The 56007-nt window shown below is 71.8% G+C and carries 50 protein-coding genes, 1 tRNA gene and 2 pseudogenes; 27 read left to right on the top strand and 26 right to left on the bottom strand.

Annotated elements, in window-relative coordinates; translation table 11 throughout:
* A partial coding sequence (locus ACGFRF_RS19715) for a biotin carboxylase N-terminal domain-containing protein (protein WP_393741549.1) occupies positions 1-479 on the bottom strand: 479 nt, incomplete at its 3' end.
* A gap of 364 nt (positions 480-843) precedes the next feature.
* Between ACGFRF_RS19715 and ACGFRF_RS19720 the strand changes: the two genes are divergently transcribed.
* Positions 844-1428: a hypothetical protein gene (locus tag ACGFRF_RS19720; RefSeq protein WP_393741551.1), complete on the top strand. Its 585-nt coding sequence runs from the start codon at positions 844-846 to the stop codon at positions 1426-1428.
* Here the strand turns inward: ACGFRF_RS19720 and ACGFRF_RS19725 are convergent.
* The 4 genes from ACGFRF_RS19725 to ACGFRF_RS19740 form a co-directional block, all read right to left on the bottom strand.
* Positions 1400-2017, bottom strand: a complete 618-nt coding sequence (locus tag ACGFRF_RS19725) for a Maf family protein (protein ID WP_393741553.1) — start codon at positions 2015-2017, stop codon at positions 1400-1402. The genes ACGFRF_RS19720 and ACGFRF_RS19725 overlap by 29 nt on opposite strands.
* Before the next feature lie 32 nt (positions 2018-2049).
* Positions 2050-2178 carry a morphogenic membrane protein MmpB gene (gene mmpB / locus ACGFRF_RS19730; RefSeq protein WP_393741555.1) on the bottom strand — a complete coding sequence of 43 codons (129 nt, stop codon included), beginning with the start codon at positions 2176-2178 and terminating at the stop codon, positions 2050-2052.
* 112 nt (positions 2179-2290) lie between these two features.
* The gene (locus ACGFRF_RS19735; RefSeq protein WP_393741557.1) at positions 2291-2500 is read right to left on the bottom strand and encodes an acyl-CoA carboxylase epsilon subunit; all 210 of its coding nucleotides are present in this window, start codon (positions 2498-2500) and stop codon (positions 2291-2293) included.
* A 26-nt stretch (positions 2501-2526) separates the two neighbouring features.
* The gene (locus tag ACGFRF_RS19740; RefSeq protein WP_393741559.1) at positions 2527-4140 is read right to left on the bottom strand and encodes an acyl-CoA carboxylase subunit beta; all 1614 of its coding nucleotides are present in this window, start codon (positions 4138-4140) and stop codon (positions 2527-2529) included.
* 110 nt (positions 4141-4250) lie between these two features.
* Here ACGFRF_RS19740 and ACGFRF_RS19745 point away from each other — a divergent pair, with 110 nt between their 5' ends.
* The gene (locus ACGFRF_RS19745) at positions 4251-5117 is read left to right on the top strand and encodes a biotin--[acetyl-CoA-carboxylase] ligase (RefSeq protein WP_393741560.1); all 867 of its coding nucleotides are present in this window, start codon (positions 4251-4253) and stop codon (positions 5115-5117) included.
* A gap of 352 nt (positions 5118-5469) precedes the next feature.
* A complete protein-coding gene (locus tag ACGFRF_RS19750) occupies positions 5470-6615 on the top strand; it encodes an adenylate/guanylate cyclase domain-containing protein (protein WP_393741562.1) in 1146 nt (381 codons plus the stop codon).
* Between the two features lie 78 nt (positions 6616-6693).
* Here ACGFRF_RS19750 and ACGFRF_RS19755 read toward each other — a convergent pair whose 3' ends face one another.
* Complete coding sequence (locus ACGFRF_RS19755; protein WP_393741563.1) at positions 6694-7326, bottom strand: hypothetical protein; 633 nt, start codon at positions 7324-7326, stop codon at positions 6694-6696.
* A gap of 193 nt (positions 7327-7519) precedes the next feature.
* Between ACGFRF_RS19755 and ACGFRF_RS19760 the strand changes: the two genes are divergently transcribed.
* The 3 genes from ACGFRF_RS19760 (at position 7520) to hutH (ending at position 11241) form a co-directional block, all read left to right on the top strand.
* Positions 7520-8314, top strand: a complete 795-nt coding sequence (locus ACGFRF_RS19760) for an enoyl-CoA hydratase/isomerase family protein (RefSeq protein WP_393741565.1) — start codon at positions 7520-7522, stop codon at positions 8312-8314.
* Positions 8315-8471: 157 nt separating this feature from the next.
* Positions 8472-9614 carry a diguanylate cyclase domain-containing protein gene (locus ACGFRF_RS19765; RefSeq protein WP_393741567.1) on the top strand — a complete coding sequence of 381 codons (1143 nt, stop codon included), beginning with the start codon at positions 8472-8474 and terminating at the stop codon, positions 9612-9614.
* 88 nt (positions 9615-9702) lie between these two features.
* Positions 9703-11241: a histidine ammonia-lyase gene (hutH, locus tag ACGFRF_RS19770; RefSeq protein ID WP_393742126.1), complete on the top strand. Its 1539-nt coding sequence runs from the start codon at positions 9703-9705 to the stop codon at positions 11239-11241.
* Positions 11242-11460: 219 nt separating this feature from the next.
* Here hutH and ACGFRF_RS19775 read toward each other — a convergent pair whose 3' ends face one another.
* Both ACGFRF_RS19775 and ACGFRF_RS19780 read right to left on the bottom strand, forming a co-directional pair.
* Positions 11461-12246 carry a hypothetical protein gene (locus ACGFRF_RS19775; RefSeq protein WP_393741569.1) on the bottom strand — a complete coding sequence of 262 codons (786 nt, stop codon included), beginning with the start codon at positions 12244-12246 and terminating at the stop codon, positions 11461-11463.
* 42 nt (positions 12247-12288) lie between these two features.
* Positions 12289-12627 carry an LAETG motif-containing sortase-dependent surface protein gene (locus ACGFRF_RS19780; protein WP_393741571.1) on the bottom strand — a complete coding sequence of 113 codons (339 nt, stop codon included), beginning with the start codon at positions 12625-12627 and terminating at the stop codon, positions 12289-12291.
* Between the two features lie 109 nt (positions 12628-12736).
* Between ACGFRF_RS19780 and ACGFRF_RS19785 the strand changes: the two genes are divergently transcribed.
* The 5 genes from ACGFRF_RS19785 to ACGFRF_RS19805 all read left to right on the top strand — a co-directional run bounded on the left by ACGFRF_RS19785 (position 12737) and on the right by ACGFRF_RS19805 (position 20534).
* Positions 12737-13081 carry a hypothetical protein gene (locus ACGFRF_RS19785; RefSeq protein WP_393741573.1) on the top strand — a complete coding sequence of 115 codons (345 nt, stop codon included), beginning with the start codon at positions 12737-12739 and terminating at the stop codon, positions 13079-13081.
* Between the two features lie 219 nt (positions 13082-13300).
* Positions 13301-14545, top strand: coding sequence for an Ig-like domain-containing protein (locus tag ACGFRF_RS19790; protein ID WP_393741575.1), 1245 nt, complete (start codon positions 13301-13303; stop codon positions 14543-14545).
* Between the two features lie 145 nt (positions 14546-14690).
* Positions 14691-16175, top strand: a complete 1485-nt coding sequence (locus ACGFRF_RS19795) for an ABC transporter permease (RefSeq protein WP_393741576.1) — start codon at positions 14691-14693, stop codon at positions 16173-16175.
* Positions 16176-16299: 124 nt separating this feature from the next.
* The gene (locus ACGFRF_RS19800) at positions 16300-16983 is read left to right on the top strand and encodes an ABC transporter ATP-binding protein (RefSeq protein WP_393741577.1); all 684 of its coding nucleotides are present in this window, start codon (positions 16300-16302) and stop codon (positions 16981-16983) included.
* 302 nt (positions 16984-17285) lie between these two features.
* A complete protein-coding gene (locus ACGFRF_RS19805; RefSeq protein ID WP_393741579.1) occupies positions 17286-20534 on the top strand; it encodes a S8 family serine peptidase in 3249 nt (1082 codons plus the stop codon).
* 74 nt (positions 20535-20608) lie between these two features.
* Here the strand turns inward: ACGFRF_RS19805 and ACGFRF_RS19810 are convergent, their stop codons facing one another.
* A complete protein-coding gene (locus tag ACGFRF_RS19810) occupies positions 20609-21517 on the bottom strand; it encodes a helix-turn-helix domain-containing protein (protein WP_393741580.1) in 909 nt (302 codons plus the stop codon).
* A 167-nt stretch (positions 21518-21684) separates the two neighbouring features.
* On the opposite strand from ACGFRF_RS19810, the gene ACGFRF_RS19815 reads away from it, so the two are divergent.
* Positions 21685-22728, top strand: a complete 1044-nt coding sequence (locus ACGFRF_RS19815) for an NAD(P)-dependent alcohol dehydrogenase (RefSeq protein ID WP_393741582.1) — start codon at positions 21685-21687, stop codon at positions 22726-22728.
* 496 nt (positions 22729-23224) lie between these two features.
* On the opposite strand, the gene ACGFRF_RS19820 is transcribed toward ACGFRF_RS19815, so the two are convergent.
* The gene (locus tag ACGFRF_RS19820) at positions 23225-24628 is read right to left on the bottom strand and encodes an MFS transporter (RefSeq protein WP_393741584.1); all 1404 of its coding nucleotides are present in this window, start codon (positions 24626-24628) and stop codon (positions 23225-23227) included.
* A 128-nt stretch (positions 24629-24756) separates the two neighbouring features.
* Between ACGFRF_RS19820 and ACGFRF_RS19825 the strand changes: the two genes are divergently transcribed.
* The 4 genes from ACGFRF_RS19825 to ACGFRF_RS19840 all read left to right on the top strand — a co-directional run bounded on the left by ACGFRF_RS19825 (position 24757) and on the right by ACGFRF_RS19840 (position 27532).
* Positions 24757-25284, top strand: a complete 528-nt coding sequence (locus tag ACGFRF_RS19825) for a winged helix-turn-helix transcriptional regulator (RefSeq protein ID WP_393741586.1) — start codon at positions 24757-24759, stop codon at positions 25282-25284.
* Positions 25285-25420: 136 nt separating this feature from the next.
* Positions 25421-25732, top strand: coding sequence for a DUF6412 domain-containing protein (locus tag ACGFRF_RS19830; RefSeq protein WP_393741588.1), 312 nt, complete (start codon positions 25421-25423; stop codon positions 25730-25732).
* A 97-nt stretch (positions 25733-25829) separates the two neighbouring features.
* Positions 25830-26546, top strand: coding sequence for a YidC/Oxa1 family membrane protein insertase (locus ACGFRF_RS19835; RefSeq protein ID WP_393741590.1), 717 nt, complete (start codon positions 25830-25832; stop codon positions 26544-26546).
* Between the two features lie 128 nt (positions 26547-26674).
* Positions 26675-27532, top strand: coding sequence for a fumarylacetoacetate hydrolase family protein (locus ACGFRF_RS19840; RefSeq protein ID WP_393741592.1), 858 nt, complete (start codon positions 26675-26677; stop codon positions 27530-27532).
* Between the two features lie 96 nt (positions 27533-27628).
* Here ACGFRF_RS19840 and ACGFRF_RS19845 read toward each other — a convergent pair whose 3' ends face one another.
* Positions 27629-28129, bottom strand: coding sequence for a heme-degrading domain-containing protein (locus tag ACGFRF_RS19845; protein ID WP_393741594.1), 501 nt, complete (start codon positions 28127-28129; stop codon positions 27629-27631).
* Positions 28129-29202 (bottom strand): Gfo/Idh/MocA family oxidoreductase, encoded by a 1074-nt coding sequence (locus tag ACGFRF_RS19850; protein WP_393741596.1) that lies wholly within the window; start codon positions 29200-29202, stop codon positions 28129-28131. The genes ACGFRF_RS19845 and ACGFRF_RS19850 overlap by 1 nt, the downstream gene beginning before the upstream one ends.
* Positions 29203-29258: 56 nt before the next feature.
* Between ACGFRF_RS19850 and ACGFRF_RS19855 the strand changes: the two genes are divergently transcribed.
* The 9 genes from ACGFRF_RS19855 (at position 29259) to ACGFRF_RS19895 (ending at position 36745) form a co-directional block, all read left to right on the top strand.
* A complete protein-coding gene (locus ACGFRF_RS19855) occupies positions 29259-30497 on the top strand; it encodes an ROK family protein (protein WP_393741598.1) in 1239 nt (412 codons plus the stop codon).
* 164 nt (positions 30498-30661) lie between these two features.
* Positions 30662-31018, top strand: coding sequence for a hypothetical protein (locus ACGFRF_RS19860; protein ID WP_393741600.1), 357 nt, complete (start codon positions 30662-30664; stop codon positions 31016-31018).
* 26 nt (positions 31019-31044) lie between these two features.
* On the top strand, positions 31045-31338 hold the full coding sequence (locus ACGFRF_RS19865) for a hypothetical protein (RefSeq protein WP_393741602.1): 294 nt from the start codon (positions 31045-31047) through the stop codon (positions 31336-31338).
* Positions 31339-31440: 102 nt separating this feature from the next.
* Complete coding sequence (locus ACGFRF_RS19870) at positions 31441-32367, top strand: hypothetical protein (RefSeq protein WP_393741604.1); 927 nt, start codon at positions 31441-31443, stop codon at positions 32365-32367.
* A 206-nt stretch (positions 32368-32573) separates the two neighbouring features.
* On the top strand, positions 32574-33353 hold the full coding sequence (locus ACGFRF_RS19875) for an HAD-IIA family hydrolase (protein WP_393741606.1): 780 nt from the start codon (positions 32574-32576) through the stop codon (positions 33351-33353).
* Positions 33354-33474: 121 nt separating this feature from the next.
* Positions 33475-34026 (top strand): hypothetical protein, encoded by a 552-nt coding sequence (locus ACGFRF_RS19880; protein WP_393741608.1) that lies wholly within the window; start codon positions 33475-33477, stop codon positions 34024-34026.
* Positions 34027-34034: 8 nt separating this feature from the next.
* Positions 34035-34706, top strand: a complete 672-nt coding sequence (locus ACGFRF_RS19885) for a class F sortase (RefSeq protein ID WP_393741609.1) — start codon at positions 34035-34037, stop codon at positions 34704-34706.
* A 92-nt stretch (positions 34707-34798) separates the two neighbouring features.
* Positions 34799-35824, top strand: a complete 1026-nt coding sequence (locus ACGFRF_RS19890; RefSeq protein ID WP_393741611.1) for a glycoside hydrolase family 6 protein — start codon at positions 34799-34801, stop codon at positions 35822-35824.
* Between the two features lie 222 nt (positions 35825-36046).
* Positions 36047-36745 (top strand): CDP-alcohol phosphatidyltransferase family protein, encoded by a 699-nt coding sequence (locus tag ACGFRF_RS19895; RefSeq protein WP_393741613.1) that lies wholly within the window; start codon positions 36047-36049, stop codon positions 36743-36745.
* Positions 36746-36757: 12 nt separating this feature from the next.
* On the opposite strand, the pseudogene ACGFRF_RS19900 reads toward ACGFRF_RS19895, so the two are convergent.
* From ACGFRF_RS19900 to ACGFRF_RS19920, 5 genes and pseudogenes are all read right to left on the bottom strand, one after another.
* Positions 36758-37189, bottom strand: a pseudogene (locus ACGFRF_RS19900) (adenylyltransferase/cytidyltransferase family protein); the annotation flags it as partial.
* Entirely contained in the window at positions 37186-37752 is a 567-nt protein-coding gene (locus tag ACGFRF_RS19905; protein WP_393741615.1) for a hypothetical protein, read from the bottom strand. The gene ACGFRF_RS19905 and the pseudogene ACGFRF_RS19900, both read right to left, overlap by 4 nt.
* Before the next feature lie 56 nt (positions 37753-37808).
* Positions 37809-39356, bottom strand: a complete 1548-nt coding sequence (locus tag ACGFRF_RS19910; protein WP_393741617.1) for an oligosaccharide flippase family protein — start codon at positions 39354-39356, stop codon at positions 37809-37811.
* Positions 39353-40930 (bottom strand): hypothetical protein, encoded by a 1578-nt coding sequence (locus tag ACGFRF_RS19915; protein ID WP_393741619.1) that lies wholly within the window; start codon positions 40928-40930, stop codon positions 39353-39355. Before ACGFRF_RS19915 ends, ACGFRF_RS19910 begins: the two co-directional genes overlap by 4 nt.
* Entirely contained in the window at positions 40905-42383 is a 1479-nt protein-coding gene (locus tag ACGFRF_RS19920) for a hypothetical protein (RefSeq protein WP_393741621.1), read from the bottom strand. The genes ACGFRF_RS19915 and ACGFRF_RS19920 overlap by 26 nt, the downstream gene beginning before the upstream one ends.
* 158 nt (positions 42384-42541) lie before the next feature.
* Here ACGFRF_RS19920 and ACGFRF_RS19925 point away from each other — a divergent pair, with 158 nt between their 5' ends.
* A complete protein-coding gene (locus ACGFRF_RS19925) occupies positions 42542-43780 on the top strand; it encodes a glycosyltransferase (RefSeq protein WP_393741623.1) in 1239 nt (412 codons plus the stop codon).
* On the opposite strand, the gene ACGFRF_RS19930 is transcribed toward ACGFRF_RS19925, so the two are convergent.
* From ACGFRF_RS19930 to ACGFRF_RS19945, 4 genes are all read right to left on the bottom strand, one after another.
* Entirely contained in the window at positions 43777-45306 is a 1530-nt protein-coding gene (locus tag ACGFRF_RS19930) for a fibronectin type III domain-containing protein (protein ID WP_393741625.1), read from the bottom strand. The genes ACGFRF_RS19925 and ACGFRF_RS19930 overlap by 4 nt on opposite strands.
* A 335-nt stretch (positions 45307-45641) precedes the next feature.
* Complete coding sequence (gmd, locus tag ACGFRF_RS19935; RefSeq protein ID WP_393741627.1) at positions 45642-46685, bottom strand: GDP-mannose 4,6-dehydratase; 1044 nt, start codon at positions 46683-46685, stop codon at positions 45642-45644.
* A 42-nt stretch (positions 46686-46727) separates the two neighbouring features.
* Positions 46728-47843, bottom strand: a complete 1116-nt coding sequence (locus ACGFRF_RS19940; RefSeq protein WP_393741629.1) for a glycosyltransferase — start codon at positions 47841-47843, stop codon at positions 46728-46730.
* Positions 47840-48361: a putative colanic acid biosynthesis acetyltransferase gene (locus tag ACGFRF_RS19945; protein ID WP_393741631.1), complete on the bottom strand. Its 522-nt coding sequence runs from the start codon at positions 48359-48361 to the stop codon at positions 47840-47842. The genes ACGFRF_RS19940 and ACGFRF_RS19945 overlap by 4 nt, the downstream gene beginning before the upstream one ends.
* 105 nt (positions 48362-48466) lie before the next feature.
* Here ACGFRF_RS19945 and ACGFRF_RS19950 point away from each other — a divergent pair, with 105 nt between their 5' ends.
* Entirely contained in the window at positions 48467-49438 is a 972-nt protein-coding gene (locus tag ACGFRF_RS19950) for a GDP-L-fucose synthase family protein (protein ID WP_393741633.1), read from the top strand.
* Positions 49439-49457: 19 nt separating this feature from the next.
* On the opposite strand, the gene ACGFRF_RS19955 is transcribed toward ACGFRF_RS19950, so the two are convergent.
* From ACGFRF_RS19955 to ACGFRF_RS19975, 5 genes and pseudogenes are all read right to left on the bottom strand, one after another.
* Positions 49458-50924, bottom strand: a complete 1467-nt coding sequence (locus ACGFRF_RS19955) for a sugar transferase (RefSeq protein ID WP_393741635.1) — start codon at positions 50922-50924, stop codon at positions 49458-49460.
* 94 nt (positions 50925-51018) lie between these two features.
* Positions 51019-52956, bottom strand: a complete 1938-nt coding sequence (locus ACGFRF_RS19960) for a galactose oxidase-like domain-containing protein (RefSeq protein WP_393741637.1) — start codon at positions 52954-52956, stop codon at positions 51019-51021.
* Positions 52953-54980: a glycosyltransferase family 2 protein gene (locus ACGFRF_RS19965; protein ID WP_393741639.1), complete on the bottom strand. Its 2028-nt coding sequence runs from the start codon at positions 54978-54980 to the stop codon at positions 52953-52955. The genes ACGFRF_RS19960 and ACGFRF_RS19965 overlap by 4 nt, the downstream gene beginning before the upstream one ends.
* A 313-nt stretch (positions 54981-55293) precedes the next feature.
* A pseudogene (locus ACGFRF_RS19970) lies at positions 55294-55617 on the bottom strand (GntR family transcriptional regulator); the annotation flags it as partial.
* A 183-nt stretch (positions 55618-55800) separates the two neighbouring features.
* A tRNA-Lys gene (locus ACGFRF_RS19975) sits at positions 55801-55874 on the bottom strand.
* Between the last annotated feature and the right edge of the window lie 133 nt (positions 55875-56007).

Below are 56007 nucleotides of genomic sequence, written 5' to 3' on the forward strand. Positions count from 1 at the left end.
AAGGCGGCCTTGATCGCGATCGGCAGGCCGTGCTCGCGCGCGAAGGCCACGACCTCCTCCGCACCCGAGACCGGGTCGGGGGTGCCGGCGACCAGCGGGGCGCCGGCGCGCTGGGCGATGTGCCGGGCGGCGACCTTGTCACCCAGGTCGCGGATGGCCTGCGGGGGCGGGCCGATCCAGTTCAGGCCCGCGTCCAGGACCGCCTGCGCGAAGTCGGCGTTCTCCGAGAGGAAGCCGTATCCGGGATGGACGGCGTCGGCCCCCGACTCGCGGGCGGCGTTCAGCACCTTGTCGATGTCCAGGTAGCTGGTGGCGGGGGTGTCACCGCCCAGGGCGAACGCCTCATCCGCGGCGCGGACATGCAGAGCGTCCCGGTCCGGGTCCGCGTAGACGGCCACGCTCGCGATACCCGCATCCCGACAGGCCCGGGCCACGCGGACAGCGATTTCGCCACGGTTGGCGATGAGCACCTTGCGCACGATTGAGGCTCCCTCCTTGAAACAAGCCGAGTTTAGGGACTGCCGACACGGCACTTCGACCCGTCCCCAATGGTGAGCTTGCCCACACGGAGCGTGATTCGAGGCTCGCTCGACCCGCGAAATCCCTAGTCGTACCTCCGTACGCAGGACTCCTGCGGAAAACCCTAGCCCTGACATGTGGCCAAGGTCTCTGTGGTGGGGTGCTGCGGCCCACTCTGTTTCTTTGTCGAGTCCCTACGAATGGCCCAATGATTCTTTGCTGCGGCGCGAACCCTTGTCCCCGGGTTTACCCGTTAGTAGCGTTCACGATGGCTCGAACGTACCTGGGGTAACAGATCGCTGGCTGGAGAGTGGGTGGGGACCGGTGGTGCGTAGACCGGTGGCGTGGGTGGTAGCGGTCGTCCTCCTCGCCGAGGCGCTCGGCATCGCGGCCGTGAACTGGTTCCTCGGTGTGGTGGTCGACCGGCAGAAGATGTCCCTGGCCGGCCTCGACCCCGACGTCATGTCGACGTCCTCGAAGATCGGCGGCGTCGTCTTCGGCCTCTACTTCGCCCTGTGCGCCCTGGTGGCCCTGCTGGTCGCGATCCGCGACCGCGCCCCGGCCGGCTTCGGCCGCATCCTGCTGATCAGCGCGGCCGTGGTGCACGGCCTGCTGGGCGCGTTCGCCTGGGGCCTGGTCGGCTGGACCGCGTTCCTGTTCATGGTCGTGGTGCTCGGACTGATCGTCCTGGTCCTGATGACGTACGACCGCGCCGGCGGGCCGGAGCAGGCGGCGTCCGGCGGTGGTGCCGACGAGGGCGGCGATCCGGCGGCACGGACCGAGCCCCGCAACGAGGCCGGCGCGCCGCCGCGGCTCCCGGAGCAGCGCGGTGCCCCGCAGGACGGGGACGAGGAGCCGCAGGACTCCGTCCCCGCCCAGGTCACTGGGCCGGCGTCCACAACTCCGTGATGCCGACGCCCAGTTCGGCCAGGAGTTTGCGCACCAGGGGCAGGCTGATGCCGATCACATTGCCGTGGTCGCCGTCGATGCCCTCGATGAACGGCGCCGAACGGCCGTCCAGGGTGAACGCCCCGGCGACGTGGAGGGGCTCGCCGGAGGCCACGTACGCGGCGATCTCCTCGTCGCTCGGCTCGCCGAACCGGACGACGGTGGAGGCGGTCGCCGACACGTACCGCTTGGCCTCCGTGTCCCAGACGCAGTGACCCGTCTGGAGGACCCCGGCCCGCCCGCGCATCGCCTTCCAGCGGGCGGTGGCCTCCTCGGCGTCGGCGGGCTTGCCGAGCGCCTGCCCGTCCAGCTCCAGCACCGAGTCGCAGCCGATCACCAGGGCGCCCTGCACCTCCGGCCTCGCCGCGACGACGGAGGCCTTGGCCTCGGCGAGGGCGAGCGCCAGCTCGGCCGGGGTGGGGGCGCTGACGGCGTCCTCGTCGACCCCGCTGACGATCACCTCGGGCGCGAGGCCGGCCTGCCGGAGCAGGCCGAGCCGGGCGGGGGACTGGGAGGCGAGCACGAGTCGCCTGCGGCGTGTGGCAGTCATGCGGTCAGGTTAGTCACGTGGTGCCGCCCGGCTCACCTCAGACCGATCACGATCATCGCCACGACCATGGCCAGGGCCATGAGGAGGCCGAGCCGCCGCAGCTTCTCCTGCACGTCACGCAGTTCTTTCGGCGGCTCGTTCTCGGGGTCTGACCACAGCATGTCACCAGCGTGGGGCTTCGCCGGTCCGGTGCGCCTGAGTAGCGGTACTCAGATCGGCGCCCCGCGCTGCTCTCCTGTGCGCGGTTCCCCGCGCCCTCGGGGCGGGATCCGCTCAGCTCGGCCAGTAGGTCCGGGTCCATGACGCCGGGCCCGGCTTGGGCAGGTGGGCGGAGGCGATGCGGGACGGGTCCGACCAGGAGTCCCTCGGGCCCTGCGCGCCGGACGGCTGGGCTGCCGCCGCCGCGGCGCGGGCGCGGACCACCGCCAGGGCGGCGGCCAGCTCCTCCGGGGTCGGATTGCCTCGTACGACCTTGATCGTCATGACGGCTTCCTATCGATCGGCCGGGCCTAGAGGGGGATGTTGCCGTGCTTCTTCGGGGGCAGTGATTCCCGCTTGGTGCGCAGCTGACGCAGGCCGCGGACGATGTGGGCACGGGTGTCGGACGGCATGATCACCGCGTCGACGTAGCCGCGCTCGGCCGCGACGTAGGGGTTGAGGAGGGTGTCCTCGTACTCCTGGATCAGCCGGGCGCGCACCGCCTCGAGGTCCTCGCCGCTCGCCTCGGCCTCGGCGAGGGTGCGGCGGTGCAGGATGTTGACCGCGCCCTGGGCGCCCATGACGGCGATCTGGGCGGTCGGCCAGGCCAGGTTGAGGTCGGCGCCCAGGTGCTTGGAGCCCATGACGTCGTAGGCGCCGCCGAAGGCCTTGCGGGTGATCACGGTGATCAGCGGGACGGTGGCCTCGGCGTAGGCGTAGATCAGCTTGGCGCCGCGCCGGATGATGCCCTCGTGCTCCTGGCCGACGCCGGGCAGGAAGCCGGGCACGTCCACGAAGGTCAGGACGGGGACGTTGAAGGCGTCGCAGGTCCGCACGAAGCGGGCGGCCTTCTCGGACGCGTCGATGTCCAGGCAGCCGGCGAACTGCATCGGCTGGTTGGCGACCACGCCGACCGGGTGGCCCTCGACGCGGCCGAAGCCGGTGACGATGTTCGGCGCGAACAGCGCCTGCGTCTCGAAGAACTCGGCGTCGTCCAGGACGTGCTCGACGACCGTGCGGATGTCGTACGGCTGGTTCGCGCTGTCCGGGACGAGCGTGTCCAGCTCGCGGTCCTCGTCGGTGACCGCGAGGTCCGCCTCCTCCGGGAAGACCGGGGGCTCGGAGAGGTTGTTGGACGGCAGGTACGACAGCAGCTGCTTGACGTACTCGATGGCGTCCTTCTCGTCCCCGGCCATGTGGTGGGCCACGCCGGAGGTGGAGTTGTGGGTGCGGGCGCCGCCCAGCTCCTCGAAGCCGACGTCCTCGCCGGTGACGGTCTTGATGACGTCCGGGCCGGTGATGAACATGTGCGAGGTCTGGTCGACCATGACCGTGAAGTCGGTGATGGCCGGGGAGTAGACCGCGCCGCCCGCGCAGGGCCCGACGACCAGGCTGATCTGCGGGATCACACCGGAGGCGTGGGTGTTGCGGCGGAAGATCTCGCCGTACGCGCCCAGCGACGCGACGCCCTCCTGGATGCGGGCGCCGCCCGAGTCGTTGATGCCGATGACCGGGCAGCCGGTCTTCAGCGCGAAGTCCATGACCTTGACGATCTTCTGGCCGTAGACCTCGCCCAGCGCGCCGCCGAAAACGGTGAAGTCCTGCGAGAACACGGCGACGGGACGCCCGTCGACGGTCCCGTACCCGGTCACGACACCGTCTCCGTAGGGGCGGTTCTTCTCCAGCCCGAAGTTGGTGGAGCGGTGCCGGGCGAACTCGTCCAGCTCGACGAACGACCCTTCGTCGAGCAGCAGTTCGATCCGCTCACGGGCCGTCAGCTTGCCCTTGGCGTGCTGCTTCTCGACGGCACGTTCGGAGCCGGCGTGCGTCGCTTCATGGATGCGACGCTGGAGATCCGCGAGCTTCCCCGCGGTCGTGTGAATGTCGATCCCTTGGATCTCGTGACGCTCTTCCGGCTCGGACATCGGGATACGGCTCCCTGCCTGCTCAAAAGGGGGGACGGTTACTCATCCGTAGAGTAGTGGTGGGCCTACCGATCAGCACTGCGTCGTTTACCACACCTAGGGTGGCTTGCATGACGCCCCGAGATGCAGCAGACGACAACGGCAGCCGCTGGTCCGACCTCGACCGCCCGCCCCTGAACGCGGCCGCGCTCCGGCGGGCTCTGGTGCGCGAGGGCGGGCTCTGGTCGGCGCTGGAGGTCACGCAGAGCACCGGCTCCACCAACAACGACCTGGTGGCGCTGGCCGCGGCCGGCAAGGCGGCGGAGGGCGCGGTGCTGGTGGCCGAGGAACAGACGGCGGGCCGGGGCCGCCTGGACCGCCGGTGGACGGCGCCGCCGCGCTCCGGCCTCTTCTTCTCCGTGCTGCTGAAGCCCGTCGAGGTGCCGGTCGCCCGCTGGGGGTGGCTGCCGCTGCTGACGGGTGTGGCGGTGGCGACCGGCCTGTCCCGGGCCGCGGGCGTCGACACGGCACTCAAGTGGCCGAACGACCTGCTGGTGACCGTGGGCGGGGAGGAGCGCAAGGCCGGCGGCATCCTGGCCGAGCGGGCGGGCCAGGACGGTGTGGTCGTGGGCGTCGGCATCAACGTCACGCTGCGGGCGGACGAACTGCCGGTCCCGCAGGCGGGCTCCCTGGCGCTGGCCGGGGCGCGGGGCACGGACCGGGATCCGCTGCTGCGTGCCGTGCTGCGGTCGCTGGAGGACTGGTACGGGCGGTGGCGGGCGGCGGGAGGCGACCCCGGCGCCAGCGGTCTGCAGGACACGTACGCGGCGGGCTGCGCGACGCTCGGACGGACGGTGCGGGCGGAGCTGCCGGGGGAGCGGTCGATCGTGGGCGAGGCGGTCGCCCTGGACGGGGACGGGCGCCTGGTCATCGCCACGGCGGAGGGCGTACAGGAGCCGGTGGGCGCGGGGGACATCGTGCACGTGCGACCGGCGTAGGGGCGCGGCGTCGACCGGGTGCCCTCGGCCGCGGCCGGCCGGGGCGGGGTCGCTCGTCCGCGCCGGCGGGATGCCGCTCGTCCTGGGGACGGGCGCCGCGCCCGCCCGCGGCCGCGGCAGCCGGAAAGGTGCGGGGACCGCGGCTTCCTGGGGGCGCGGGAAACTGCGCGACCAGCCACGATGGAGTCGCAGGTGGGTACGGCGATCAAGCTCTGTCGGACAGTGCAGGGTCACCGGACCCGTGCCGCACAGCGCACCCCCGGCCCAACCCGACGGAGTGAGCTGGCGCACACCTGCCGTAGAGTTGAGGCCGGTCGAAACCTGACCGCGGCAGATCGGAAGGGCAGCAGGCGTGACCGTCGACGACACGGGCTCCGGCGCGGGCGCGGACGGCCGGGTGGACCCTCCCCTCGAGCGGGGGGACGCCCACGCCGCCGACTCCGGCGAGGACCCGCTGGCCCTGCGTCTCGAACAGCTCATCCTGGGCGCCGAGCGCCGCTACACCCCTTTTCAGGCGGCCCGCAGCGCCGGCGTCTCCATGGAACTGGCCTCGCGGTTCTGGCGGGCCATGGGATTCGCCGACATCGGCCAGGCCAAGGCCCTCACCGAGGCCGACGTACTCGCCCTGCGCCGCCTGGCCGGCCTCGTGGAGGCGGGGCTGCTCAGCGAGGCCATGGCGGTACAGGTGGCCCGGTCCACCGGGCAGACCACCGCCCGGTTGGCGGAGTGGCAGATCGATTCCTTTCTGGAGGGCCTGACCGAGCCCCCGGAGCCGGGGATGACCCGCACCGAGGTGACGTATCCGATCGTCGAGCTGCTCCTGCCCGAGCTGGAGGAGTTCCTCGTCTACGTCTGGCGCCGCCAGCTCGCCGCCTCGGCCGGCCGGGTCGTGCAGACCGGTGACGACGAGGAGATGGTCGACCGGCGGCTCGCCGTCGCCTTCGCCGACCTCGTCGGCTTCACCCGGCTGACCCGCCGCATGGAGGAGGAGGAACTCGGCGAGCTGGTCGAGGCCTTCGAGACGACCGCCGCCGACCTGGTGGCCGCGCGCGGCGGCCGGCTCATCAAGACCCTGGGCGACGAGGTGCTGTACGCGGCGGACGACGCGGGGACGGCCGCGGACATCGCGCTGCGGCTGGTGGAGACGCTGGCGAACGACGAGACGATGCCGGAGCTGCGGGTCGGTATGGCGTTCGGCACGGTGACCACGCGCATGGGTGATGTGTTCGGTACGACGGTGAACCTGGCGTCCCGGCTCACCTCGATAGCCCCCCGTGACGCCGTGCTGGTGGACAGCGCCTTCGCGGAGGAGCTGATCCGCACCGGCGAGGCCCCCGCCTCGGAGGCGGAGGCGGCCGAGGCCGCGGCGGCCGCCGAGAAGGAGGGCGAGGAGCCGCCGACGTACCGCTTCGCGCTCCAGCCGATGTGGCAGCGCCCGGTGCGTGGGCTCGGCGTGGTCGAGCCGTGGCTGCTCACACGCCGCGACAGCGGGGCCTAGGGCACGCCGCGCGGCCGCCCTTCGGGCAACGACGCGAATGGTCAGACAGGCCCTAGGAGCGGCCGGTCCCGGTCCCTGCTAGCGGTCGCGGTCGCCCGGTACGTCGACGCACAGGCCGATCACCGGCAGGCACACCCCGCCGGGATCGGGTTCCGCCGTGCTGCGGCTCGGGGTCGGGGCCGGGGTCGATGTGCGCGTGGGGGTCGCCGGGGCCGGGCGCGGGGCAGCGGTCGTCGCCGAGGGCGGCGGGGTGGTGCCGGGGGGTGGGGACGGGGCGCCGGTCGGGATCGTGGTCGGGACGGCGGTGTCGTCGGACGGTGCGGCGGCGGTGCGCGAGGCGGCGGGGGCAGGGCCCCCGGTGCCCGTCGGCGCTGGGCTCCTGCCGCCCATGGCGGAGGTCGCCGAGGGCAGCGCGGTCGGGTCGGCGGCGGTGGCGGTGGTGGCGGCCGAGCGGTCGGTGGTGCCGCCGCCCGGGTCGGTCCGGGGCTCGGCCTCCGCGGTGCCCGGGGCGCCGACCACCCCGGACTCCGGGGCGACCCGGACCAGACTGAGGACCCCCGCGGCCAGGGCGAGGCCACCGGCGGCGAGCAGCACCTTGCGGGGGCGGGGTTTGCGGTGGCGCCCGCGCCGTACGCCGGACGCACCACCGCCGACCTGTTCGTCCGGCTCGCTCGCCTGTTCCGTACGGGACTGCGCACGTATCGGTGTCATGGGTTCCCTCCCCGCGCCGCGCGCCCGGGGCGCGCCGTGGCGGAGCGCACGTTATGCGTTCTCGTGAGCGGTGTGGGGTGAGACGGCCGGGATGTCACTCGAACGGGTGTAGCCCCCCTGGGCTTCCCGGGATCGGGTACGACTGCGATGATCGGGCCGACAGTGAGTTAACCCGCGTTAACCGGAGGGTGTCATGAGCGAGGAGCGGTTCGGGGAGTTCGTGCTGGTGCGGCGGCACGGGCACGTCGCGGAGCTGGTGCTGGACCGGCCCAAGGCCATGAACGCCGTCTCGACGGGCATGGCCCGCTCGCTCGCGGGTGCGTGTGCTGCGCTGGCCGCCGACCGGGACGCGCGCGTGGTCGTGCTGACCTCCTCCCACGAACGGGCGTTCTGTGTCGGGGCCGACCTGAAGGAGCGGAACTCCTTCACCGACGCGGACCTCGTACGGCAGCGGCCGGTGGCGCGGGGGGCGTACACCGGGGTGCTGGAGCTGCCGATGCCGACGATCGCGGCGGTGCACGGCTTCGCGCTGGGGGGCGGGTTCGAGCTGGCGCTGTCCTGCGACCTGATCGTGGCCGACCGTACGGCCGTGGTGGGGCTGCCGGAGGTGTCGGTGGGGGTGATCCCGGGGGGTGGCGGTACGCAGTTGCTGCCGCGGCGGGTCGGGGCGGCGCGGGCGGCCGAGCTGATCTTCTCGGCGCGGCGGGTGGAGGCGGCGGAGGCGGCCGAGCTGGGGCTGGTGGACCGGCTGGTGGAGGAGGGGCGGGACCGCGAGGAGGCGCTGGAACTGGGCGCCCGGATCGCCGGGAACTCGCCGGTCGGCCTCCGTGCCGCCAAGCGGGCGCTGCGGCTGGGGCACGGGTTGGATCTGCGGGCCGGGCTCGAGGTCGAGGACGCGGCGTGGCGGTCGGTGGCGTTCTCGGGGGACCGGGCGGAGGGGGTGGCGGCGTTCAACGAGAAGCGGACGCCAAAGTGGCCGGGGGAGTAGCGGCCACCGGTGCCCTCAGGGGCGCGGGGGATTGTGCGACCGGCCCTCGCGCGGCCGCACTCGAAAGGTGCCCCGCAGGCAGACGGCGCCCTTCCACGGTCCACCTGATCGCCGCACCAATGTCCCGAATCACCCTGTTCCTCCCTAATCTGGAGTAATGGGTGAGGACAAGCGGCTCGTCGCCGTCGTGGCGCTGGCGCAGGGGATGGCGGCGGCGCACACTCCGCGGGAGTCGTGGCAGGCCGCCGCGCTCGGCGCCTGCCGGGCGCTGGACGGCAGCTTCGCGGCGCTGTCGGTCTGGGAACGGGAGCTGGGCCGGCTGCGGGTCCTCGTGAACGTGGGGGACAGGGCGCCGGACGAGGAGGAGTTCCCGGAGGCCGAGGCCTACCCGGTGCACCAGTTCCCGGAGATCACCGAGTTCCTGCACGAGCGGTGGGCCGGCGGCGGGGGCCCCAACGCCTGGGTGGAGACCGCCGAGGGCGCGGCCGCCGGCACCCCCGGTTACTTCCACCAGCGGGTCGCCGCCCTGCGCCGCCGGGGCCGCGGCTGCTGCGTCGTCGCACCCGTCGTGCTGCACGGCCGGGCGTGGGGCGAGCTGTACGTCGCCCGCGCGACCGGGGAGCCCCTGTTCGGGCGGGCCGACGCCGACTTCGCCACCGTGCTGGCCGCGGTCGTCGCCGCCGGGCTCGCGCAGACCGAGCGGCTGGAGGAGGCCCGCCGGCTCGCGTTCACCGACGCCCTCACCGGGCTCGCCAACCGTCGCGCCGTGGACGTGGGCCTGGAGGAGGCCGTCGAGCGGCACCGTACGGAGGGGGTGGTCGTCAGCCTCGTCGTCTGCGATCTCAACGGGCTCAAGCGGGTCAACGACACCCTGGGGCACGCCGTCGGCGACCGTCTCCTGGAGCGGTTCGGCTCGGTGCTCTCCCTGTGCGGGGCGATGGTGCCGGGCGCGCTGGCCGCACGGCTGGGCGGCGACGAGTTCTGCCTGCTCGCGGTCGGCCCGCCCGCCGACGACGTGGTGAAGGCCGCGGACGAACTGTGCCGCAGGGCGGCGGAGTTGGAGCTGGGCGAGGGGGTCGCGTGCGGCATCGCCTCGACCGGGGACCCGATCGGGCCGGTGCGGGACGCCCGGCGGCTGTTCCGGCTGGCCGACGCGGCGCAGTACCGGGCCAAGGCCATGCGGACGGACCGGCCGGTGGTGGCGGGCCGGGAGGGCCCGGACGATCCCGTCGTACGGCTGGCCGACGAACCGCCGCCCTCGCGCGCCGAGCGCCGCCGTTTCCGTGGGCGCCGCCCCTGAGGCGAAGACCACACCGAGCGGTAAGGGTCACCTCCGCATCGCACTAGTGACACCGCTGCATTCAATGCGTACGCTCCTGAATATGGATATGCACACTGTGGTGGTGGGGACGTCCGGTGTCACGGCGTCCGACGTTCTCGCCGTGGCGCGCGGCGGTGCCCGCATCGAGCTGTCGGCCCAGGCGGTGGCGGCCCTCGCGGCGGCCCGGGAGATCGTGGACGCGCTGGCGGCCAAGCCGGACCCGGTCTACGGCGTCTCCACCGGCTTCGGAGCCCTGGCGACCCGGCACATCAGCCAGGAACTGCGCGCACAGCTGCAGCGCAACATCGTCCGCTCGCACGCCGCCGGCATGGGCCCGCGGGTGGAGCGCGAGGTCGTACGGGCCCTGATGTTCCTGCGGCTGAAGACCGTCTGCTCCGGCCACACCGGCGTCCGGCCCGAGGTCGCGCAGACCATGGCCGACGTGCTGAACGCCGGGATCACCCCGGTCGTGCACGAGTACGGCTCCCTCGGCTGCTCCGGCGACCTCGCCCCGCTGTCCCACTGCGCACTCACCCTCATGGGCGAGGGGGACGCCGAGGGGCCTGACGGTGTCGTGCGGCCGGCCGGCGAACTGCTCGCCGAGCACGGGATCCAGCCCGTCGAACTGCGCGAGAAGGAGGGCCTGGCCCTCCTCAACGGCACCGACGGCATGCTCGGCATGCTGATCATGGCCCTCGCCGACCTCGACACCCTGTACAAGTCCGCCGACATCACCGCCGCCCTCAGCCTGGAGGCGCTGCTCGGCACGGACAAGGTGCTGGCCCCGGAGCTGCACGCCATCCGCCCGCACCCGGGCCAGGGCGCCTCCGCCGCCAACATGCTCGCCGTGCTCAAGGGCTCCCAGCTCACCGGGCACCACCAGGACGACGCGCCGCGCGTCCAGGACGCCTACTCCGTGCGCTGCGCCCCGCAGGTGGCCGGCGCCGGCCGGGACACCATGGCGCACGCCCGCCTGGTCGCCGAGCGCGAGCTGGCCGCCGCCGTCGACAACCCGGTGGTGCTGCCCGACGGCCGCGTGGAGTCCAACGGCAACTTCCACGGCGCCCCGGTCGCCTACGTCCTCGACTTCCTCGCCATCGCGGCCGCCGACCTCGGCTCCATCGCCGAGCGCCGCACCGACCGGCTGCTGGACAAGAACCGCAGCCACGGACTGCCGCCGTTCCTCGCCGACGACGCCGGCGTCGACTCCGGCCTGATGATCGCCCAGTACACGCAGGCCGCGCTGGTCAGCGAGATGAAGCGGCTCGCCGTACCGGCCTCCGCGGACTCCATCCCGTCCTCCGCCATGCAGGAGGACCACGTGTCCATGGGCTGGTCGGCCGCGCGCAAGCTGCGCACCGCCGTGGACAACCTCACCCGGATCATCGCCGTCGAGCTGTACGCCGCCACCCGCGCCGTCGAACTGCGCGAGGGCCTCGCCCCGGCGCCCGCCTCGCAGGCCGTCATCGAGGCCGTACGGGCCGCCGGTGTGCAGGGCCCCGGCCCGGACCGGTTCCTGGCGCCCGACCTGGCCGCCGCCGACGCGTTCGTGCGCGGCGGCCACCTCGTCGCCGCCGTCGAGGCGGTGACGGGCCCCCTGGCGTGACCCCGCCGGGGGGGGCCGCCCGGACCGGGCGGCCCCCACCGCGGAAGGCCTCCGCCCGGGCACCGGCGACACGCTTCCGCTCCTGGCGAGCGGCTCGTGCACCGCCGCAGGTCCGGAAGCTGCCGGCGGCCGGGAACGTGCCCGTGCCGCTTGCGGGACCGGGCCTCCTGGAGCGTCGCTCCAGGCGTCAGGCATCCCTCCGGCCAGGAGGGGAAGCGGTCACTTCAGCTTGGCCGACTGCGCCTTGACGACCTCGGGCGAGACCACGTAGGCCTTCTTGGTCATCATCGCGCCGATGTTCATCGTGAAGTACGACGCCACGGTGTTCCCGTGCCGGACGACCTCGGCGTGCAGGGGTGCCGTCTCCCCGTCCGACTCGCTGGTCGCCGAGAACGCCACCGACGCGTCCCCCGAGCCCGAGGGCTTCTCCTCGGCGACCTTGGTGAACTTCACCTCGGTCCCCGCCTGCTCGCCGGAGAAGCCGCCCGAACAGGCCTTGACCGCGTCGGAGACCGCCTTGAGGGCCTGCGTGGCGCCGTCCCCCTCGTAGGAGGACAGGGAGACCGTGGTGACGTCCCGGTCCATCGACTTGTTGAGGGCGTCCTCGAACTTGCCGTCGGCCAGGTCGTCCAGGGACGTCGCGTTGTCCGTGGGGTCCTTCTTCCGGGTCTCCGTGGCCAGGCGGTCGGTCTGCGCCGCCGCCTCGGTCGGCGGGAGGCCGGACAGAACGCGGGCCAGCGACCCGCACGTCGCGCCGTCGGTCGTGATCGGCTTGGCGCGGCCGGCCGGCACGGCTCCGACGTCGTACCCGGGCACCTCGCCCTTGGCGACGATCAGGTCCCTCAACTCGGCGGCGCTCAGCGCCTTCGCGGCCGGCTTCCCGTCCGGGCCCTTGCCGTCCCCGGAACCCTTCGACCCTTCGTCGGAGCAGCCCGTGACAAGGGCGAGCGACAGCGCGCTCACAGCTGCGGTGGCGCACAGCCGCACGCCCGATGATCTCTTCATGCGCGCACTATGTGTGCGCTGTCAAAGATTCGTCAAGGGAAATTAAAGGCCCAGGCGTTCGCGGCGCACCGAGTACACGACGAAACCGGCACCGACGGCGAGGAAGAGGGTTCCGCCGACGACGTACGGCGTGGTGTCGGGGCTTCCGGTGTCGGCCAGTTCGATGTCGTCCGACGTCTCCCGCACACCCTCGGCGGTCGCCACCGACACCGCCCTGGCCTGCTGGGTGACGTGTGTCGCTGAGTAGGCGGTGACGGACCGGGCCGTCGTCTCTCTCGCCGGGGAGTCCTGTGACGCGTTGGCGGACGGGACGAACCACAGCGCGCAGAGCAGGGTGCCCGCGGCGGTGGCGGTCAGCAACGGACGGCGAGCGGATGACACGGAATATCGATCCCCTTGTGACGCTGGCGAATTGGCCGTGTGGGGCGATGTTAGTGAAAGTCGCGGGTCACAGGAAAGTCACGGGAGGTTTCGGTCGTACGCTCCCGCCATGAGTGCTGAAGAGAGATCACGTTTTGTACGGCTTCGGGTGGAGATCGTCCTGGAGGTGGAGGACGAGGGCGCGGTGACCAAGGCGGCGCTGCGCCGGCTCGCCGCCGATCCGGAGCTGCCGCAGGAGGAGCGGACCCAGGCCGAGGGCGCTGTGACGGAAGACACCGCGGAGGCCCTCGCCTATCTCGTGGATCCGTTCGACCTGGTCAGCGAGGTGCCCGGAGTGGGACTCCAGCAGGCGTCCTGGTCCAGTGAGCGGATCGACTACGACCCTGATTCGCCCGACTGGGACCTGGACGAGGATGATGTGCAGGACGACGACGAAGAGGGCGGCATCGGCTGAGCGTCCCGGGGCACCCATGACCCCGGACGGCAACCGCCGTTCGGGGTTTTGTCGTCTCAGGGGGCGCACGGACGACTTCACCACCACTCCGCTCCGGTGGACGTGGTGTGGCCCACACCTGAGAACTATGTGGAACGGGATGAATCGGCCGTAGCGTTGAAAGTTCTCAAGGGGACTCTCGGGGTTTTCGCGGATTCGGCAACGATGGAGAAGCGTGTGATGACGGACAGTAAGCGGCGCAGCCTGACGGTCGCGTCCGCACTGCTCGGTGGTGTGCTCGTGCTCACGGGCTGTTCGGGCAGCGGTGACGCCAAGGCGGCCGACGGCGGCGACACCTCGCAGGCCAAGGCCGACGAGGCCGCGGCCCAGAAGTCGTCCGAGGCGCAGATCGCGATCACGCCGAAGGACGGCTCTAACAACGCCTCCATCAACAACTCGGCCGCCGTCAGAGTCGCCAAGGGCAGCCTGATCAGCGTGTCCATGACCACCACCGACGGCCAGGCCGTGGCCGGTGTGCTGTCCGCCGACCGGACGAGCTGGAAGCCGACCGTCCAGCTCAAGCGCTCGACCACCTACAAGCTCTCCGCGGAGGCCAAGGACGCCGAGGGCCGGGTCGCCCACGAGAACGCCTCCTTCACCACGGTCTCCACGGCCAACAGCTTCATAGGCAACTTCACGCCGGACAACGGCACCACAGTCGGCGTGGGCATGCCCGTCTCGATCAACTTCGACAAGGCGATCACCAACAAGGCCGCCGTCCAGAAGGGGATCACGGTCACCTCCAGCAGCGGTCAGGAGGTCGTGGGCCACTGGTTCAACGCCAACCGCATCGACTTCCGGCCGGAGACGTACTGGAAGGAGAACTCCACCGTCACGCTGAAGCTGGCGCTCGACGGTGTCGAGGGCGCGAGCGGCGTCTACGGCGTGCAGCAGAAGACGGTCACCTTCCACATCGGCCGCAACCAGATCTCCTACGTCGACGCGCAGACCAAGCAGATGAAGGTCACGCAGGACGGCAACGTCGTCAAGACCATACCGATCTCCGCCGGTTCGCCGGAGAACAAGACGTACGAGGGCATCATGGTGATGTCCGAGAAGTTCCAGCAGACGCGCATGAACGGCGCGACCGTGGGCTTCACCGACGACGACGGCAAGGGCGAGTACGACATCAAGGACGTGCCGCACGCCATCCGCCTCACCAACTCCGGCACCTTCATCCACGGCAACTACTGGGCCGCGAAGTCCATCTTCGGCAGCGTCAACACCAGCCACGGCTGCGTGGGCCTGTCCGACACCAAGGGCGCGAAGGACCCGAACACTCCGGGTGCGTGGCTGTACGGGCACTCCCTCCTCGGTGACGTCGTGGTGATCCAGCACACCGGCGACAAGACCGTCTCCCCGGACAACGGCCTCAACGGCTGGAACATGGACTGGGCGCAGTGGAAGGCCGGTTCGGCGATCTGACGCCACCTGCTCCACAGCCTTCCGATGCCGCCCTCCGGGGCGGCATCGGTTTTTTTCGAGGTCCCGCCGGCTCGGCCACCGCCTTCTCATGCTTCTTTTACGTCGGCCTTATGGTGTCATCACGGTCCGTCCCTAGCTTGCGGCCATGTTCTTCACCTACCTGAGGCGCGAACTGCGCCGCCGCAGAAAGGCGGCCCTCGTCGTCGCCTCCGGCCTCGCGCTGGGCATCGCGCTGGTCATCGTGGTCGACTCCGTGTCCCAGGGCATGGGCAAGGCCCAGGACAAGGTCCTGCAGTCCCTGTACGGCCTCGGTACGGACATGACGGTCACCAAGGCGGCGACACCGACCGCCGGCAGCTCCCAGCAGCCCCGCTTCCGGTTCGACGCGCGCAACAACGACGACGACGCGAAGCAGACCAGCGACCGGGTCCGGGTGGCGGGCTTCACCACCCTCGCCTCCTCGACCGTCACCGAGGTCGCCGGCCAGAAGGGCGTCGCGTCGGCCGTCGGCGGGCTCAGCCTCGACGTGGTCAAGGTCAGCGGCCAGTTCACCCGCGGCCGGTTCCAGCAGAACGGCGGCGGCACTCAGGGGCGCGGCCCCGGCGGCGGGGGCACCGGCCTGCCGCAGGGCGAAGTGCAGGGCGGCGGCGCCGACTTCGACGTCAACCAGTACACGGTCTTCGGCACCGACGTCACCAGGACCGCGCTCGGCCCGCTGACCTCCTCGACGATCAGCAGCGGCCGGACCTTCAAGACCACCGAGACGAACGCCGCGGTGGCCGTGGCCGACTCGGCGTACGCCAAGGAGAAGAAGTACAAGGTCGGCTCCACCGTCACCGTCAAGGGCACCACCTTCAAGATGATCGGCATCGCCACCGCCACCAGCGGTGACTCGGCGGCCGACCTGTACATCCCGTTGAAGCGGGCGCAGACCCTCGCCGACGAGAAGAACAAGGTCACCACGATCTACGTCAAGGCGACCGACTCCCAGCAGATCGACACCGTCAAGAGCGCCATCCAGACGAACGTCTCCGGTACGACGGTCACCACCTCCGCCGACCTCGCCAAGACGGTCTCCGGCTCCCTGTCCACCGCCTCCTCCCTCGCCACCAAGGTCGGCACCTGGCTGTCCGTCGCGGTGCTGGTGGCCGCGTTCCTGGTCGCGGGACTGCTCACCTCCTCGGCGGTCTCCCGCCGGGTCCGCGAGTTCGGCACCCTGAAGGCGCTGGGCTGGAAGTCGGGCCGGGTGACCCGGCAGGTGGTCGGCGAGGCCGTCGTCAACGGCCTGGTCGGCGGCGCCCTCGGTATCGCGCTCGGCCTGGCGGGCGCGTACGCCGTCACCGCCGTCAGCCCCACTCTGCAGGCACAGCTGGGCGGAGGCACCGGGGGCGGCGGCTTGGGCAGTGGCCCCGGCGGCGGTGGCTTCGGCGGCCCCGGCGGCGGTGGCTTCGGCGGCCCCGGCCGGCAGGCGGCCACGACCCTGGAGGTGGCCCTCACCGCCCCGGTCGACGTCACGACGATCGCCCTGGCGGTGGGCCTCGCGGTGGCGGGCGGCCTGATCGCGGGAGCGTTCGGCGGCTGGCGGGCGTCGAGGCTTCGCCCCGCGGATGCGCTGAGGAGGGTGGAGTAAGGGCGGCTCACCGGCATGGCCAAGGGCGCCGATCCGAAGGGGCGCGGGCAACTGCGCGACCCAGCTCCCCACTCACCCGCGGCCGACGACGACGCGCACCACCCCGAACCCTGCCAGGAGCGACATGTACGCACTGAAGAACGTCACCAAGCGCTACACCAGAGGCAAAGAAGCGGTCCACGCCCTCGACGGAATCGACCTCACCATCGGCGACGGCGACAGACTGGTCATCCAGGGCCCCACCGGCGGCGGAAAATCGACCCTGCTCCAGATGCTCGGCGGCCTGGACCGCCCCACTTCCGGCGAAGTGGTCCTGGACGGCATCGACCTGGCCAAGCTCTCCGAGGCCCGCCTGACAAAGGTCCGCAGCGAGAACATCGGCTTCGTCTTCCAGTCCTTCAACCTCATCCCGACCCTCACCGCCCAGGAGAACGTGGAGACGGCCCTCGTACCCCTCGGCGTCAAGGTCAAGGAGCGGCGCGAACTGGCCGCCGACGCACTGAAGTCCGTCGGCCTCGGCGAGCGCCTGGCCCACCTTCCCTCGGAGATGTCCGGCGGTCAGCAGCAGCGTGTCGCCATCGCCCGGGCCCTGGTGAAGCGGCCCAAGGTGCTGCTCGCCGACGAGCCGACCGGCAACCTCGACGAGAGCATGCGGGACGAGATCATGGACGTGCTCGAACGTCTGTGGAAGGAGCACGGGCTGACCTTCATCATGGTCACCCACGACTCCGCCATCGCGAAGAAGGCCCCGCGGCTGGCCACCATCCGCAAGGGCAGGATCACGGTGAAGGAGAACGCCGGCGCCTGACGTCGTATAACACCGTTCCGCCCACAGGGACTTCGCGGTCTTGTAACGGTGTCCGGTCTGCCGCGTAACAGTTTCCCGGCGCGCTTTCTCACTGTCCTCTCATCTATTGAGCCCTCTGATCACCCCCCGGCATACTTCGGGATCCGGGGGGTTGACGTACATACGTACGAGGCTGCCCCCGGCCGGGTGAACGGGGAATTCGCCCGGTACTTCATCTCCAGGGGGAGAACTTGCGCCAACAAGTGAAAAGAGCTGCTGCGGCCAGTGTGGCAACGGCCGCAGCCGTCGCCCTCGCAGCGGGAATGACCAGCCCGGCGTCGGCGAAACCCGCACCCGCCAAGGCCGCTGCCATTGCCGCCTCGAAGATCACCGCCAAGCACCAAGTCACCCTCATCACCGGCGACCGGGTCGCCCTCGACGCCGAGGGCCGGGTCGTCGGCCTGGAGCGGGCCAAGGGGCGCGAGCACATACCCTTCCAGGTCCGCAAGGCCGGCGGACACACGCTGGTCGTCCCCGCCGACGCGGCCCGCCTGGTCGCCTCCGGCACGCTGGACCAGCGCCTGTTCGACATCACCGAGCTGAACAAGGCCGCCACCCGCAAGGCCCAGAAGAACGGCCTGAAGGTCATCGTCGGCTACAGCGGCTCCGCCGCGTCCGCGAAGGCCGACGTCCGGGACGCCGGCCACCTGCGCCGCAGCCTGAAGGCGCTCAACGCGGACGCCGTGCAGACCCCGGTCAAGGACACCGCCGAACTGTGGGACGCGGTCACCAACGGCAACAGGACGGCCGCCGGTATCGCGCACGTCTGGCTCGACGGAGTCCGCAAGGCCTCCCTCGACAAGTCCGTGCCGCAGATCGGCGCCCCGACCGCGTGGAAGGCCGGCTACACCGGCAAGGGCGTGAAGGTCGCCGTCCTCGACACGGGTGTGGACGCCACCCACCCGGACCTCAAGGACCAGGTGATCGAGGCCAAGAACTTCACCGCCGCCGCCGACGCCACCGACCACTTCGGTCACGGCACGCACGTGGCCTCCATCGTGGCGGGCACCGGCGCCAAGTCGGGCGGCAAGTACAAGGGTGTCGCTCCGGACGCCAAGATCCTCAACGGCAAGGTCCTGGACGACAGCGGTTCCGGTGACGACTCCGGCATCCTCGCCGGCATGGAGTGGGCGGCCGCGCAGGGCGCCTCCGTCATCAACCTCAGCCTCGGCGGCTACGACACACCCGAGGTCGACCCGCTCGAGGCGGAGGTCAACAAGCTCTCCGCCGAGAAGGGCGTCCTGTTCGCGATCGCCGCGGGCAACGAGGGCCCCCAGTCGATCGGTTCGCCGGGCAGCGCGGACGCCGCGCTCACCGTCGGCGCCGTCGACGACAAGGACAAGCTGGCCGACTTCTCCTCCACCGGCCCGCGGGCCGGCGACGGTGCCATCAAGCCGGACGTCACCGCGCCCGGAGTGGACATCACCGCCGCCGCGGCCAAGGGCAGCCTCATCGACCAGGAGGTCGGCGAGAAGCCCGAGGGCTACCTGACCATCTCCGGCACCTCGATGGCCACCCCGCACGTCGCGGGCGCCGCCGCGATCCTGAAGCAGGAGCACCCCGACTGGGGCTACACGGAGCTGAAGGGTGCCCTGACCGGCTCCACCAAGGGCGGCAGGTACACGCCGTTCCAGCAGGGTACGGGCCGCATCCAGGTCGACAAGGCCATCAAGCAGTCGATCGTCGCCGACCCGGTCTCGGTGAGCTTCGGTGTGCAGCAGTGGCCGCACACCGACGACAAGCCGGTCACCAAGAAGCTGACGTACCGCAACCTCGGTGACCAGGACGTCACACTCACCCTGGCCGCCACCGCCAGCAACCCCAAGGGCGCCGCGGCACCGTCGGGCTTCTTCAAGCTCGCCGCGACCAAGGTGACCGTGCCGGCGCACGGCAAGGCCTCGGTGGACCTCACCGTCGACACCAAGCTCGGCGGCACCGTCGACGGCGCCTACTCCGCGTACGTGACGGCGACGGGCGGCGGCCAGACGGTCCGCACGGCCGCCGCGGTCCAGCGCGAGGTGGAGTCGTACGACGTCACGCTGAAGTTCATCGGCCGTGACGGCAAGCCGGCCCCGTACTACGACGCCGACGTCAGCGGCGTGGCGGGCCTGGCGAACGGCGTCTGGCTGAACCCGTACGACAAGGACGGCACGGTGAAGGTGCGCGCGCCCAAGGGCACGTACATCCTCAACACCGCCGTCTACGTGGACCCGAAGGACGGCACCAAGGGCATCGACTGGATCGCCCAGCCGAAGCTGACCGTCTCCAAGAAGCAGACGATCACGATCGACGCGCGCAAGGCCAAGCGGGTGGACATCACCGTCCCGGCCTCGGGCGTGACATCGCAGTTCGCCTCGCCGGAGTACGACGTCACCATCGGCGACGGCCAGTACGGCTACGGCTGGTTCCTGGACTCGTACAAGAACTTCCGCACCGCCCACCTGGGCCCGGCGCTGCCCGCCGGATCGCTGTACCAGCAGTGGGACGGCCACTGGACCAAGGGCGCCACGGACGAGTACGACGTGACCTCGGGCAGCTCGGTCAAGCAGCTCGCCACCGGCTACACCAAGCACTACAAGGCCGGCGACCTGGCCACGGTCAAGGTCCGGCTCGGTGCCGCCGCGAGCGGCAAGACCGGCTCGGTCAGCGCCGTCGGCTGGCTGCCCGGCAGCACCGGTGCCTCCTCCATCGGCATCAACCAGAAGCTGCCCGGCACCCGCACCCTGCACCTGTCCGCCAAGGGCGGCGTGGCCTGGCAGTTGGAGTTCGAGCAGAACGGCGGCTTCGACCAGGACGGCTTCCCGGTCTCCGAGGCCGGCTACTCGCTCGGCCAGTTCACCTTCAAGGCCGGCCAGACCTACACGAAGACGGTCAACACCGCGGTCTTCGGCCCGCACGTCTCCAGGGACTTCGGTCTCTTCCGGGACGGCAACGAGATCTTCGGTTCGCTGCCGCTGTTCGCCGACTCGGCCAAGCACGCCGGGTACTCGGAGTTCACCTCGGCGAAGACGACCCTGTACCGCAACGGCACCAAGGTCGGCTCCAACGACGACCCGCTGTTCGGCGGCAAGACCTTCAAGGTCCCGGCCGGTGACGCGGCCTACAAGCTGACCACCTCGGTCAAGCGGTCGGCCAAGGTCGCGCAGGCCTCCTCCCGGATCGACGCGACCTGGACCTTCCGGTCGAAGAAGCCGTCGAGCGACTTCGCCCAGCTCCCGGCCTCCGCCCTGCACTTCGGCGCCGTCACCGGCCTGGACAGCCGTGTCGCCGCCGGCAAGAAGGTCACCTTCCCGGTCACCGTCGAGGGTTCGGCCGCGGGCGGCAACCTGAAGTCCCTCGCCGTCTACGTCTCCTACGACGGCAAGACGTGGAAGAAGGTCGACGTCCGCGGCGGCAAGATCACCGTGAAGAACCCGGCCAAGGGCAAGTCCATCTCCTTCCGCACCAAGATCACCGACAAGAAGGGCAACACGTCGGAGATCAAGATCTACGACGCCTACTTCGGCAAGTAGGCCGCAGCACCCCCCGACGGGGTTGATGAGGGGCACACCGGAGAACAGCCTCCGGGGTGCCCCTCATCGCGTGGTCAGCGCGCCGTCGCCGTCGTGGCGTCCGCGCCCCAGCTGGCCAGCAGCCGCAGGGACTCGGCGGACGGCGTGCCCGGTTCGGCGTGGTACGTCACCAGGGACTGGTCCGTGCCGTCCGTCAGGCGGAAGGACTCGAAGTTCAAGGAGAGGTCGCCCACCAGGGGGTGGTGCAGGTGCTTGACGCCATGGTTCTTCTCCTTGACGTCATGGGTGGCCCACAGGCGGCGGAACTCCTCGCTCTTGACCGAGAGTTCGCCCACCAGCGCCGACAGGCGCGGATCGTCCGGGTAGCAGCCCGCGTCCATGCGCAGGGAGCAGACGATGTCGATCGCCTTCTGCTGCCAGTCGACGAACAGATCGCGGTACTCGGGCCGCAGGAACACCAGGCGAGCCCAGTTGCGCTCGCCGGCCGGCAGTTCCGCCCAGTCCCCGAAGACGGCCGCCGCCATCCGGTTCCAGGCGAGGATCTCCGCGCGCCGGCCGACGATGTACGCCGGTACCCCGTCCATCGTGTCCAGCAGTCGGCACAGGGAGGAGCGGACCTGCTGCTGCCGCGTCGCCGGTTTCTTCTTGTGCGACTTCGGCTTGGCCAGGTGGATGAGATGGGCGTGCTCGGCGTTCGTCAGCCGCAGGGCGCGGGCGATCGAGTCCAGCACCTCCGCCGAGACGTTCCGTCCGTTGCCCTGTTCCAGCCGGGTGTAGTACGCCACCGACACCCCGGCCAGCTGTGCCAGCTCCTCGCGGCGCAGCCCCGGCACCCGGCGGTGCCGTCCGAAGTCCGGCAGGCCCACGTCCTCCGGCTTCAGCCGGGCACGCCTGCTGCGCAGGAACTCGCTCAGCTCGGCCCGCCGGTCCAGGGGCCGGCCGGCGGCGGCTGCCGCCTGCGGCTGTTCGTCCCTGCGTTCCATACGTCCAGTATTCCTGGTCGTACGCACCCGAGCCTGACCCCGCCAGTGGTACGCACAGCGGTCGTACGCACAAGCGTGGGCTGGGTGGCGGACCGGATCGGCGGCAAGCTGGAAGACGTGCCCGGCCGAAGGCCGCCGGGCAGAGGACCTCTTAGGAGAACCCCGGCATGACCACTGTTGCTGCGTACGCCGCGCCCGCGCCGAAGGCCCCGCTGGAGCGGACCACCATCGAGCGGCGCGCGGTCGGTGACTTCGACGTCCTGATCGACATCAAGTTCGCCGGTATCTGCCACTCCGACATCCACCAGGCCCAGGACGGCTGGCGCCCCGGCATCTTCCCGATGGTCCCGGGCCACGAGATCGCGGGCGTCGTCTCCGAGGTCGGCCCGGGTGTGACCAGGTTCGCCGTCGGTGACCGGGTGGGTGTCGGCTGCATGGTCGACTCCTGCCGTGAGTGCGACAACTGCAAGGCCGGCCTGGAGCAGTACTGCTCCACAGGCGGCATTGTCTGGACGTACAACGCCGTCGGCAAGGACGGCGAGCCCACCTACGGCGGCTACTCGGAGAAGATCGTCGTCGACGAGAACTACGTCGTCCGCATCCCCGACGGGCTGTCGCTCGACGAGGCCGCGCCGCTGCTGTGCGCCGGCATCACCACCTACTCCCCGCTGAAGCACTGGAACGCCGGCCCCGGCAAGAAGGTCGCCGTGGTCGGTCTGGGCGGCCTCGGCCACATGGGCGTCAAGCTCGCGCACGCGCTGGGTGCCGAGGTCACGGTGCTCTCCCAGTCGCTGCGCAAGAAGGACGACGGCCTCAAGCTCGGTGCCGATCACTACTACGCCACCAGCGACCCGAAGACCTTCGAGGAGCTGGCGGGCACCTTCGACCTCATCCTCAACACGGTCTCGGCCCCGCTCGACTTCGCCGCGTACCTGTCCCTGCTGCGCACCGACGGCACCATGGTGAACGTAGGCCTCCCCGAGGAGCCGGTGCAGATCGTGCTGCAGTCGCTGCTCGGCAACCGCCGCAGCATCAGCAGCTCCGGCATCGGCGGCATCGCCGAGACCCAGGAGATGCTGGACTTCTGCGCCGAGCACGGCCTGGGCGCGGAGATCGAGCTGATCAGCGCCGAGCAGATCAACGAGGCGTACGAGCGGGTGCAGGCGAGCGACGTCCGCTACCGCTTCGTCATCGACACCGCCACGATCTGACGTCGCCGCGGGGCGGAGGGTGCGGAGGAGCGCCGTTGGATGGTGGCCCGTTCCCGGGTGCGGCTGCGGTCGTGACCGGTCGCGCGGTTCCCCGCGCCCCTTCGGGCGCTCCGCTCCGCCCGGCTCTGGCCCAGGCGGAGCCCTCGCCCGCGCCGTACGCCCGCACGGTCACGCCCCCGTCCTCGCCGACGCGTACGACATGGACCCGCCCGGCCCCCCTACACCTGTTCCCGCAGCGCGGGCACGCTGACCGCTGCGCCCGCCGCCGGGGCTGCCGACACCGGCACGCTCACCGCTGCGCCCGCACCCGTTCCCGCAGCGCGGGCACGCTGACCGCTGCGCCCGCCGCCGGGGCTGCCGACACCGGCACGCTCACCGCTGCGCCCGCACCCGTTCCCGCAGCACCGGCACGCTCACCGCTGCGCCTGCACCCGTTCCCGCAGCGCGGGCACGCTGACCGTTCCGACCGCCGCCGGGGCCGCCGACACCAGCACGCTCACCGCTGCGCCCGCACCCGTTCCCGCAGCGCCAGCACGCTGACCGCTCCGACCGCCGCCAGGGCCGCCGACACCAGCAGGGCGATGTTCGCGCCGCGGGCCAGGTTGCCGGAGGAGGTGGCGAGGGCGATGGTCAGGGCGACGCCGGCGCAGGAGCCGATGTAGCGGAAGGTCTGCTGGGCGCCCGAGCCCATCGCGGCCCGCTCCCGCGGCACCGAGTCGACGGCGAGCAGCGGCAGGGCCCCGTTCAGCAGGCCGCTGCCCACCCCGCCCAGGATCAGGCCGGGCAGCAGACGGGGCCAGGAGCCGGAGCCGACGGCACCGAGCATCGTCACCACGGCGACCGCGTGCAGGGCGAAGCCGAGGGCCAGCTGGGCGCGCGGGGAGACGCGGCCCGCCAGGTGCTTGACCTGGAGGGCCACCGCGAAGCTCAGCCCGGACCAGAGCAGGAACAGCCAGGCCGTGGCCAGGGGCGACAGCCGCATGGTCTGCTGCAGCAGGGCCGGCAGGAAGCTGAACACGCCGATCACCGCGAGGCCCGTGAACAGGCCGCCCGCCGAGGAGGCAAGGAAGCGGGCGTGGCGCAGCAGACCGAGGTCGATCATCGGGGTGCCGACCCGGCGCTCCACCGCCACGAACGCGGCGACCAGCAGCGCGGCCGTCGCGAACAGCAGGCCCACCGGTGCCCGCAGCCAGCCGTCCCGGCCCAGGGTGAGGGCCGCGATCAGGGCCACCAGGGCCAGGCCGAAGGTCAGTGCGCCGAGCGCGTCCGGCCGGCCGCCGCGCGGGGCGCGGGACTCCGCCAGCGCGCGGGTGCCGAGCGCGGCCACGAGGAGCGCGGCGGCGCCCAGGACGCCGTACGCCACCCGCCAGCTCGGCAGCGCGCCGGCGACGAGGGGGCCCAGCGCGATGCCGCCGCTGACGAAGGCGCCCCACACCCCGGTGGCGTGCAGCCGGCCGCGCGGGCTCGGGAAGGCGTGCACGATCAGGCCCAGGCTGCTGGCCAGGATCGCCGCGCTCGCCGCGCCCTGGGCGATACGGGCGAGGGTGAACTGCCAGGTCGTCGTGGTCAACGCGCCGAGGGCGGTGGTGAGGCCCAGGGCCAGCGTGCCGGCGAGGAAGATCCGGCGGCGGCCGTAGTCGTCGGCGAGGCTGCCGGCCACCAGCAGGAGGGCGGCGAGGCCCAGCGGGGTGCCGTTGAGCAGCCAGGCCTGGGCGGAGAGCGGGGTGTGCAGCGCGGCCGCCGTGTCCGGCAGCGTGACCATCGGGGCCGTGTACGTCATCAGGGTCACGGTGGTCGCCGCGCTGGTCAGGGCCAGGGTGGCCCGGGGGCGCAGGGGGGCGTCCCGGGCGGCCGTGGTTCTCGCGGCTGCGGAGGCGGTGAGGGAGCGGAGCCCGGTCATGGCCTGTTCTGTCCTTCCGGGGCCTTCGGCTTGCGGTTCGTTCATTGAACCGACGTTCTTCCGGGTCACCGTAACACCTCTGGTTCGGTCACTGAACCCAGGAGGTGGACGTGGTTACAGTGGAAGGCATGGCACTGGGCAAGGACTACGCGACACAGGAGTGCTCGATCGCCCGCGCGCTCGAGATCGTCGGCGAGCGCTGGACGCTGCTCGTCGTCCGGGACGCGCTGTACGGCGTCCGGCGGTACAACGACTTCCTGGTCCACCTCGGCATTCCGCGCGCCGTCCTGGCCGCCCGGCTGCAGACCCTGACCGCCGAGGGCATCCTCGACAAGCGCCGGTACCAGCAGTCACCGCCCCGGGACGAGTACGTCCCCACCGAGCGGGCCATCGCCCTGTGGCCCGCCCTGCGCGCCCTCAGCCTGTGGGGGCGCGAGCACTTCGGCGAGACCCAGCTGCGCCACTTCCGGCACCTGGACTGCGGCACGGAACTCGGGCCGTACGGCGAGTGCCCCGCCTGCCGGGTCGTCGTACCCGTCGCGGACGTCCTCATGGAGCCGGGGGCCGGGCTCGATCCGGACCCCGCGGACCCGGTCAGCAGGGCACTGCTCAGGCCGAAACGCCTGCTGGAGCCGCTGGACACCGAAACGGCGTGATCGTCCCGGCGCCGGCCGGTACGAAGCCTCGCGAACCGGTCGACGACGCGGAGCGAGTGCCGGTCAGCGGTACGTTCTCGCCGGTCAGGTATAAAAGGCGGACGGGTATCGGCAGGTGACGCGGAGGGGGGAACCGGTGATCCGCAGGCTCGCGTGTTCCCGTCGCCTCGCGCCGCTGCTGCTCCTGCTGCTGCCGGTCTTCCTGCTGGACACCGGCACCCTCTTCACGACCGTGGCGCTCGCCGCGACCGCCGCGGCCGGGTCCGCGCTCGTCGTCTGCGCCCTGCTGTCCGCGCGCTCCGCGCCCGCCGTGCCGCCCACCCGGGTGCGCACGGCCCTGCGCGACCGGGCCCGGCGTACCGCCTTCCTGCCGCAGCGCGATCCCGACGCACCCGGCCGGCGACGGCCCAGGGCACCCGGCCGGGCCCTTCCGGCGACCGCCGCGTAGGGCACGTATCCCCGCACACCGCACGTGACCCCGCGCGGGTCGTCATGCCGATCTCACCTTCGCTTCCGGCACGACGAGACCCCCGGAGGGCTCACCCATGTCCGTCTTCTCCGTCTTCGCCCGCATGGTCGAGCAACTCGCCGACCTGCTGACACCGCTCTTCCACGGCTCCGCGGCCGCCGCCGCGATCGTCCTGTTCACCGCCCTCGTACGGCTCCTCGTCCACCCCTTGTCCCGCGCCGCCGCCCGCGGCCAACGGGCCCGCGCCGCGCTCCGGCCCAGGATCGCCGAGCTGCGCGCGCAGCACGCCGAGAACCCCGAGCGGCTGCGGCAGGCGGTGCTGGAACTGCACGCCGAGGAGAAGGTGTCACCGCTGTCCGGCTGCCTGCCCGGGCTGCTCCAGCTGCCCGCCTTCTTCCTCCTCTACCACCTGTTCTCCGGCGGCGGCGCGAGCAACGGACTGCTCGCCCACCGGCTGTTCGCGGCACCGCTCGGCGGCCGGTGGGCCGACGCGCTCGCCGACGGCGGGGTGTCCGGGCCGGCCGGGCTCGTCTACCTCGGCCTCTTCGCCCTCGTCACGGCCGTCGCCGCCTTCACCTACCGCCGCACGAAGCAGACCATGGCGAAGAACCCGGTCACGGCCGGGACGGCCGACGGGGAGCGGCTGCCCGGGCTCGGCGCGGTCAACCGGGTCGTGCCGTTCCTCTCCTTCTTCACGCTCGTCACCGTCGCCGTCGTACCGCTCGCGGCGGCGCTGTACATCGTCACCAGCACGACCTGGAGCGCGGTGGAACGGGCCGCCCTGTACCGGTAGGGGCGGCGGTTGCGGTCCAGTCCGTGAACAGGGTCTTGCGGACTGGACCGCGGGATTGGAGGATCAGCCAGTCCTCCGATGGCTGCACCCATCGGGCGGGCGCTCCGCGATCGAGGGAGATGGTGACCATGAAGCTGCTGCGAGTCGGCACGGCAGGGGCGGAGCGGCCCGCGCTGCTCGACGCCGAGGGGACGCTGCGTGACCTGTCGGGCCTGGTGGAGGACATCGACGGCGCGTTCCTCGCCGACGCCTCCGCGCTCGGCCGGGTACGGGCGGCCGCCGAGGCCGGCGAGCTGCCCGTGCTGGACGCGGCGGGGCTGCGGATCGGGCCGCCGGTCGGCCGCATCGGGAAGATCGTGTGCATCGGGCTCAACTACCACGACCACGCCCGTGAGACCGGCGCCGAGCCGCCGTCCGAGCCGGTCGTCTTCTTCAAGGCGGCGGACACGGTCGTCGGGCCGAACGACACCGTGCTGGTGCCGCGCGGCTCGGTGAAGACCGACTGGGAGGTGGAACTCGCCGTCGTCATCGGCCGTACGGCCCGCTATCTGGAGTCGGCCGAGGAGGGGCTCGCGCACGTCGCCGGGTACGCCGTCGCGCACGACGTCTCCGAGCGGGAGTTCCAGATCGAGCGGGGCGGGACCTGGGACAAGGGCAAGAACTGCGAGACGTTCAATCCGCTGGGGCCGTGGCTGGTGACGGCCGACGAGGTGCCGGACCCGCAGCGGCTCTCCCTGAAGCTGTGGGTCAACGGGGAGCTGAAGCAGGACGGGACGACGGCCGAGCAGATCTTCCCGGTCGGGGAAGTGGTGCGCTACGTCAGCCGGTTCATGACGCTCTACCCCGGGGACGTCATCAACACGGGGACGCCGGCCGGGGTGGCGATGGGGCGGCCCGAGCCGAAGCCGTACCTGCGGAGCGGTGACGTGGTGGAGCTGGAGATCGCCGGGCTCGGTCGTCAGCGGCAGGAGTTGAAGGACGCGTAGAAGCTCCGCCGGGAGCGCCGGGGAACTGCGGTCTTACCGCGGCCGTGGGTCGGCCGTGTCCGCTCGCGCAGTTCCCCGCGCCCCCTGTGCCGGCTGCTAAACCCCCAGATACTGCTCCAGGGCCTCCACCACGAACCTGTGGTCCTGGAGCTGGGGCAGGCCCGAGACCGTCACCGTGCCGATGACGCCGGCGTTCTCGACGTTGATCGGGAACGAGCCGCCGTGGGCCGCGTAGGTGTCGGGGTCGAGGCGGGAGGAGTCCTCGAAGGTCGTGCCCTTGGCGCGGAAGCGGGCGCCGACCAGGTAGGAGGAGGCGCCGTAGCGCTCCACCACCCGGCGCTTGCGGGCGATCCAGGCGTCGTTGTCCGGTGTGGAGCCCGGCAGGGCCGCGTGGAAGAGCTGCTGGCCGGCGCGGTGGATGTCGATGGCGACCGGCGCCTGGCGCTCCCGGGCCAGCTCCACCAGCAGGGAGCCGAGGGCCCACGCGTCGTCGTGGGTGAACCGCCGGAAGACCAGGCGGCGTTCCTGCGCCTCCAGCTCCTCCACGCTCGGGGTGATCTCCGGGACGGACTTCGGGGTGATCTGCGGGTGGGGCATCAGAGGGTCACCGTCACCTTGTCTCGGGCCGACGTGCGGGCCGCTTCCAGGACGTCGAGGGCGGCGGCCGCCTCCAGCGCGGTCACCGGGTTGGGGCCGGCGCCGGTCAGGGCGGCGGCGAAGGCCGCGTAATACGCGGGGTAGTCGCCCGGCAGGGTCGGTACGGGGGTGCCGCCGCCGGACACCGGGGACTCGCCGGAGCCGATGCGGCCCCACAGGGCCTGGTCCTCCGCCCCCCAGTCGGGGGTGGTGCCGGGGCGGCCGCCCTCGCGCAGGGCCGCCTCCTGCGGGTCCAGGCCGTACTTCACGTAGCCCGCGCGTGAACCCAGCACCCGGAACCGCGGGCCGAGCTGGGCGGTCGTCGCGGAGACGTAGAGGTGGGAGCGCACGCCGTTCGCGTGGGTGAGCGCGATGAAGGTGTCGTCGTCGGTCCGGGCGCCGGGGCGGCGGATGTCCGTCTCGGCGTACACCTCGGTGACCGGGCCGAACAGGACCAGTGCCTGGTCGACGACGTGGCTGCCGAGGTCGTAGAGCAGACCTCCGACCTCTGCCGGGTCGCCGGACTCCCGCCAGCCGCCCTTGAGCTGGGGACGCCAGCGCTCGAAGCGGGACTCGAAGCGCCACGCGTCACCGAGCGCGCCGTCCGCGAGGAGCTTGGCGAGGGTCAGGAAGTCGTTGTCCCAGCGGCGGTTCTGGAACACCGACAGGAGCAGGCCGCGCTCGTCGGCGAGGGCGGCGAGGTCGCGGGCCTCGGCAGCGGTGCCGGCGACCGGCTTGTCCACGACCACCGGCAGGCCCGCCTTGAGCGCGGCCGTGGCCAGCGGCACGTGCGTCCTGTTCGGGGAGGCGATCACCACCAGGTCCAGCTCGTCCGCTCGGTCGAACAGCTCTTCGGGGGCGGCGGCGATCGTCACGTCCGGGAACTCGGCGCGGGCCTGCTGCTGCCGTTCCGGGTTCGAGGTGACCACGGTGTCCAGGGCGAGGCCCTCGGTGGCGGCGATCAGCGGGGCGTGGAAGACGGAGCCTGCGAGGCCGTAGCCGATCAGGCCGACGCGGAGGGGGGTACCAGTCATGCGTCCTACTTTCGCAACGCTGTTGCCAAAGTGCAAGCGGTGGGGAGAATGGGGGCGTGAACAGGACGAGGAGCGGCGGGCCGGCGGGCGCGAACCTGGGGGCGGTGCGCAGTCACAACACCGCATTGGTGCTGGGACTGCTGCGCGGTGCCGGGGGCGAGGGCATCAGCCGCCTCGAACTGGCCGAGCGCACCGGACTGACCCCGCAGGCCGTCAGCAAGATCACCGCGCGGCTGCGGGAGGAGGGCCTCGCGGTGGAGGCCGGCCGGCGGGCGTCCACCGGAGGCAAGCCCCGGACCGTGCTGCGGCTGGTGCCGGAGGCCGGGCACGCGGTCGGGGTGCACCTGGACCGCGACGAACTGCGGGCGGTCCTCGTCGACCTGGACGGCGCGGTGGTGGGGGAGCGGCGCGGGGAACTGGACCTGGGCGCGGGCGCGGAGGCCGTGCTCGGGGTGGTGGCGGAGGCGGTCGAGGGACTGGTCCGGGACGGCCTGGGTCCGGCCGCCGGGCGGGCGCCGGCCGGTGCCGGTGTGCTCGACGGCGGTGGGGGCCCGGCGGGCGCCGACGAGGGGCTCGGAGGCGACGGTGGACTCGCCGGCGGTGGGCGGCTCGCCGGTGTCCGGTCGCTGGTGGGCGTCGGAGTCGCGCTCCCGGGGCCGCTGGATCATGCGCGGGGCGTGCTGCACCGGGTCACAGGTTTCCCCGAGTGGGACGGGTTCCCGCTGCGGGACGCGCTGGCGGAGCGGCTGGGCGTCCCGGTCGTGGTGGACAAGGACACGAACGCCGCCGCTCTCGGACTGTCCGTCGCGGACGCGGAGGGAGAGGGCGGCTCCTTCGCGTACCTGCATCTCGGTACGGGCCTGGGGGCCGGGCTGGTGATCGGCGGGAGCGTGCACCGGGGGACGCGGACCGGCGCCGGGGAGTTCGGGCACCAGGTGCTTCAGCTGGACGGGCCGGCGTGTGAGTGCGGCAACCGGGGATGCGTGGAGGTGCTGTGCCTGGGGGCCGTGGAGCGGGGCGAGGTGGGGGAGGCCGCGCGGGTGCTGGGGGCGGCGGCCGGGAACCTGGTGGGGCTGCTGGACATCGATCTGGTGCTGCTCGGGGGGCGGACGGTGGCCGCGGCGCCGGAGATCTACCTGACCGGGGTGGCCGGCGTTCTCGCCGCTCGGGCGCGGCGGGAGGGGGTGCTCGGCGGGGCGGTTCCGGTGCGGGTGGCTCCGGGCGGTGAGCGGGTCGTGGCGGAGGGCGCCGCCCAGTTGCTGCTGGCACCACTGTTCGGCCGGTCGGAGGCCTGAGCTGCGGCCCGGTCCTGCAGTCGGCCGCAGGGCTTTGACCTGCGGAGATGTTGCGAGTCCGGTTGCTGTGGAAGAACGGGGAGGCGGGGTACCCGGCACACCCGGCCCTCCTCGCCGCAACCCGTAGCTTCCGTCACCGACCGTCCTCGCACCGGAGGTACGCGATGCACTCGACGAAAAGGGGCACGGCCGCGGGCCTGCTGGGGGCCGTCGCACTGTGCCTGTGCGCCCCGGCCCACGCTTTCGCCGCCTTGGGGGCCGCCCCGGAACCGGACAGGTACTGCGGAACGGACCGGGCGTCCGGGCTCGCGGTATGGGCCGGCCGGACCGAGTCCTGCGCCGGCGCCCTGCGGGTGGCGAGCGCCTTCACCAGGGCCGCGTCCGGCACCGCCCACGCGCCCGGCACGGTGCGCGTGGGCGGAGCCGTCTGGAAGTGCCAGGAGCGTCAGGGCGACCCGAACCCGTACCAGGAATGCGTCAACTCCAGCGACAGCAGCCGCCGGGTCACCCTCTCGTCCTGACCCGGACCGTCCCCCGGAGGTCGACGATGGTGCTCACACGTCGGCGAGCGATCGCGGCCGGTGCCGCGCTGTTCCTCGCTCTCCCCTGGGCGGCCCATGCCGCGCCCGTCACCGCCGACGACGCGTGCGGCAGGGCGGTGGCCGCCGCCGAGCGGGCCGAGCGCGCCTACGAGGCCGACAAGAAGGAGCTGCAGGGCAGGATCGCGGACGGCGGCCACCCGGACCGTTCCGAGCTGCAAGCGCTCGCGGAGACCGAGGCGAAGCGTGACAGGACGGCCTCCCAGGCCCAGCGCGTCTGCGGCCCCGGACCGGTCGGCTGAACGAGCGGACTTCGAGCGGACTTGCCGCCGCGCGCGGAGTGGCGGACCCGGCTCCCGTGTCCGTCCCGGCATGGTCATGTGTTCATGCGACTGTGTTCATCCTTGTCCCTCTGCCTGGCCGCAGCCGCCGTCCTCGTTCCGGTGTCGTCGCCCGCCGCCCACGCGGAGGCGCCCTCCTCCTGCGCGGAGGGATCCGCCGACCGCAGCTTCCCGCTGGCCACTCGCATCCACGGCGGGCCCGGCTCCTACGAGGCGGGCGGCGGTTACGGCACCTGGTACATCGATCTGACCAACACCACCCGCCGCACCTGCACGGCCGTCCACCCGGTCGTCGTCCTCGTCGACGACAAACGCGCCTTGAAGCCGGACCAGCCGAAGCTGGAGTTCTACGACGGACCGCGCACCCGCCCGGTGGCGTTCGAGAGCACCGACGAGCAGGAACTGGTCGGCGTGCTGGAAGGGCCCGGATTCGGGGGGTTCACCGTGCCGCCCGGCGCAACCCTCAGCGTCAAGATCAGGCTCGCCCTCACCTCCGACGCCGTACCCGACCAGGTCACCGCCAACGCCGCTGTCGTCCAGCGGAGGGGGAAGGACGGGGACTGGATCGGGGAGTCCAACGCCTACCGGTTCGGGATCGACGAGGAGGGACCGGGCGGGCGGGAGACCCCCGACGGGCCGGGCGGGCGGGAGACCCCCGACGGGCCGGGCGGGCGGGAGACGCCCGACGGGCCGGGCGCGGAGCAGTCGCCAGGCGGGCCCGGCGTACAGGAGACGCCCTCCGCGGACGGCACCCAGGACACCGACGGGACGGAGAGCACCCCGCCCGGCAGCCCGCGGGCCACGCCCGGCGCCGCCACACCCGACCCCTCCGCGTTCTTCGCCCAGGACGCACAGGACGCCGCCGCGGAACGGGCCCGCGAGCTGGCGCGTACCGGACCCGAGCCGGCCCACCGCCTGCTCGCGGCCGCCGCCACCCTGCTCGCCGTGGCCGGTGGCGGCGCGTTCCTGCTGGCCCGCAGGCGCCGCTGAGGCGCGGACCGCCGTACGACGGGGGGCGTTCTGCGGGCCCGGCCGGTGCGAGCGGCGCCCGCGTCCGCCGCCGCACCGGCGGCTACACCTGGTACCTGATGATCGACGGGGTACGGATCAGGCAGTCCTGACTAGGCTGTGGGCGTCGGTACGCCGTGGTTCCGGCGCCCCCGCTTCTCGTCCGTACGTACCAGGAGACGCACAACATGGCAGACCGCAAGCCCATCGAGTCATGGCTCACCGACATGGACGGCGTCCTGATCCACGAGGGTGTGCCGATCCCGGGTGCCGACGCCTTCCTGAAGAAGCTGCGCGAGTCCGGGCGGCCCTTCCTGGTGCTCACCAACAACTCCATCTACACCGCCCGCGACCTGCACGCCCGGCTGCGGCGCATGGGCCTGGACGTGCCGGTGGAGAACATCTGGACCTCCGCCCTGGCCACCGCCCAGTTCCTGGACGACCAGCGGCCCGGTGGCAGCGCCTATGTCATCGGCGAGGCGGGCCTGACCACCGCGCTGCACGACATCGGCTACATCCTCACCGACCACGAGCCCGACTTCGTGATCCTCGGCGAGACCCGCACGTACTCCTTCGAGGCCCTGACCAAGGCCGTCCGCCTGATCAACGGCGGCGCCCGGTTCATCGCCACCAACCCCGACAACGTCGGCCCCTCCGTCGAGGGCGACCTGCCCGCCACCGGCTCCGTCGCGGCCCTGATCACCGCCGCGACCGGCAAGAAGCCGTACTTCGTCGGCAAGCCGAACCCCCTGATGATGCGGGCCGGCCTGAACGCGATCGGGGCCCACTCCGAGAACTCCGCGATGATCGGCGACCGCATGGACACCGACGTGCTCGCGGGCCTGGAGGCCGGGATGCGCACCTTCCTGGTGCTCACCGGCGTCACGCAGCCGAACGACGTCGACCGCTACCCCTTCCGGCCCTCGCAGGTCGTCGACTCCATCGCGGACCTGGTCGACCTCGTCTGAGCCCACCGCCACGGGCCGTGCCCGCCCGAAACCCGGCATCACCCGTTCGGAGCAGCGAAGCGCCCCCCGAGGATGCGGGGGCGCTCCGGCGGGGGGAACCTCCTCGTACTGGAGGTTCACGATGGGCTCACTTCGCCTCACTGTCTGTACCGGAATCCTGGCGGTGGCCGCGCTCACCCCGGCGGCCCACGCGGCGGACGGCGGCTCCGTCACCGTGACCCCCGCCTCCCCGGCGCCGGGAGCCGACATCACCCTGCGGGTGAGCGGCTGCACCGGCGCGCGGGGCACCGCCGCCTCGGCCGCCTTCGTCGCCGACGCCCCCTTGACCGGCGGTCTGGGCACCCTGGCCGGCGAGAGCCGGGTCCGCTCCTCCCTCGAGCCGGGCGCCTACGACGTGCGGGTCACCTGCTCCGACGCGGTGATCACCGGCACGATCACGGTCGTGGACCGGGAGTCCGGGCAGTCCGGGCAGTCCCAGCTGTCCTTCCGGCCGCCCTCCGCCTCGCCCGTCGCCCCGGTCGACGCGGGCGGCGGTGGCACCGCGCACTTCGCCACGGTCGCCACCAGCGGTTCCGGCCCCGGCCCCCTCCAGGCGGCGACCGGCCTGGCGCTCGCCGGGATCGCCGCGGTCGCCGTCGGGATGCGCGCCCGCCGGAGCGGTGACACGCGCTGACGCCGGCCATGAGCGACGACCGTGAGCGCGCCACCGGCACCGGGCGGGTCATCACCGCCCTGGCCTGGGCGGTCCTGCTGCTCGGGCTGTGGCTGTGGGGGCGCGGCGTGACCGGCGTACCGCACGGCACGGCCGGCCTCACCACCGGTGACGTGTTCGCCCTCGGCCGCCCCGCCGATCCCGCCCGGCTGCCGAGTCCGGCGCGACCGCTGGGTGACGCCCGGCCCCAGCGCATCGACATCCCGCGGCTCGGCGTGCAGGCCCCGGTGGTGGTCCGCGGCCTGGACGCCCGGGGCGCCGTCGACCCGCCGCCCTTCGACCAGTCCGGGGTGGTCGGCTGGTACGGCTCCGGGACCGCGCCCGGCGCGGCGGGGGCGGCCCTGATGGTCGGCCATGTCGACACCGAGACCCGGCCCGCGGTCTTCTACCGGCTCAGCACCCTCGAGCCCGGCGAGACGGTCCGGGTGGTCCGCTCGGACGGCAGGGTCGCCGTGTTCACCGTCGACGACGTCCGCGTGCTGCCCCGCGACGGCTTCGACGCCCAGCAGGCGTACGGCCCCCACGAGCCGGGCCGCGCCGAACTCCGCCTGATCACCTGCGGCGGCACCTATGACCGCGCCGACCGCACCTACACGGCCAACGTGGTGGTCTCCGCCTACCTCACCGGCACCGGCCGCTGACCCCTGTCCCCCCTCCCGCGCGGCCTCGTGACGGCCACGGCGGATATGCCAGGATTGGCAGCCGGACCAGTGCGCGCCCAGGGGGGAATCGCATGTACGACAGCAGGGTGGCCCGGTCTTCGGGGCGGGCGCGGGCGGCCGCTGCGGTGCTGGGGGCGGCACTCCTGGTCGCCGGGTGCTCCTCCGAGGACGGCGACGGGGAACCGGACCCGGCGGCCCGGATCACCCAGCAGCCCAAGTCCGCCGACCCGTTCTGGGTCAACCCGGACGGCACCGCGGCCCGCCAAGCGGCCGCCTTGGCGAAAGCCGGCAGGAAGGCGGAGGCCGAGCAGATCCGGAAGATCGCCGAGCAGCCGGTGGGGGAGTGGATCGGCCCGGAGAACCCTCAGGAGGAGGCCCGCGGCTTCACCGAGGCCGCCGAGAAGTCCGACCGCACGGCGCTGCTCGTCCTCTACAACGTCCCGCACCGTGACTGCGGCCAGTACTCGCGGGGCGGTGCCGCCGACGGCGACGCCTACCGTGCCTGGCTGGACGGGGTGGCCCGGGGCATCGGCGACCGCTCCGCCGTGGTCGTCCTCGAGCCCGACGCCGTCCTGCACCTCGTGGACGGCTGCACCCCGGAGGAGTTCCACGAGGAGCGCTACGACCTCCTCGACGGCGCGATCGCCAAGCTCAAGTCGCTGAAGAACACCAAGGTGTACCTGGATGCCGGAAACCCCGGCTGGGGCCGTCCCGACCAGATCTTCCAGCCGCTCCAGCGGGCCGGCATCGACCGGGCCGACGGCTTCTCCGTCAACGTCTCCAACTTCTACTCCACCCAGGACTCCCTCGCCTACGGCAAGCAGCTCTCGGCGAAGGTGGGCGGCAAGCACTTCGTCATCGACACCAGCAGGAACGGCAACGGGCCGTACGAGGGCGGGGATCCGGCCGAGCGCTGGTGCAACCCGCCGGGCCGGGCGCTGGGCGAGACGCCGACGACCAGGACCGCGGACCCGCTGGTCGACGCCTATCTGTGGGTGAAGAGGCCGGGGGAGTCCGACGGCCAGTGCAAGGGCGGGCCGAAGGCCGGTCAGTGGTGGGCGCGTTACGCCCTCGCGTTGGCCAGGGCGAGCAAGTGACCGGTCGGTAGGCGAAGGCGCGCCCGTCGCCTCCGCGGACGGCAGGTGCCGGCGGCGAGCCGTTGTCCGTCCGGCCGTGCCCGCCGCCACCCAGGGGACGCGCACAGGAGTTGTCTCCCACGGATATGAGCTGATCGATCCCCATATGTCATGATTTTACCGATCGTGCTTCCTGTAGTGCCTTCCGTGGAGCCATCCGTAGGACCACCCATAGGGGATGAAGTGACGGCGTTCGCAGACGTGCTCAGACTGCTGTCGACGGTGCAGAAGCCGGCTGTGGGGGTGTCGCTCTACACCCGGTTCGTGAACCGTCCGGCGGGCCGGGTGTTCGCCGCGGTGGCCTACCGGATCGGGGCCACGCCGAATCAGGTGACCCTCCTCAGCGCGCTCTTCACGTTCCCGGCACTGGCCGCCGTCGCGCTGGTGCCACCCGGGCCCGGCCTCTCCGTCTGTGTGTGCACGGCCCTGGCCGTGGGCTTCGCCCTGGACTCGGCCGACGGGCAGCTGGCCCGCAGCCAGCGGTCGGGGGGACCGTCCGGGGAGTGGCTCGACCACGTCCTGGACTGTGTCAAGGTCGTGAGCGTCCACTCGGCGGTGCTGGTGGCGCTCTACCGCTTCTTCGACCTGCCCAGCCGGGCCCTGCTGCTGGCGCCGATGCTCTTCCAACTGGCGGCCGTGCTGGTCTTCTTCGTCGCGATCCTGACGGAGAAGCTGAAGCGGCGGGAGCACGACCGGGCGCCGGCCCCGCACTCGGCCCTGCGGTCCGTCCTGCTGCTGCCCGTCGACTACGGCGTGACCTGCCTGGCCTTCCTATTCCTGGGCAACCAGGGTCTCTTCCTCGGCGTGTACTGCACCCTGCTCCTGGCCCATGTCGTCTTCCTGCCCGCCTTCCTGGTCAAGAGCTTCCGCCAGCTCTGCTGAACCGAGACCGGTCCCGCGGGGCGAGGCGAGGACGTCGAGTGCGGTGCGCAGCAGCGTGCTCGAGGTGTGCAGGGTGTACGGGAAGTAGACGACTTCCACACCGATCTCCGCGAACCGGCGTTCGAGCGCGGTCCCCTTCTCCGTGCCGCGCCAGTCGTCACCCTTGAAGACGACGTCGAAGCCGATCTTCTCCCACATGTCCATCTTGTCGTTCGTCGCCTCGACGACGGCCTCGTCGACGTACCGGACGCTGCGGACGATGTCCAGGCGCTCCGAGAGCGGCACGACCGGCCGACGGCCCTTGACCCGGATGACCTGCTCGTCGGTGACGACGCCTGCGACGAGGCGGTCGCACTGCTCCCGGGCGCGGCGCAGGATGTTGAGGTGCCCCACGTGGAAGAGGTCGAAGACGCCGGGGGCGTACCCGACGCGTGGTCTTCTCATGACTGTCCCGGCCTTCTCGCGTCGGCAGCCGTGGTGACCGTGAGGGGCGCGGACCTGGCTTCGACGCGGGTCCCGTCGGTCACCTCGACCGTGTACTGGTGGCGGGAGCCGGGCGTGACCGAGTCGGTGTGACGCATCGACGGGCGGTCCCAGGGGGCGGACCGCCGGCGCAGCGAGGCCACGCGCTTTCCGTCACGGCGGATCCGGTACGTCAGTATCGCGCGTACGGCCTCCTGCCCGCCCGTGAAGGAGCGGACGCAGGGCAGCAGTTCGCCGGTGGCGGCGTCGAACGCGGCGAAGCCCCTGCGCGTCACCTCCCTCTCACCCGGCTTCGCGCCCGGCGGGCGGACGCTGTCGAAGGTGCCGCCGACATACACGACACCGCGCGCGGACGCGACCGACCAGACGGTGCCGTCCGTCTGCCAGGTCGCCAAGGGGTCGGCGGTGAAGGCGGGTTCGCCGGTGGCCGGCGAACCCGACGCTGCGGTGAGCGATGCGGTCGTGAGGACCACCATGGCGGAAGCCGTGATGGCGGTCCTCGCCGTGAGGTGGCGCAGGCGCATGGAACATCCCGGGTGGATGGTGATCGGCGGGGAGGCACGGACGAGGTGACGCGGCCTCAGGCGGTGCGTTCGCGCAGGACACCGACGAGATCGCTCACGCCCAGAGTCGTACGAAAATGCCACAGAACAGTGCCGAACACGCACACCGCCAGGGTGATTCCGAGGGCGAGGCCGGTCGCCGTGTCACCAGCCAGCACCCGGACGGGAAGCACCACGACCGCCGTGAGGCACAACCCGGTGGCCATCGCCGCGACATACCCGCGGTCCACGGTCCTGAAGCCGGGATCGCGCCGCACCAGGGCCGCTGCCCCGAGGTTCTCCACGACGATCGCCGCACCCCACGACAGCGCGGCACCCAGGGTCCCCAGATGCGGCACGGTGAGCACGCCGACGGTCAGCTGCACCGCGAACGCCGCGCCGGTGACCGCGAGGTGCCAGGAGCTGCGGCCGGCCATGAGCATCACCGTCTGGGCGTTGCCCACCCCGACGTTGACCGCCGAGGCGACACACAGAACGATCAGCGCGTCCGACCCCTGGGTGAACTCCGGTCCGAACAGGGACAGGACGGTCTGGGGGAAGTTCGCGAGGAACACCAGCAGCGGCCAGGAGAACAGGACGATCCACCGGGTGGAGACGCGATGCAGGTGGCAGGCCTGATCGAGGTCGTCCGTGGCGAGCAGGCGGCTGATCTCCGGAGCGAAGGCCAGCCGGACGGCGAGCTGCAGCAGCGTCGCCGCGCTGATGACACGGCCGACGGCGGTGTAGATGCCCGCCTCCTCGCTCGTGCCCAGGCTGGACAGCAGGATGACGCCCACCCAGACCGCGCTGATGTCGAAGACGGAGGAGACGGCTCGGGGTGCGGAGAACGCCCAGAACCCGCGCCGGGCCGCGGCCGCGGCGGGCGCGGGCGCGGGCGTGACCCGCCGGTCCGCACGGCAGCGGCGCAGCGCGAGCCAGGCGGCGACGGCACCGGTCAGTGTGGGGAGGAGCCAGGCCACGGCCAGGCTCAGCACGCTCGGGGCCAGCAGGGCGACGGGGGCGGCGATCAGCACGCGCAGCACCGGTTTGCCGATCTGCTCGACACCGACGAGCGGGAGCACCGTGCCGTAGCCCTGGGTCGCGCCGAGCCAGATCAGGGTGACCGTGGCCAGCGGGAGGAACACCGAGAACAGCCGGACCAGGGTGACCGCGTCGGCCGGGGCCAGGTTCGACAGCAGGGCGGTGGCGGTCGGGGGAGACAGGAACAGCACTGCTGCCGCCGCCGTGCTCGCCACGGCGCCCGGGACGACGGCGGTGCGCAGGAGCGCGCCCACGTGCCGGCCGCCGCCCGTGGCCACGTCACGGGAGATGAAGCGCACCAGCCCGGTGTCGGCGCCGAGCTTGCAGGTGTTGCCCAGGATGGTGAAGACGGCGACGCCGGTGAACACCGCTCCCGCGCCGTGCGCGCCGAGCGCCCGCGTGACGAGGGCCACGAGCAGATAGCCGAAGAGAGCGCTGACGGCCGAGCCCAGGAAGCCCCACCAGCCGCCGCGCGCGGTGGCCGCGATCCCGCTCATGGCGGGCCTGCCGCGGGCGGTGGGGACGGCCGTTCCGGGGGCGCTCATCCTTGGGAGGCGGCGACCGCGGCGTCCGGCGCTGACGAGCCCGGCTGGGCCTGGGCGGGCATACCGGGCGCGACGGGCACGTCCCGCACCTTCGGCCGGCGGGCCAGGATCCCGCGCCGGGCGCTCGTGCCGACGACCGCGCCCAGCAGGCGCCCGCCCGAGCAGCCGACGAGTTCGCGGACCCGCCGGAGGTCGTCGCGCCGGGTCCGGTCCAGGCCGGCCACGACGAGGACGCCGTCCACGCGCTGGGCGACCGCGAGGCCGTCGGTGTGCTCCAGCAGCGGGCGGGTGACGACGAGCGCCGACTGTGCGGCCTCGGCGCGCGACAGCTCGCGCGTCACCATGGGGGACGCCGGGGCCTCGCCGGTGACGGTGTCCGGGGTGCCGGGGGCGAGCGTGAAGCGCCCGGCCGTGCCCGCGTCGACCAGAACCCGGTCCTCGGGCAGGCCGGCGGACTCGCTGTCGTCGCCGCCCGCGGTCACCAGCGGCAGCCGGGCCGCCAGGCCGGGGGTGCGTCCGGTGGCGTCGACCAGCAGTACGTCGTCGCCGCACTCGGCGAACGCGGCGGCGAGGTGCACGGCGGTGTCCTCGGCCGTGGCGTCCAGCCGCGGTGCCGCGATCAGCAGGCTGCCGCCGGGGGTACGGTCGCCGGCGTGCCGGAGGCGGAAGGCGAGCATGCGGTACGTCTCCGCGTGGCCGCCCCCACTCCGGCCGGGCCTCAGCGGTTCGCCGCCCGGGCCGGTGTCGGGGAGGATGCCGAGGACCGGAGCGCCGAGCGCGCCCTCGACCTCGGCGATCGAGCGGGCCCGCGGTTCGAGGGCGGAGCGCAGCCAGGCGAGCACGAGGCCCAGAAGGAGACCACCGAGCAGGCCGAGGCCGAGGAGGGCCGAGAGCCCGGGACCCGACGGACGGGCGGGGGGCGTGCCCTTGCGGACGACGTCGCCGCCGGTGGTGTCGCGGGACCGGATGTCCGAGATCCGCTTCTGCAGGGTGCTGATCTGGTCCGCCACGCCGGGGGCGGGGTTCTCGTCGTCCCTCTTCGGCCTGGCCTGCAGCGGGGCGAGCTGCTGCTGCAGAGCGCTGGTCATCCGGTCTGCCACGCCCTTGGTCCTGGCCTGGCGGTCGGCGAGGTAGGCGTCGGCGAAGGCGTTGGCCGCCCGGGCCGCCCGCCGTGCGCTGCCGGCCGTGTACGCGAACTTCAGGACCTGGGTGTTGGGCGCGTAGCTGACGCTCAGGCCGCTGCCCAGCGCGGTGGCGCGGGACGGTTCGCCCAGCGTCTTCGCCGCACGGGCCGCGACGCCGGCACTGAGCGCGATCTGCCGCTCCGTGCCCATGCTCACCTGGTTGTCGACGGAGACGCCGAACGGGCTGAACGGATCGGTCGTCGAACGGACGAGGACCTCCCCGGTGGAGGTGTAGCTGCGGCCGCCCAGCAGCCCGAGCAGCAGTGCGCCGAGCAGCGCCAGGGCGACGGCCAGCGCGATGGTCCCGCGGTACCGCAGCAGCTGGTGCAGTTGGTCGCGGAGCCGGTCCGGCTCGTTGTGCCAGTCATCGAAGCTGGTGGGACAGGTCACGAATGCCTCCTGTTCCGGAGATCGGGGTGCGGCCGGCGCCCGTGGGCGACGGCGACGGTGAGGGGGCCCGGGACGTCCGGGCGGCGCGGGTCGTGATGAGGAGCGGCAGGGCCAGCAGCAGGAACAGCGGCCCCACGACGCCCATCAGGCTGCCGCGCAGGAAGATCATTTGATAGAAGGCGAAGACGGGGACGAGCAGCGCGGCAAGCGTGGCCCGTTCGGTCCGCAACCGTTCCCGGAGGTCGTCCATCCGGCGTCCGGCCGCCCCGAGCAGACCGAAGACGGCCACCACGCCGGGGGCGCCGGCCCACAGATAGCTCTCGATCCACAGGGGTGCCGAGAGGTTCTTGAAGGTGTAGCCGGCCCACTCGGCGAGCGCGACGCCGGTGTCCTCGGGTTTTCCGGGCCATGCCGAGCGCGGGACGACGAACAGCACCGGACCGAGCACGGCCGACGGCGTGAAGCCGGCCTCCTTCACATAGTCGATCCCGGTCTGCATCTGCTGGTAGGCGTCGTAGTCCATGTTCGTGGTGAACTGCTCGGTCAGGGAGATCACTTGGACCGCCTGACGGTGGTCGTAGCGGAAGTAGTCGCCGTAGGGGAAGACGAGCAGCACGATCGCGGTGAGCGCCGCGGCGGTGCGCCGGAAGGCCCGCGGACGGCTGAACCGGCCGGTGGCGAAGAGCAGGGCCAGAAGGACCGTCCCGGCCCAGAAACGCGGCCTGCTGATGGGGTTGTTGACGACCACGTTGAGCCCGATCAGCAGCGGGAGCAGCAGCAGGCGGAGGCTGCGCAGCAGTCGGTCGTTCGGCGTCGTCACGCGGGGCAGGTGCACCAGGGCCACCAGCGCCCAGAACGCGGGGACCGCCACGGACCACACGGCCAGCGTCCGTGTCGAGTCCGTCGCGGCGCCCGACTGCCATACCGCCTGCCGACTGGCGAAGAAGGCCTCGACGCCGCCGAGCCGGGGGATCAGCGCGGCACCGAGCAGGAGCGCCAGGCCGGACAGTAGGAGCACGGGTACGGGCGCGAGTCTGCGCGACAGCAGGGGTTCGAGCCGGACCGGCCGGCCGCCCGCGCGCCGGCGGGCGAGTGCCGCGCCGCCGCTGTAGGCGAGCAGCCCCAGCTCGGTCAGGGCTGTGGCGGCGAAGGCCGTGGTGTCGTCCGCACGGTACTCGTGGGAGTAGGTGCGGGTGGCGAGCATGGCGAGGGGGGCCAGCCCGAGCCACACGTAGGAGAAGAGCCAGAACCCGAGGGCGGTCAGCCGCACCCGGGTGTCGGTGAGCACCCGGGTGAGCGCCCCGCCGGTGTGTGCGAGGACGACGCACTGCAGGGCGAGTGCCGGCCCGACGTGCGCGCCGGGAGTCTGCAGGATCAGTGCGGGCAGCAGGCCGACGAGGACGAGGGCCCAGCCGAACACCGCCGCCACGCAACGGACTTGACCGTCCTGCACCTGCGCCACCTCGATAGAGTGAGTTCAAGCAATGCCAAATACGGGCAAACCGAGTGAATGTGAGCAAGGCAGTTATAGCTCAGGTGGCAGGTGCGATTGATCGACCTGCGGCGCGTTTCGCTGGAGAGCGCAGGGCGTTTGCCCCTTAGTATGCCAATATGTCCGAACTCCTCGAGGGCCGTCGTGTCCTCCTCGTGTCGACCAACTACGCGCCCGAACACACCGGAATCGGGCCCTACTCGACCGGGATCGCGGAACACCTGGCGGCCTGTGGCGCCGAGGTCGACGTCCTCGCGGGCATGCCGCACTACCCGGCCTGGCGCGTCCACGACGACTACCGGGGACGCTGGCGCATGGTGGAGCACCGCGGCGGTGTCCGGATCCACCGGCGCCGTGGTTACGTCCCCTCGCAGCAGACCGCGGTGCGCAGGGCGGCCTACGAGCTGAGTCTCCTGGCGCACGGCTCCGTCCGGCCGCCCGCCGGCCGACCGGACCTGGTGCTGAGTCAGATGCCGTCCCTCGCCGGAGGGGTCATCGGGAACCGCGCCGCCCGGCGTCACGGGGTGCCGCACGTGGTCGTGGTGCAGGACCTCATGGGAGCCGCGGCCGCGCAGAGCGGGATCACCGGCGGCGGCCGCGTGGCGTCACTGGCGACGGGGACGGAGGCGCGGATCCTGCGCTCGGCCGCCCTGGTCGGCGTGGTGCACGAGTCGTTCCTGGACCGCGTCACCACGGCCGGTGTGCCGACGGCCCGCGTCCGGATCGTGCCCAACTGGACCCACGCCGGGGCCCCCACCGGCGACCGCAGGACGGTGCGGGCCCGGCTCGGCTGGGGGCACGAGGAGTGCGTCGTGCTGCACGCCGGGAACATGGGGCTCAAGCAGGGTCTGGACGTGCTGATCGACACCGCGCGGCTCGCGGCGCGCCGGACCCCGCGCATCCGGGTCGTGCTCATGGGAGACGGCAGCCGGCGGGCGCACCTGGCGTCCCTGGCCGCGGACCTGCCGAACGTGGACCTGCTGCCGCCCGCGGCCGACGCGGACTTCACCGACGTACTGGCCGCGGCGGACGTCCTCGCGGTCACCCAGCGGGCGTCGGTCCTGGACATGAGCCTGCCCTGCAAGCTGACGTCCTACTTCACCAGCGGGCGCCCGGTCGTGGCCTCGGTGACCACGACCGGGGGCACGGCCGACGAAGTACGGCGCTCGGGAGCGGGCGTCGTGGTGCCCCCGGAGGATCCGGAGGCGCTGTACGGCGCCGTCCGGGCGCTGGTCCAGGACCCCGGCCGCGCGGCCGCACTCGGCGCGCGCGGCCCCGCCTACGTCCGGGAACGGCTCAGCCCGCGGGCCGGCCTGGGCCGGATCACGGCGCTCCTCTCCGAGGCCCTGGCCCGTTAGCGGCGCGTCTTGGCGGCCGCGGTCACGTCGACCGGCTTCGACGCGGGCGAGGTGTTCCTGCCGTCGGTGACGGCGATGGTGTACCGGTGCCGGGAGCCGGGGGTGACGGAGTCCGTGTACGTCATGTCCGGGCGGTTCCACCAGGTCGACCGCTGCTTCGGCGAGGCCACGAGCGTGCCGTCACGGTAGATCCGGTAGGTCAGCTCCGCGTTGTCCCTGTCCCAGGTGGCACGCCAGGTCAGCGCGACCTTTCCGGCGCGGGTGGTCGCCGCCGCGAGCCGGGGAGTTCCCTCCGGGGCGGCGTTCTCGGGTCCGGCGGCGAAACGCGTCAGGCTCTGCTGCGGTTTGCCGTTGACCGTGGTGAATTCACCACCCGCCCAGAGGATTTTGCCGACCATGGCCAATGTGCGGGGCCCGTTCGACTCGCCGATTCCGTCGTCCGTGTCGGGGAACCAGTGCAGCAGATGCCCGTCACGCGCCGAGTTGGCGAGGAAATGCTGGCGGCGGCCGTCCAGGAATCCGCCCGGGGTCGAATCGCAGTTGTGGGCGTGGCTCGCGCTGTAGAGAACACCCTGGTACGGGACGACGGCCTGGGTCGCGCCCTGGCAGCTGTCCTTCCACAGCATCTTCCCGTCGGACAGCCGGCCGGCGATCCGGCCGTCGAAGACTCCCGTGCCCTGGCCCTCGGCTCCCAGGTAGAAGGTGTCGCCGTCGCGTGCCAGCGTCTTCACGCCCACGACGTCGCGCGGGATCCAGTCCGGGTAGGACGCGACGGTCGCGCCGGTCCAGGGGTCCAGGCCGACCAGCGCGCTCTCGGCCGAGCCGTTGACCTGCTGGAAGTCGCCGCCCACGATGACCTTGCCGCGGTCGGGTACCGCCAGGACGGCCAGGACCGGACGGTCGATGTCGGCCCGGAAGGGCAGCAGCGCGCCGCGGGGACTGAACGACGCGAGGTGCCTGCGGGATCTGCCGCCGACGGCCTGGAAGTCACCGCCCAGGTAGACCGCCTCGTCGGTGGCGTCGATGGCCCGGACGGTCGCCTCGACCACGGGCCGGAAGTCCTTGCGCAGCGAGCAGCCGCCCGTGTCGATCGCGGCCGCGTTGGCCACTCCCTTCCCGTCCACCTGGCCGAACGATCCGCCGACGTAGAGCACCTTGCCGTCGGGCGACACGTCCAGCGCCCGTACGGAGTCGTCGGGGCCCCTGGTGAAGGAGTGCGAGCACGGCAGGAGTTTGCCGGTGACGGCGTCGAACGCGGCGAAGTTCTTGCGGGCGACCTCCCTCTCGCCCGGCCGCGCGCCCGGCGGGCGGACGCTGTCGAAGCTGCCGCCGACGTAGACGACGCCGTGTGCGGAGGCGATCGACCAGACGATGCCGTTCGTCTGCCAGGTCGTCAGGGGTGCGGCAGAGAGGGTCTTTGCGTCGCGTGTCTCCGAACCGAACGCGGTCGTGAGCGAAGCGGCCGCTAGGAGGGCCGCGGCACAGGCCGTGATGCCGACCCTCGTCGTGCTTTTTCTCAGGGGCATGGAACATCCCGGGTTGCAGGGTGGGGGCGGAAAAGCAGCACGAACTTACACCGAATCACCATTCCGGCCTGGTATGGAGCCCGCATGGCGGATGAATGACATGTCATGAAGTGACAGCAAGCCGGAACCGGGCAGACGAAAAGGCACCCGGCCACCGACGAGTGGCCAGAATTCGAATTCCCTAATCAAAAGGACGCGCGTATCCGCGAAGGTGAGACCTCGCACACCGAAGAATCCCCCGGTCCGAACGGCGGACGAGGGGCGGTCCCGGCGGAACGCCCCTCGTTCGTGGGCCGGCGCCCTCGTCCTTGGGGCCGGCGCCTGCTGTCCGTGGGTCAGCGCCGGACGGGCGTGGGCAGCACGGGCGCCGCCACCGCCTGGCCGCCGGGAACCGGGACGTGTCCGAGCCCGGCCAGCTCCGCATCGACCATCAGCCGGGCCAGTTCCGGCGCGTGCACGGTCGCCCGCCAGCCGAGCACCCGCTCCGCCTTGCCGGCGTCACCGACCAGGTCGTCGACCTCGGTGGGGCGCAGGTAGCGCTCGTCGAAACGCACGTACTCCCGCCAGTCGAGGCCCACGTGGGCGAAGCACTGCTCCACGAAGTCGCGCACGCTGTAGCTGGTGCCCGTGGCGACCACGTAGTCGTCCGGCTGGTCCTGCTGCAGCATCCGCCACATCGCCTCCACGTACTCGGCGGCGTAGCCCCAGTCCCGGCGGGCGTCGAGGTTGCCGAGGTGGACGACGTCCTGCAGACCGGCCTTGATCCGGGCGGCGGCCGTGGCCACCTTCCGGGTCACGAACGTGGGGCCGCGGCGCGGGGACTCGTGGTTGAACAGGATGCCGTTGACGGCGTAAAGGCCGTACGCCTCACGGTAGTTGCGGGTCATCCAGTACGCGTACACCTTCGCCGCCCCGTAGGGCGAGCGGGGATGGAAGGGCGTGCGCTCGTGCTGGGGCGGCGGTGTCGCGCCGAACATCTCCGAGCTGGACGCCTGGTAGAAGCGGCAGTCGAGCCCCGTCCTGCGGATCGCCTCCAGCAGCCGTGTGGTGCCCAGACCCGTGGTGTCGCCGGTGAACTCGGGCTCGTCGAACGACACCCGCACATGTGACTGGGCCGCCAGGTGGTAGACCTCGTCCGGCCGCACCTGCTCCAGCAGGCCCGCGATCCGGGTCCCGTCGGTGAGGTCGCCGTAGTGCAGGAACAGGCGTGCGCCGGCGTCGTGCGGATCGCGGTACAGATGCTCGATGCGCTGGGTGTTGAAGGTGGACGCACGGCGGACGACTCCGTGCACCCGGTAGCCCTTCTCCAGCAACAACTCCGCCAGGTACGAACCGTCCTGACCCGTGATACCGGTGATGAGGGCTGTCTTGACAGTCACCCGCTCTCCTTAAGTTGGAACATTCCTCCGACGGCCGACGCGTCAGAGGTGCCGATAGAACCCTTCGAGCCGGTCCGTGACCGCGTGGATGGAGAAGACCTCCTCGACCGCGCGCCACCCCTCGGACACCAGGGACCGGCGCTTGCCCTCGTCGGCCAGCACCTCGCACACCGCGTCGGCCAGGGCCCGCGGACTGCCGTCGGTGACCAGCCCCGCACCCCGGCGCGCCAGCTCCTGCGCCATGCCGCAGGTGTCCGTGCACACCACGGGGGTGCCCGCGGCGAGGGCCTCGATGACCGTCATGGGAAACGGCTCGTCGACGCTCGGCAGCACATACACGGCGGCCCTGGACTGGGCGCGCAGCGCCTCGTCGTACGCCAGGGGCCCGCCGTAGGAGACGACGTCCTGAAGCCCCCGGGCCGTGATGAGCCGGCGCACCGCCGGCAGTGACCCCTCGTCCGCCCCGTACAGGCTGAACCGTGCCCCCGGAACCCGCCGGTGCACCAGCGCGGCCATCTCGACGAACGCCTCGGGGCGTTTGCGGGGGTGCAGCCGGGCGAGGAAGAGGACCTCCGGGTCCCGCCGGAGGGGTTCCTCCGTGCCGCCACGGCGCTGCGGCCGCACCCCGTTGGGCAGGACGAGCAGCGGCGGACCGTCCGGGCCGACTACCTCGGCCAGGGCCACGCGCTCCCGGTCGGTGAGCACCAGGCAGCCGCGTGCCCGGCGCAGCAGCGGCACGTACAGGCGGTCGAAGAGCCGGACCACGGCCGCGCGCCGGGGCTCGACCATGCCGTGCGTCTGGGTGAGGAACCTCTTCCGGCGCAGCACGGCCACGGCGAGAGCGGTGAGCGAGACCAGGTCCCGGCCGGCGTGCAGGTGCACCACGTCCGCCCGGCCCAGAGCGTGCCACAGATCCCGGACGAGCAGCGGGTGCATGAGCCCCGTGAAGCGTCCGGGGAGCAGGGCGCGGGCCGGACGCGTCCGCAGCGGCACCGTGCCGATGCGCGCCGGTGCCCGGGACCTGCCCCGCCACAAGGACACCAGTGTGACCTCGTGGCCGCGCGCGGCGCACTCCTGCAGTTGTCCGGTCGCCACGCTGGTCGGGCCGCCGTACGCCCCGTCGTCGCTGACAAGCGTCACCACGTGGACGACCCTCATGCCACGGCTCCCGTCGTGACCACCGTGTCCGGACCGACGTCGCGGTGGGCGACCGCGGCGGCGCCCACCACCGCGCCGCGCCCGACCGTGACGCCGCGGAGCACGACCGCCCGTGCCGCGACCCAGGCCCCCGGCTCCAGCCGGATGGGCCCGTTGTCGAACTCGAAGGTACGGCTGGCGCGCCGGTGGCTTCCCGTGCACAGCAAGGCGCCCTGGGAGACGCACACATCACTGCCGATCGTGATCGGCTCCAGGTTCAGCAGCCAGGCACCCTCGCCGATCCACACGTCGTCGCCGATCTCCAGCCGCCACGGCCAGTGCACCCGCACGCCGTGCCGGATCAGCACCCGTCGCCCGACCCGCGCGCCGAAGGCCCGCAGCACGGCCGGCCGCCAGCGGGCCGGGAACCACCACTTGACGAAGACGAGATGGAGAACGGCGAACCAGGCCACCTGCACCAGCGGGGGGCGTCCCTTGTCGTAACCGGCTCCGGTGAACCCACGCAGGGAACGCTCCACGGCGGCAGTCCTCCCCGAGATCCGAACGATGACTCTGGGGCGAGTTTCCAGGAAGTAACGGTGCAATTCGGTACATACATGCGTGTTGCTGGCAGACTCGGCCATATGGAAGAACTGCTCGCCACACCTGCCCGTGTGTACGTCGCCGGCCACCGGGGGCTCGTCGGTTCCGCGCTCGTCCGCCGTCTCCAGGCGGACGGACACGAGGTCCTCACCCGGTCCCGGTCACAGCTCGACCTCCGTGACGCCGCCGCGACGGCAACGTTCCTGCGGGACGTTCGACCGGACGCGGTCGTCCTCGCCGCGGCCAGGGTGGGAGGCATCATGGCCAACAGCACGCAACCGGTGCAGTTCCTCGAGGACAACCTGCGGATCCAGCTCAGCGTGATCCCGGCTGCACACGCCGCAGGCGTACGACGGCTGCTGTTTCTGGGGTCGTCGTGCATCTACCCCAGGCTCGCACCGCAGCCCATCCGGGAAGGCGCCCTGCTCACGGGCCCCTTGGAGGCGACCAACCAGGCCTACGCACTGGCCAAGATCTCCGGCATCGTCCAGGTCCAGTCCTACCGGCGGCAGTACGGTTCCTCGTACATCTGTGCGATGCCGACCAATCTGTACGGCCCCGGGGACAACTTCGACCCGGAGTCCTCCCACGTCCTGCCGGCCCTCGTCCGCCGCTTCCACGAGGCGAAGCACTACGGGCTCGACGAGGTCGTGCTCTGGGGCAGCGGTACCCCTCGCCGGGAGTTCCTGCACGTCGACGACCTCGCCGACGCCTGTGTGACACTGCTGCGCCGGTACGACGGCGAGGAGCCGGTCAATGTCGGGTGCGGACAGGACCTGACGATCCGTGAACTCGCCGAGGTCGTCGCGGAGGTCGTGGGGTTCGAGGGACGGATCGCCGTCGACCCGACGAAACCGGACGGCACGCCGCGCAAGCTGCTGGACGTCTCCCGGATGACCGCCCTCGGCTGGCGGCCGAGGATCGCCCTGCGCGACGGCATCGCCGCCACCTACGCCTCCTGGCTGAGCACCATGGAGCCACCGGCTCCGCACCCGGCGGCGGTGCGCGTCTGAACCGGCGGAACCCACCGGGTCAGTAGGCGCCGCGTCCGTCCAGTACCGCGCGGACGGTGCGGGCCATCACCCTCATGTCCCACGCGCAGGACCAGTTGTCCACATAGCGCAGGTCCAGGGAGACGGTCTCGTGCCAGGACAGTTCGGACCGTCCGCTCACCTGCCACAGCCCGGTCAGGCCCGGCTTGACGCTCAGCCTGCGCCGCTCCACCGCGTCGTAGCGGGCCACTTCCTCGGGCAGGGGCGGACGGGGGCCGACCAGCGACATGTGGCCCAGCAGCACATTGGCCAGCTGGGGCAGTTCGTCCAGGGAGTGGCGGCGCAGAACGCGGCCCAGGCGTGTGATGCGCGGGTCCCGGCGCATCTTGAACATGTGACCGTCGTTCTCGTTGGCCTCTTCCAAACCGCTCTTCATCCGGTCCGCGCCGACGACCATCGTCCGGAACTTCCACATCGGGAACGGCACGCCGTCCTTGCCCACCCGCGTCTGCCGGTACAGGACGGGGCCGGGTGAGCCCAGGCGGACGGCGAGGGCCAGGGCACCGAACACCGGCGCGAGGGCGACGACGAGGAGGAGCGCGACCAGCCGGTCCATGACGGACTTGGCGAACGTCTGCGCTCCGTGGCGGGCGGGCGGCGCGATGTGCAGCAGGGTGAGCCCGGCCGCCGTCGTGAGCCGGACCCTGCGCCGGGCCACCTCGACGACGCCGGGCAGCACCATGAGCGGGCAGTCCCGGTCGTGCAGGGCCCAGGACAGCCGTCGGAGCCGGTCCCCCGACAGATGCCGGCCCGGGGACACGAAGACCAGATCGGCGCCGAGTTCCTCCGCCGCCGCGACCACGGCCGCGTCGTCCTCGCCGGTGCCGTCCGGCCCGTCCGTGCGGAGCCGGACACACACCGGTACGCCGGCCGGCACCTCGCCCTCGCCCACGGGACAGGCGCCGACCACCACGTATTCGTGATCCGTGCGCTGGGCGAGCCGGCCGATGACGGCGTCCACCGTCCCGGCCTCCCCGACGACGAGTACCCGGCGCAGCGCCCGGGCGTCCCGGCGCTGGGCCCGCAGATAGTGGTGGATCGCCTTGCGGACGACCATGGCGACGGCGAGCGACGGCAGCAGCGCGGCGACCGCCACGGCAGACACGCTGCCGAGACCGAACAGGGCCCGCTGCAGCGCGAGGATGCCGAGCAGCACCAGCCAGTCGCGGAACACCGGCCCGACGGGGCCGCCCTCGCTCCAGACCCAGCGGACATAGCGCTTGCCGATCACGCCCACGAGCAGCCAGGTGAGCGCGGCCACCGCCGTCTGGTGCGCGGCGTGGGCCTCTCCCACCGCGTGGAGGGCCGCCGCCACCGGCAGGGCCGCGGCGACCAGGTCGGCGCCGGCCGCGACGAGTCCGCACCAGCGGACCTGCGCGTCCGTCCGCGTGATCGGCCGATGCGACGGAGCGGTCTGCCGTGACGCGTCGACTCCGAACCGTTGCATGGCTCTCCCTGCCGCCGGGACGCTTTCTCTTATGTCATGTTTAACCCACTCATCCTTATTTAGTGCGTATTCATGACGGATGGTCATACTTCGGCTAGGGGACCTTCACCCACTGCGCCTTCGACGGCGTCCCCTGGTCGTCGTCGACGAACAGCATGTACCAGCCGGACTGCACCAGATTCCGGTTCTTCGGCACGGTCACCGTGATCTTGTCGCCGGACGTCGTGAAGTCCAGGGCGACGGACCGCTGGTCCACGTCCGTCACATGCGTCGAGGCGCTGGGCCGGATCAACCGCGCCTTCTTGATGCCGGCCGCGTGCGTCGAGGTGAACGTCCCCGAGGCGCCCCGGGCGATCGTCCGCGGACCGCCACCGAGCGTCGGCCGGGAGTCCCGGTACAGGTACGGCGGCGTGTAGATCTCGATCCGCTGCTCGAACTTCCCCGGCTTCGTGTTCGCCTTGTCCGCGTACAGCGAGTCGGACCCGAAGAACATCACCCGCCCGTCCGGCAGCAGGATCGACCCGGAGTGGTAGTTCCGCCCCACCAGCGGATCGGCGACCTGGGTGAAGCTGTTGCTGTCCGGGTGGTACAGCCGCGCCTGCAGGATGTTCGAGTCGCCGCGCCCCCGGTAGTCCTCCGAGCCCCCGGACACCAGCACGGTGTCGTCGGGCAGGATCGAGGACTGCGGATACCGCGTCCCCTTCTCCAGCTCGGGACCGTCCACGAACGAGGGATTGCCGGCCTTGAGATCGATCAGCCGCGTCTTCTTGCTCGACAGCTTCGACTCGCCGACCCCGCCGCCACCGATCACCAGGTACTTCTCGTCCTGGGCCGGAGGCAGCAGCACCGTCCCGGACGTCTCCATCCTGTCGGCGTCACCCAGCCCCGGCAGCTTGGTGAACTTGTTGGTGCCGACATCCCAGATCCCCGGCTCCCGGCCCACGTCGTCCGGCCCGTACCCCGCGTTCGAACCCGAGTAGAAGATCTTCCCGTTCTGCATCAGGAACAGCGCCGGGTACGTCGGGAACTGCCGGACCTTCTTCGTGTACGTCCACTTCTTGGTCTTGGGGTCGAAGATCTCGTTCTTGCCCGGCACCAGCTGCCCGATGTCGTCCAGCCCGGAGACGCTGAGGATCCTGCCGTCCGACAGGGTCGTGAGCGTCGGGTACCAGCGGGCCTCGTTCATCGGGTCGACCTTGATGTACCGCTCGGCGACCGGATCGAACTCATAGGCGTCCCGGATGCCCTGGAAGTCCTTCTTGTCGAGGGCGAGCTTCTGCGCGATGCCGTAGGTGTTGCGGGCGTCGACGCCGGTCAGGCCCTGGATCCGGTAATTGTCCTGGGTACCGGTCTCGTACTTGGTGCCGCTGCGCTGCGCCTCCACGTAGATCCGGCCCAGGCCCGGGTCGTTGCGCAGGAACGCGCCCGTCTTCGGGTCGAAGACCTTCTTCGCGCGCGGGACGAGCACCGGGTCCTTCGACACGAACGTCCTGCCGTTGCTCTTGCCGGTGAACTTCGTGCCCGCGGGCAGCGTGATCGGCTTGTCCGGGTTCTCGTTGTGGACGATCATCAGGCCGCCGGCCTTGGTGACGTCACCCTTGAGCTTCTCGTACCGCTTGGTGCCGCCCGCGATCAGCAGGTTGCCGTTGGCCAGCTGGGTGTGGCCCGTGCAGAACAGGTCGTTGGGGGTGGGGATCTTCTTGATCGTGCCCTTGACCGGGTCCCAGAGCCGGGTGTCGAACTTCTTCGCGTCGAAGTTGTCCTGGTTGTTGCCCGAGCCCGCGACCAGCAGCACCTTGCCGGTGTGCAGGAGCGCCGCGTGGATGGTGTCCTGGCGGTACTCCTCGGGGAACTCGATGACGTCCCAGTGGCCGTTCGCGGCCTTGTACTCGGGTTTGTTGATCTTGTACTGGTGGTAGTGCTCGGTCCCGAAGCGGTAGAGCCACGGCCCGTTCATCCCGGCCAGCGCGATGACCACCGCCGTGCCTGTCGCGAGTCGACGGGCACGACGGCGGCCGGCCTGGTCCTTCATTCCTTACGTCCCCCAAGTCCACCAAGGGCGATCTGCATGGTCTGCTCGTTGTCCCCGTCCGGGCCCGTGCCCGGCCCGCCGTGCGGGGCGACCCAGCTCGGCCGCTGCTGCGGGGCGTGCGCCGCGCGGGCCGCGTACTGCGCGGGCACCGCGTCCTGCGGTCCGGCCGGCACCGACACCGGGGCCGGCGCGGGCGCGGGTGCGAGCGCACCCGCCGCGTGCCGGGGCGTCTTCTTCGCCTGCCGCATCTCATGGCGCCGGACGAACATCGGGAAGGCCGTGATGAGCATGGCGAACGAGGCCCAGGTCACCATCGCCGGGTGCGAGTGGCCGAGGACGAGACCGGCGACGACGGACGCGCCGAAGATCACGATGAAGTACCAGTGGTACCGGAAGGTCGCGAACCAGGTGTCCGGGCTCGCCGAATCGCCCTTCGGGGTGACCACGAACTTGCTCTTGCGGCGCAGCAGGGAGTCGATCAGCGCCTTGGCGTAGAGGGGCGCGGACAGGGCCGACATCACCATGCCGGCCACGCCGCCGGAGCCCTCCGGCTCGTGCGGGGAGACGTTGTGCCGCCGGTTCCAGACGTACAGGCCGATCTGCAGAGCGGAGGCGTTGCCGTACAGCATCAGCCACACGGTCGGGTCGATGTTCACACCTGATGCGCCCAGACCCAGGAACAGCGCGCAGCTCAGCGCCGCGAGGATCCAGTTGAGGGCCGACATCGGATAGAAGATGATCATCATCGTGTAGTTGAAGAGCTTGCCCGGCGGCAGCGAGAACCAGCCCTTCCAGTACTGCTTGAGGATCGTCTCGTACGTCCCTCGCGACCAGCGCATCTGCTGGGTGAAGAAGTCCGTCCAGGCGGCGGGGCCCTCGCCGACGGCCAGCACGTCCGGGGTGTACACCGACTTCCACTTGCGGCCGGTGGCCGGGTTCTTCGCCCGGTGCATCTCGAACCCGGTGGCCATGTCCTCGGTGATCGAGTCGTACAGGCCGCCGATCTGCTTGAGCGCCTTGATCCGCACGGCGTTCGAGGTGCCGACGAACATCGGGGCGCCGTAGCGGTTGCCGGCGCGCTGGATCAGGGCGTGGAAGAGGAACTGCTGGGACTCGGCGGCCTTGGTGACGAACGTGTCGTAGTTGCCGTAGACCTGCGGGCCGATGACGAAGCCGACGTCCGGGTCGCGGAAGTAACCGAGCATCCGCTCCAGGTAGTTGGGCAGCGGCACATGGTCGGTGTCGACGGAGGCGAAGAAGTCGTACTGGTCGCCGTGCGCCTCGAGCCAGGCGTTGTAGTTGCCGTGCTTGGTCTTGGCGCGGTGCGGGCCCTTGGCCTGGTTCCACCGGGCGACGCCCTTGCGGGAGAAGTGGTGCACGCCGAGCCGGGCGCAGACCTCCTTGACGGCCGGGTCGTCGCCCTCGTCCAGCAGCCACACGTGCATCAGGCCCCGGTGGCGCAGCTTCACGGCCGCCTCCAGGGTCTTCGTCACCATCTCCAGCGGCTCCTTGCCGGGCACGAAGGAGGTGAGGAAGGCGACGCGGGTGCCGGTCTCGGGCACCACCGGCACCGGGTCGCGGGCGACGAGCGTGGCGTGCGCGTTGGACAGCACGTTCATGCAGCGGAAGAACTCGATCAGGCCGATCGAGACGAGCATGACGACGTCCAGGGCCGGCAGGAAGTCGTAGGCGGGGTAGTCCCGTTCGGTCCAGTGCTCCGGCTGCAGCAGCCAGAACAGCAGCACCAGGGAGAGCACCGGGGCCGCGCCCAGCATGAGCGCGGCGCGTATCCGGTGCGGTTCCTGCGAGAGCAGCGACCGGTACTGCACCGTGTACGGCTTGGTCGGGTCAGGCTGGGTAAGAGGTCCCGCGAGCCGGCTGTAGTGCTCGTAGTCGTATCTCGGCAGGCTCTTCTCGATCCGGCGGAACTGGCCCGTCCGGTGGCTGATCGCCCTGAGCTGTGTGGTCTGTGACGGGTCGTCGTGAGCGTGGCTCGGTGCGGCGCCCGGCGGCGTCGACGTCATGAGTAATCCCCCCACACGCAGGTCAACGCGTGTTTCGTCGGTCATTGCCCGCCCGGCCGGCTCCCCTTGGCCCGCGCGTGCGGAGTCGGTGGTGGGTCGCAGTCACCACGTTTTGCCCACCCTCTAGACACGGGACGACGACCTTCCGGTTGCATGATGCCCCCCTCGGCATCGCTTCATGAACGGGGCCCCCTCCCCGCCGGTGAGCAACCGGTCTTTTCCCCCCAACTGCCGCCGGTCGGCGGCGGTTTGGACAACCAGGGTTCTACGGTGTTCAGCATGATCGCAAGATGCGAAACGCGCTGTTTACCGGTCAAACCCGTTCATTGTGGCGCGCGAGGGACGCGGGAGGCTGGGGTGCGCCGGTGGTGGAGAGGCGGGTGCGGACGTTGCCGAAGTGGTCTCTTACGGCCTCCTCCGCCCGCAGGGAATCACCGGACCGGACCGTGTCCAGCACCTCGCTGGGCCGCACGTCGGCCGGCCCCCGGTAGAGGGGTGGCGTGAAAGGCGCGGTCGGTCTCGGGAGGCCGGCCCCTTCCGCGGCCTCCTGTTCCATACGGTCCACGAGCGCGTTCGGTTCAACGAGGTCCGCCTCCGGCAGCCGGCCGGCGTGATGCAGCCGGCTTGTCGATCCGCTCCTGGCGATCCCGGGCTGCTGGGGCGAGAGCGCATCCGGCCGATCGGGGGAGGGCCCTGTTCCGGCGACCGCGGCAGGGGCTGTGTGGGCGGCGGGCTCCGCCGCGCGCGGCGGAGCCGCGCGGAAACAGAGATGGCGAGCCGAATCCGCGCTGGGTGCGGACGTGGCTCGCCATCGTCATCGTGCGCCGCCAGGGACTCGAACCCCGGACCCGCTGATTAAGAGTCAGCTGCTCTAACCAACTGAGCTAGCGGCGCCTGCTGACGAAGAGAACTCTACCTGACCTGGAAGGGTGCTCCTGACCACCTCCGGGCGGCTCGGCGGGGCCCCGGTGGGCCCGCGTACATCATTCGGACCGTCAACATGCGCGCCCCGGGGACACTTGGGAAA

This window comes from Streptomyces sp. NPDC048521, assembly GCF_043199855.1.
GTDB lineage: Bacteria > Actinomycetota > Actinomycetes > Streptomycetales > Streptomycetaceae > Streptomyces.

Bases quoted from the DNA above. Each gene is read 5' to 3' on its own strand.
- ACGFRF_RS19725 (WP_393741553.1), bottom strand. From the start codon at position 2,017: ATGACTGCCACACGCCGCAGGCGACTCGTGCTCGCCTCCCAGTCCCCC.
- mmpB (WP_393741555.1), bottom strand. From the start codon at position 2,178: ATGCTGTGGTCAGACCCCGAGAACGAGCCGCCGAAAGAACTGCGTGAC.
- ACGFRF_RS19735 (WP_393741557.1), bottom strand. From the start codon at position 2,500: ATGACGATCAAGGTCGTACGAGGCAATCCGACCCCGGAGGAGCTGGCC.
- ACGFRF_RS19740 (WP_393741559.1), bottom strand. From the start codon at position 4,140: ATGTCCGAGCCGGAAGAGCGTCACGAGATCCAAGGGATCGACATTCAC.
- ACGFRF_RS19745 (WP_393741560.1), top strand. From the start codon at position 4,251: ATGACGCCCCGAGATGCAGCAGACGACAACGGCAGCCGCTGGTCCGAC.
- ACGFRF_RS19755 (WP_393741563.1), bottom strand. From the start codon at position 7,326: ATGACACCGATACGTGCGCAGTCCCGTACGGAACAGGCGAGCGAGCCG.
- ACGFRF_RS19760 (WP_393741565.1), top strand. From the start codon at position 7,520: ATGAGCGAGGAGCGGTTCGGGGAGTTCGTGCTGGTGCGGCGGCACGGG.
- ACGFRF_RS19765 (WP_393741567.1), top strand. From the start codon at position 8,472: ATGGGTGAGGACAAGCGGCTCGTCGCCGTCGTGGCGCTGGCGCAGGGG.
- hutH (WP_393742126.1), top strand. From the start codon at position 9,703: ATGCACACTGTGGTGGTGGGGACGTCCGGTGTCACGGCGTCCGACGTT.
- ACGFRF_RS19775 (WP_393741569.1), bottom strand. From the start codon at position 12,246: ATGAAGAGATCATCGGGCGTGCGGCTGTGCGCCACCGCAGCTGTGAGC.
- ACGFRF_RS19785 (WP_393741573.1), top strand. From the start codon at position 12,737: ATGAGTGCTGAAGAGAGATCACGTTTTGTACGGCTTCGGGTGGAGATC.
- ACGFRF_RS19790 (WP_393741575.1), top strand. From the start codon at position 13,301: ATGACGGACAGTAAGCGGCGCAGCCTGACGGTCGCGTCCGCACTGCTC.
- ACGFRF_RS19795 (WP_393741576.1), top strand. From the start codon at position 14,691: ATGTTCTTCACCTACCTGAGGCGCGAACTGCGCCGCCGCAGAAAGGCG.
- ACGFRF_RS19800 (WP_393741577.1), top strand. From the start codon at position 16,300: ATGTACGCACTGAAGAACGTCACCAAGCGCTACACCAGAGGCAAAGAA.
- ACGFRF_RS19805 (WP_393741579.1), top strand. From the start codon at position 17,286: ATGACCAGCCCGGCGTCGGCGAAACCCGCACCCGCCAAGGCCGCTGCC.
- ACGFRF_RS19810 (WP_393741580.1), bottom strand. From the start codon at position 21,517: ATGGAACGCAGGGACGAACAGCCGCAGGCGGCAGCCGCCGCCGGCCGG.
- ACGFRF_RS19815 (WP_393741582.1), top strand. From the start codon at position 21,685: ATGACCACTGTTGCTGCGTACGCCGCGCCCGCGCCGAAGGCCCCGCTG.
- ACGFRF_RS19820 (WP_393741584.1), bottom strand. From the start codon at position 24,628: ATGACCGGGCTCCGCTCCCTCACCGCCTCCGCAGCCGCGAGAACCACG.
- ACGFRF_RS19825 (WP_393741586.1), top strand. From the start codon at position 24,757: ATGGCACTGGGCAAGGACTACGCGACACAGGAGTGCTCGATCGCCCGC.
- ACGFRF_RS19835 (WP_393741590.1), top strand. From the start codon at position 25,830: ATGTCCGTCTTCTCCGTCTTCGCCCGCATGGTCGAGCAACTCGCCGAC.
- ACGFRF_RS19840 (WP_393741592.1), top strand. From the start codon at position 26,675: ATGAAGCTGCTGCGAGTCGGCACGGCAGGGGCGGAGCGGCCCGCGCTG.
- ACGFRF_RS19845 (WP_393741594.1), bottom strand. From the start codon at position 28,129: ATGCCCCACCCGCAGATCACCCCGAAGTCCGTCCCGGAGATCACCCCG.
- ACGFRF_RS19850 (WP_393741596.1), bottom strand. From the start codon at position 29,202: ATGACTGGTACCCCCCTCCGCGTCGGCCTGATCGGCTACGGCCTCGCA.
- ACGFRF_RS19860 (WP_393741600.1), top strand. From the start codon at position 30,662: ATGCACTCGACGAAAAGGGGCACGGCCGCGGGCCTGCTGGGGGCCGTC.
- ACGFRF_RS19865 (WP_393741602.1), top strand. From the start codon at position 31,045: ATGGTGCTCACACGTCGGCGAGCGATCGCGGCCGGTGCCGCGCTGTTC.
- ACGFRF_RS19875 (WP_393741606.1), top strand. From the start codon at position 32,574: ATGGCAGACCGCAAGCCCATCGAGTCATGGCTCACCGACATGGACGGC.
- ACGFRF_RS19880 (WP_393741608.1), top strand. From the start codon at position 33,475: ATGGGCTCACTTCGCCTCACTGTCTGTACCGGAATCCTGGCGGTGGCC.
- ACGFRF_RS19885 (WP_393741609.1), top strand. From the start codon at position 34,035: ATGAGCGACGACCGTGAGCGCGCCACCGGCACCGGGCGGGTCATCACC.
- ACGFRF_RS19890 (WP_393741611.1), top strand. From the start codon at position 34,799: ATGTACGACAGCAGGGTGGCCCGGTCTTCGGGGCGGGCGCGGGCGGCC.
- ACGFRF_RS19905 (WP_393741615.1), bottom strand. From the start codon at position 37,752: ATGCGCCTGCGCCACCTCACGGCGAGGACCGCCATCACGGCTTCCGCC.
- ACGFRF_RS19910 (WP_393741617.1), bottom strand. From the start codon at position 39,356: ATGAGCGCCCCCGGAACGGCCGTCCCCACCGCCCGCGGCAGGCCCGCC.
- ACGFRF_RS19925 (WP_393741623.1), top strand. From the start codon at position 42,542: ATGTCCGAACTCCTCGAGGGCCGTCGTGTCCTCCTCGTGTCGACCAAC.
- ACGFRF_RS19930 (WP_393741625.1), bottom strand. From the start codon at position 45,306: ATGCCCCTGAGAAAAAGCACGACGAGGGTCGGCATCACGGCCTGTGCC.
- ACGFRF_RS19940 (WP_393741629.1), bottom strand. From the start codon at position 47,843: ATGAGGGTCGTCCACGTGGTGACGCTTGTCAGCGACGACGGGGCGTAC.
- ACGFRF_RS19950 (WP_393741633.1), top strand. From the start codon at position 48,467: ATGGAAGAACTGCTCGCCACACCTGCCCGTGTGTACGTCGCCGGCCAC.
- ACGFRF_RS19955 (WP_393741635.1), bottom strand. From the start codon at position 50,924: ATGCAACGGTTCGGAGTCGACGCGTCACGGCAGACCGCTCCGTCGCAT.
- ACGFRF_RS19960 (WP_393741637.1), bottom strand. From the start codon at position 52,956: ATGAAGGACCAGGCCGGCCGCCGTCGTGCCCGTCGACTCGCGACAGGC.
- ACGFRF_RS19965 (WP_393741639.1), bottom strand. From the start codon at position 54,980: ATGACGTCGACGCCGCCGGGCGCCGCACCGAGCCACGCTCACGACGAC.